This window comes from Bacillus sp. FJAT-26390, from assembly GCF_001682865.1.
Classification (GTDB): domain Bacteria; phylum Bacillota; class Bacilli; order Paenibacillales; family Paenibacillaceae; genus Pristimantibacillus.
Genome location: NZ_MAQX01000033.1, coordinates 288,358 through 346,028 on the forward strand (window position 1 = coordinate 288,358; position 57,671 = coordinate 346,028).

General features: G+C 50.5%; 42 protein-coding genes (2 of these 42 only partly in view). 15 read left to right on the forward strand and 27 right to left on the reverse strand.

The window, feature by feature from the left end:
- The 3 genes from A7975_RS25595 to A7975_RS25605 form a co-directional block, all read right to left on the reverse strand.
- Positions 1-456, reverse strand: the 5' portion of a protein-coding gene (locus tag A7975_RS25595) for an asparaginase (RefSeq protein ID WP_065387006.1). 603 nt of this gene lie to the left of the window's left edge; the window shows 456 of its 1,059 coding nt (coding positions 1-456); its start codon is at positions 454-456; the stop codon falls past the left edge of the window.
- A gap of 230 nt (positions 457-686) precedes the next feature.
- A complete protein-coding gene (locus A7975_RS25600) occupies positions 687-2,018 on the reverse strand; it encodes an ABC transporter substrate-binding protein (RefSeq protein WP_065387007.1) in 1,332 nt (443 codons plus the stop codon).
- Between the two features lie 134 nt (positions 2,019-2,152).
- Positions 2,153-3,712: a helix-turn-helix domain-containing protein gene (locus tag A7975_RS25605; protein WP_065387008.1), complete on the reverse strand. Its 1,560-nt coding sequence runs from the start codon at positions 3,710-3,712 to the stop codon at positions 2,153-2,155.
- A gap of 190 nt (positions 3,713-3,902) precedes the next feature.
- Here A7975_RS25605 and A7975_RS25610 point away from each other — a divergent pair, with 190 nt between their 5' ends.
- Positions 3,903-4,478 carry a PadR family transcriptional regulator gene (locus A7975_RS25610; RefSeq protein ID WP_065387009.1) on the forward strand — a complete coding sequence of 192 codons (576 nt, stop codon included), beginning with the start codon at positions 3,903-3,905 and terminating at the stop codon, positions 4,476-4,478.
- A 104-nt stretch (positions 4,479-4,582) separates the two neighbouring features.
- Here A7975_RS25610 and A7975_RS25615 read toward each other — a convergent pair whose 3' ends face one another.
- The gene (locus A7975_RS25615) at positions 4,583-7,798 is read right to left on the reverse strand and encodes an MMPL family transporter (RefSeq protein WP_065387010.1); all 3,216 of its coding nucleotides are present in this window, start codon (positions 7,796-7,798) and stop codon (positions 4,583-4,585) included.
- Positions 7,799-7,825: 27 nt separating this feature from the next.
- A complete protein-coding gene (locus tag A7975_RS25620; protein ID WP_053373665.1) occupies positions 7,826-8,269 on the reverse strand; it encodes a MarR family winged helix-turn-helix transcriptional regulator in 444 nt (147 codons plus the stop codon).
- Between the two features lie 317 nt (positions 8,270-8,586).
- On the opposite strand from A7975_RS25620, the gene A7975_RS25625 reads away from it, so the two are divergent.
- A complete protein-coding gene (locus A7975_RS25625) occupies positions 8,587-11,223 on the forward strand; it encodes a putative bifunctional diguanylate cyclase/phosphodiesterase (RefSeq protein ID WP_082198457.1) in 2,637 nt (878 codons plus the stop codon).
- A gap of 74 nt (positions 11,224-11,297) precedes the next feature.
- Here A7975_RS25625 and A7975_RS25630 read toward each other — a convergent pair whose 3' ends face one another.
- Positions 11,298-12,479: an SHOCT domain-containing protein gene (locus A7975_RS25630; protein ID WP_065387011.1), complete on the reverse strand. Its 1,182-nt coding sequence runs from the start codon at positions 12,477-12,479 to the stop codon at positions 11,298-11,300.
- Positions 12,480-13,385: 906 nt separating this feature from the next.
- Between A7975_RS25630 and A7975_RS25635 the strand changes: the two genes are divergently transcribed.
- A complete protein-coding gene (locus tag A7975_RS25635) occupies positions 13,386-14,534 on the forward strand; it encodes a methyl-accepting chemotaxis protein (RefSeq protein WP_483295931.1) in 1,149 nt (382 codons plus the stop codon).
- 54 nt (positions 14,535-14,588) lie between these two features.
- On the opposite strand, the gene A7975_RS25640 is transcribed toward A7975_RS25635, so the two are convergent.
- Both A7975_RS25640 and A7975_RS25645 read right to left on the reverse strand, forming a co-directional pair.
- Positions 14,589-16,616: an ABC transporter ATP-binding protein gene (locus A7975_RS25640; protein ID WP_065387012.1), complete on the reverse strand. Its 2,028-nt coding sequence runs from the start codon at positions 16,614-16,616 to the stop codon at positions 14,589-14,591.
- A 22-nt stretch (positions 16,617-16,638) separates the two neighbouring features.
- On the reverse strand, positions 16,639-18,384 hold the full coding sequence (locus A7975_RS25645; protein WP_065387013.1) for an ABC transporter ATP-binding protein: 1,746 nt from the start codon (positions 18,382-18,384) through the stop codon (positions 16,639-16,641).
- Between the two features lie 631 nt (positions 18,385-19,015).
- Between A7975_RS25645 and hmpA the strand changes: the two genes are divergently transcribed.
- Positions 19,016-20,251: an NO-inducible flavohemoprotein gene (gene hmpA / locus A7975_RS25650; RefSeq protein ID WP_065387014.1), complete on the forward strand. Its 1,236-nt coding sequence runs from the start codon at positions 19,016-19,018 to the stop codon at positions 20,249-20,251.
- Between the two features lie 16 nt (positions 20,252-20,267).
- On the opposite strand, the gene A7975_RS25655 is transcribed toward hmpA, so the two are convergent.
- Positions 20,268-20,768: a Crp/Fnr family transcriptional regulator gene (locus A7975_RS25655; protein ID WP_065387015.1), complete on the reverse strand. Its 501-nt coding sequence runs from the start codon at positions 20,766-20,768 to the stop codon at positions 20,268-20,270.
- Positions 20,769-20,976: 208 nt separating this feature from the next.
- Here A7975_RS25655 and A7975_RS25660 point away from each other — a divergent pair, with 208 nt between their 5' ends.
- A complete protein-coding gene (locus A7975_RS25660) occupies positions 20,977-21,459 on the forward strand; it encodes an HPP family protein (protein ID WP_065387016.1) in 483 nt (160 codons plus the stop codon).
- A 5-nt stretch (positions 21,460-21,464) separates the two neighbouring features.
- Here the strand turns inward: A7975_RS25660 and A7975_RS25665 are convergent, their stop codons facing one another.
- The 4 genes from A7975_RS25665 to A7975_RS25680 form a co-directional block, all read right to left on the reverse strand.
- Positions 21,465-23,762 carry a helicase C-terminal domain-containing protein gene (locus A7975_RS25665; protein ID WP_065387017.1) on the reverse strand — a complete coding sequence of 766 codons (2,298 nt, stop codon included), beginning with the start codon at positions 23,760-23,762 and terminating at the stop codon, positions 21,465-21,467.
- A 130-nt stretch (positions 23,763-23,892) separates the two neighbouring features.
- Positions 23,893-24,285, reverse strand: a complete 393-nt coding sequence (locus tag A7975_RS25670) for a hypothetical protein (RefSeq protein WP_053373656.1) — start codon at positions 24,283-24,285, stop codon at positions 23,893-23,895.
- Positions 24,286-24,429: 144 nt separating this feature from the next.
- Positions 24,430-25,620 (reverse strand): PP2C family protein-serine/threonine phosphatase, encoded by a 1,191-nt coding sequence (locus tag A7975_RS25675; protein ID WP_065387018.1) that lies wholly within the window; start codon positions 25,618-25,620, stop codon positions 24,430-24,432.
- A gap of 395 nt (positions 25,621-26,015) precedes the next feature.
- Complete coding sequence (locus tag A7975_RS25680) at positions 26,016-29,132, reverse strand: beta-galactosidase (RefSeq protein ID WP_065387019.1); 3,117 nt, start codon at positions 29,130-29,132, stop codon at positions 26,016-26,018.
- A gap of 133 nt (positions 29,133-29,265) precedes the next feature.
- Here A7975_RS25680 and A7975_RS25685 point away from each other — a divergent pair, with 133 nt between their 5' ends.
- Positions 29,266-31,611: a helix-turn-helix domain-containing protein gene (locus A7975_RS25685; protein ID WP_369688961.1), complete on the forward strand. Its 2,346-nt coding sequence runs from the start codon at positions 29,266-29,268 to the stop codon at positions 31,609-31,611.
- 92 nt (positions 31,612-31,703) lie between these two features.
- Here the strand turns inward: A7975_RS25685 and A7975_RS25690 are convergent, their stop codons facing one another.
- The 3 genes from A7975_RS25690 to A7975_RS25700 all read right to left on the reverse strand — a co-directional run bounded on the left by A7975_RS25690 (position 31,704) and on the right by A7975_RS25700 (position 35,276).
- Positions 31,704-33,311 (reverse strand): extracellular solute-binding protein, encoded by a 1,608-nt coding sequence (locus A7975_RS25690; RefSeq protein ID WP_065387020.1) that lies wholly within the window; start codon positions 33,309-33,311, stop codon positions 31,704-31,706.
- 119 nt (positions 33,312-33,430) lie between these two features.
- The gene (locus A7975_RS25695; RefSeq protein WP_053373652.1) at positions 33,431-34,342 is read right to left on the reverse strand and encodes a carbohydrate ABC transporter permease; all 912 of its coding nucleotides are present in this window, start codon (positions 34,340-34,342) and stop codon (positions 33,431-33,433) included.
- Between the two features lie 19 nt (positions 34,343-34,361).
- Positions 34,362-35,276, reverse strand: a complete 915-nt coding sequence (locus tag A7975_RS25700) for an ABC transporter permease (protein WP_442950649.1) — start codon at positions 35,274-35,276, stop codon at positions 34,362-34,364.
- A 390-nt stretch (positions 35,277-35,666) separates the two neighbouring features.
- Between A7975_RS25700 and A7975_RS25705 the strand changes: the two genes are divergently transcribed.
- Positions 35,667-38,414 carry an alpha-mannosidase gene (locus A7975_RS25705; protein WP_141680420.1) on the forward strand — a complete coding sequence of 916 codons (2,748 nt, stop codon included), beginning with the start codon at positions 35,667-35,669 and terminating at the stop codon, positions 38,412-38,414.
- Positions 38,415-38,430: 16 nt separating this feature from the next.
- The gene (locus tag A7975_RS25710; protein ID WP_065387021.1) at positions 38,431-39,711 is read left to right on the forward strand and encodes a glycoside hydrolase family 125 protein; all 1,281 of its coding nucleotides are present in this window, start codon (positions 38,431-38,433) and stop codon (positions 39,709-39,711) included.
- An 84-nt stretch (positions 39,712-39,795) separates the two neighbouring features.
- Here the strand turns inward: A7975_RS25710 and A7975_RS25715 are convergent, their stop codons facing one another.
- The 3 genes from A7975_RS25715 to A7975_RS25725 all read right to left on the reverse strand — a co-directional run bounded on the left by A7975_RS25715 (position 39,796) and on the right by A7975_RS25725 (position 42,984).
- Positions 39,796-41,112, reverse strand: coding sequence for an ABC transporter substrate-binding protein (locus A7975_RS25715; protein WP_065387022.1), 1,317 nt, complete (start codon positions 41,110-41,112; stop codon positions 39,796-39,798).
- Positions 41,113-41,262: 150 nt separating this feature from the next.
- Positions 41,263-42,096, reverse strand: a complete 834-nt coding sequence (locus tag A7975_RS25720; RefSeq protein WP_053373648.1) for a carbohydrate ABC transporter permease — start codon at positions 42,094-42,096, stop codon at positions 41,263-41,265.
- The gene (locus tag A7975_RS25725) at positions 42,097-42,984 is read right to left on the reverse strand and encodes a carbohydrate ABC transporter permease (RefSeq protein WP_053373647.1); all 888 of its coding nucleotides are present in this window, start codon (positions 42,982-42,984) and stop codon (positions 42,097-42,099) included.
- A 187-nt stretch (positions 42,985-43,171) separates the two neighbouring features.
- Between A7975_RS25725 and A7975_RS25730 the strand changes: the two genes are divergently transcribed.
- The gene (locus A7975_RS25730; RefSeq protein ID WP_065387023.1) at positions 43,172-45,028 is read left to right on the forward strand and encodes a sensor histidine kinase; all 1,857 of its coding nucleotides are present in this window, start codon (positions 43,172-43,174) and stop codon (positions 45,026-45,028) included.
- Complete coding sequence (locus A7975_RS25735) at positions 45,025-46,653, forward strand: response regulator (RefSeq protein WP_065387024.1); 1,629 nt, start codon at positions 45,025-45,027, stop codon at positions 46,651-46,653. Before A7975_RS25730 ends, A7975_RS25735 begins: the two co-directional genes overlap by 4 nt.
- Before the next feature lie 86 nt (positions 46,654-46,739).
- On the opposite strand, the gene A7975_RS25740 is transcribed toward A7975_RS25735, so the two are convergent.
- Entirely contained in the window at positions 46,740-46,970 is a 231-nt protein-coding gene (locus A7975_RS25740) for a cold-shock protein (RefSeq protein WP_053373644.1), read from the reverse strand.
- Positions 46,971-47,122: 152 nt separating this feature from the next.
- Positions 47,123-47,797, reverse strand: coding sequence for a hypothetical protein (locus A7975_RS25745; protein WP_065387025.1), 675 nt, complete (start codon positions 47,795-47,797; stop codon positions 47,123-47,125).
- Positions 47,798-48,060: 263 nt separating this feature from the next.
- On the opposite strand from A7975_RS25745, the gene A7975_RS33325 reads away from it, so the two are divergent.
- Positions 48,061-48,192, forward strand: coding sequence for a DUF4023 family protein (locus A7975_RS33325; protein ID WP_082198461.1), 132 nt, complete (start codon positions 48,061-48,063; stop codon positions 48,190-48,192).
- Positions 48,193-48,538: 346 nt separating this feature from the next.
- On the opposite strand, the gene A7975_RS25750 is transcribed toward A7975_RS33325, so the two are convergent.
- The 5 genes from A7975_RS25750 to ggt all read right to left on the reverse strand — a co-directional run bounded on the left by A7975_RS25750 (position 48,539) and on the right by ggt (position 53,570).
- The gene (locus tag A7975_RS25750) at positions 48,539-48,865 is read right to left on the reverse strand and encodes a hypothetical protein (RefSeq protein ID WP_065387026.1); all 327 of its coding nucleotides are present in this window, start codon (positions 48,863-48,865) and stop codon (positions 48,539-48,541) included.
- Between the two features lie 169 nt (positions 48,866-49,034).
- Complete coding sequence (locus A7975_RS25755) at positions 49,035-49,733, reverse strand: pirin family protein (protein WP_065387027.1); 699 nt, start codon at positions 49,731-49,733, stop codon at positions 49,035-49,037.
- 158 nt (positions 49,734-49,891) lie between these two features.
- Complete coding sequence (locus A7975_RS25760) at positions 49,892-50,752, reverse strand: fumarylacetoacetate hydrolase family protein (RefSeq protein ID WP_065387028.1); 861 nt, start codon at positions 50,750-50,752, stop codon at positions 49,892-49,894.
- Between the two features lie 16 nt (positions 50,753-50,768).
- Positions 50,769-51,962, reverse strand: a complete 1,194-nt coding sequence (locus A7975_RS25765) for an amidase (RefSeq protein ID WP_065387029.1) — start codon at positions 51,960-51,962, stop codon at positions 50,769-50,771.
- Between the two features lie 27 nt (positions 51,963-51,989).
- Positions 51,990-53,570: a gamma-glutamyltransferase gene (gene ggt / locus A7975_RS25770; protein WP_483295930.1), complete on the reverse strand. Its 1,581-nt coding sequence runs from the start codon at positions 53,568-53,570 to the stop codon at positions 51,990-51,992.
- Positions 53,571-53,825: 255 nt separating this feature from the next.
- Between ggt and chrS the strand changes: the two genes are divergently transcribed.
- The 3 genes from chrS to chrA are packed head-to-tail and all read left to right on the forward strand — an operon-like array spanning position 53,826 to position 55,479.
- A complete protein-coding gene (chrS, locus tag A7975_RS25775; RefSeq protein ID WP_053373638.1) occupies positions 53,826-54,308 on the forward strand; it encodes a chromate efflux transcriptional regulator ChrS in 483 nt (160 codons plus the stop codon).
- A 3-nt stretch (positions 54,309-54,311) separates the two neighbouring features.
- Positions 54,312-54,947, forward strand: a complete 636-nt coding sequence (gene chrB, locus A7975_RS25780) for a chromate efflux transporter ChrB (RefSeq protein ID WP_304362772.1) — start codon at positions 54,312-54,314, stop codon at positions 54,945-54,947.
- Entirely contained in the window at positions 54,934-55,479 is a 546-nt protein-coding gene (gene chrA, locus A7975_RS25785; protein ID WP_065387030.1) for a chromate efflux transporter ChrA, read from the forward strand. The genes chrB and chrA overlap by 14 nt, the downstream gene beginning before the upstream one ends.
- A gap of 71 nt (positions 55,480-55,550) precedes the next feature.
- On the opposite strand, the gene A7975_RS25790 is transcribed toward chrA, so the two are convergent.
- Entirely contained in the window at positions 55,551-56,579 is a 1,029-nt protein-coding gene (locus A7975_RS25790) for a M50 family metallopeptidase (protein WP_065387031.1), read from the reverse strand.
- Positions 56,580-57,240: 661 nt separating this feature from the next.
- Here A7975_RS25790 and A7975_RS25795 point away from each other — a divergent pair.
- Positions 57,241-57,671, forward strand: the 5' portion of a protein-coding gene (locus A7975_RS25795) for a response regulator transcription factor (protein WP_065387032.1). 61 nt of this gene lie beyond the right edge of the window; the window shows 431 of its 492 coding nt (coding positions 1-431); its start codon is at positions 57,241-57,243; its stop codon lies beyond the right edge, outside the window.

Consider the following 57,671-nt stretch of genomic DNA (forward strand, 5'->3'; position numbering starts at 1 on the left):
ATCCTCATACACGACAAACACGCCAGGAAGCTGCGCATCCGCGATAAAATCAATGGCATTCGCAAAGTTGCGGCGGCCGTTGCTGCGCTCATCCGCAAGCGGGTAATTGCTTGCGGTCAGCACGATTGGAATATTCGAATCGGCAAACAAATAACTGATCAAAGCAGCGCTATACGCCAGCGTATCCGAGCCATGCGTAATAACTAAGCCTTCATATTGCGATAGATCCATGCCCCGAATCGCTTCAGCCAGCGTAATCCAATCATCCGTCGTCATATTCTCGCTCAGCAGATTAAGCGGCTGCATCGCATGCAGCGCTACATCGTCTCTCTTCTCAGAGCTGTTGCTGTATACATCAATAAGCATATAAGAGCCTGATTGATTTACATCAATGCCCTCTCCTTGTTTTAAACTTCCGATCGTTCCTCCTGTAAATACGACTAACAATTGCTTCACTACTGTTCCTCCTTGCTATATAGCTGTCGCTACATCTGCGATAATCATTTCATGATTGCTATTATCGTATATGCGGCGCTGCATCAGGTCAAGACGTCAAGCCGTTCTTAACAGGTTACCCCTCGGCGCCCGCTTCATACGAAACCCGCGAAGCGCCTCATGCACATACGCATAGACAAGAGGAGGATGCTTCAAGGCTAATCCATCGCCTTGCCGCATCCTCCTCATCCTTATTTGCCCGCTGCATCTCTTTGCCTCAGCCAGAAGTCGTCGAACTGCTTCAGCAGCGTCTTAGCCGATATGCTTTCCTGCAAAAATTGGCGTCCTGCTTTCGCGCACATTTGATAATATTCGCTGTATCTCGTATATTGGCTTGGCCTTTTGACGCCCCGGAAACGAATGGGGTTGTTCTCCATCAGCATATACGGCGCATACGGTCCGGTCGAATACTTCTCCACATCGTAGTCGTCATTATATATCGATACGACTCCTGTTGAATCTGTGAAGGCACGATTATTGTCCTGCGACGACAGGTAAGAAATGAATGCCCACGCCTCATCCTTATGGCCGGATTGCTTCGCAATGCCCCAGCCGGCCGCACCAACATTATAATGCGAAACGTCCTGCGGGCCCGTAGGCAAAGGCGCTGTAGCCCATTCGCCTTCCTTCAGCTTCTCTTGAATGGTGGCGATGACGTCAGAATCCTGAATAAGCATCGCGGCCTTGCCATCCACAAACGCTTCAACCTGCTCCTTAAAGCCCCAATCTATCGATGTCGGATGCGCAGTCTCTACATAAATCTTGCGGTACAGCTCAAGCGCCTCGGCCGCACGCTCGCCAGTAAAGATCGTTGATCCGTCCGTATTGAACATGGAATCGTTGGCGTCGACCTTGTCGCCGTTATAATCCTGTATGATGCTCGACAGCATGCTCGCTGCGCCTAAGCCGCCTCGAAAGGCAAAGCCGTATTGCTGGATTTCCGGTTTCGTCAGCTGCTTGCCGACAAAAAAGAGCTGTTCCCACGTTTCCGGCACCTGAAGCGCTTTCGCATCAAACCAATCCTTGCGATAGTAAAGCTGCACCTGAAAAAGGCTGCTCGGAATAAAGTAAGTGATATTGTCGAAATCCCTAGCCATCAATCTGGCATTCTCACTAAGATGCATATAGTTGCTCCACGTAGCAATGTAATTCTCCAGGCTTGCAAGAAGATCATGGGAGGCATATTCATGCACCGTAATATCTCGAACCTCCACGATGTCGACCTGCCGCTTATTTTCCAGCATATCCAAAATTTTCTCGTCAGCCGTCTCGTAATCCGGCGAAACCAGCTCAATGCTTATGTTAGGGTTTACCGATTCGAAATGTTCGATTAATTTCCTAAGCTGCGCTGTCCGCTGCGGAGTCGTCAAGCTTTGCACGACCTTCAAAGTCACTTTATCAGGAGCGGCTGTCGGTTCCTTCTTATCTGTCCTACCACCTGTATGCATACAGCCGCTTATAAAAGAGACCATGATTATCAACGAGAGCGGGTATAATGCTTTTCCCATTAGTTTGAGTTTCATCAAATTCCCCCGATTCAAAGTAAAGGCTCTTAACGGTTCATTGCCATTACTTTATTTATCGGCTTCATGCTCCCTAAATGATAACCATTTCGTTCTATTTTTATCTAAAAAATCTTGCTTAGGCTATGAGTCTGCTATTGTGCGGAACTTAGCAAATGCCGGACCGTTTCGTCGATGAGACTATCATGCACGGTCGGATTATAATTCAAGCGATCATGATAGCCGATGAAGATGCACCTTCTCTTCTGGTCCGTTTGTCTTAAGCGCCGCCAGCTTTCCTCCAGCTGGTCGCAGTAAGCGCGGGATGCCTCTGCCGGTACGAGAAAGAGGACGCTGCTGCAGCCTAATTCAGCGATCTCATCAAGCGAGTTCGTATCCAGAAAGCCGATTTGATGCGCCGACTTCGGTGAAGCCATTTGCAAATCATCATAAAAGAAGTCCTTCATCTTGCGCCGGCGCGGGCCGAACATGCGAAAGCTGCTCTGCCCTGCATGCACGAGCAGAATGGGCTCATCGCCCAAGCTGCTTTGGAGCTGTACTCTCGCGTTTTGAACCTTCATATCATAATAGGTGAGCCACCGCTCCGCAACCGAGGATAAGCCTAGCGCCTCGCTTATATCCAATAGCCGCTCCTTCCAAGAGTAGGACTTCCATTCCAGCACCAATACCGGTGCAATAGCAGAGCATGCCGCGTGCATCTCTTCGCCCAGCGGTCCGGCAAGGATGAGCTCGGGCTCCGCCTCGCGCAGCTGCTGCAGCACTTTCTCTCGCGGTAGATTGTCGACCTTGATAAAAGATGCGCATGCCGTCATGCCGACGGCAGACAAATCTCCGGTAAAGACCGATACGAGCGTCGCCACCCTTTTTTTCGCTAGCTGAGCGTATTCCGTCGGCGCCAGCCCCATTTGCTTCTTGAACAGCCTGCTAAAGTAATACTCGTCCGGATACCCAACGGAATGGGCAATGTCAACGATCGAGGAGGTTGTGCCCGAGAGCAGGCGCATCGAAGCATCCAGCCTCAGCTTGGTCATATATTTGAGCGGGCTTAAGCCCGTATAGCTGCGAAACGCTTGGTAAAACCGGCTTGCGCTAACGCCAGAGGATCTAGCCAGCTCCTCCATGTCGAGCGGAAGATTGAACTGCTCGATCATGAACTGCTTGGTCTGCTCGACGAAGCTGATCAGTTCAGCCTCGGTCTCTCTCGGCTGCTGCACAGCTTGCAGCAGCGCGGCAGCCATTGCATAAAGCTGCGACTGCAGCTGGTAATACAACGCTGGATCGCTTAAGCCGCAGTCGCTTTGAAAATCCTGAATCCAGCTGCGCGCTTGAGGCATTCTCAGCAGCTTCAGACCCTTGCTGTCTCTGTAAGGAAGCAGCTCCGCAGCATCCTCCGCTTCCTCTGAGCGCTCGCAGTGAAAGCGGATAAGGACAACCTCCGCTTGCTGAATCCCCGCATTATGCAGCGTGCAGACGCTATGCGGCGGAATGAGAAACAGCTCCCCGCCAACCGCTTTATTTGAGATGCGCGATTCCTTCTTCACAAGCGTAACCTTTATTTTCTGCTGAAGCACAAAAGCGAAGCAGTGCTCCCGCCGATTCAGCAGCTGCAACTGCTGGCCTGCCGAAAGCTTGACTTCTTCCGTGCTATCGTACGTCATGATTCTGTAATTTGCTGAATTCGGCTGTTGCGACATGTTCGCTCACATCCTTTTTTTCATATTATTTTATAAATTGTAAATAATAATAATAATCATTGTCAATGCTGTTAGAGAGAAAAGCAGCTGTTAAATCATGCAAATGAATGAAACGAGACGCAAAGCTTAGCCACTTAACATAAGCTAGCCAGCGTCATACTCTATGATAATGACCGAGGTGACCCAAAAGATGGATCAATTGATCGATGATGAGCGCCGTGGCAGCGGCAAAAGATATTTCAGCCGCGGCGGTGTCAAATTTGCCCTTCTCACGCTGCTTGAGAGCGAGCCTATGCATGGCTATCAAATGATGAAGGCGCTGGAAGAGCAATCAGGCGGCCTCTATATCCCAAGCGCGGGCTCCATCTATCCAACGCTGCAAATGCTTGTAAGACGCGGCTTTACGGCGGTAATGGACGAGGAAGGCGGTAAAAAAGTATATCGCATTACCGATCAAGGCCGTACCGCCTTAAAACTGCTTTCTAATAAAACGAAATCTGATGCTGCTGAGAATGAACGTTACGCACCTCAGGCAGAGTCATTTCGAAACGATAAAATTCGCATGAAGCTAGGCTTGTCGCATGCATCCTATGATCTTCTTAGATTGGTGAAACAAGCCGAACAGGAAGCGTCCGCCAGCATGGAGCGCAAGGAGAGGCTGCAGCGTCTGATAAACGATCAGCATCAACAGCTTAAAGCTTTTTTAGCTTCGCGCGAGCAGGATGCGGCGGCGGCTGCACGTGAAGTTATACTTGCTTCTAAATGAACATGAAATAGACGCTGTAAGGTTATACGTGCAAGAATACAAAAAGGGATCACCTTTTAAGTCTTTGATAAGACTTAGGCGATCCCTCATTTTTTTTATATCAATTAATGCGTTGAATCCGGCGACACGCGGTGCCCCTTAAGGCTTTGGCCATCATGGACGCGATTGCCTTGCTCACCAGCCTGCTTGCGCGCCATAAACGGCCACCAGTTGGCTGGTCCGAAAGTGCGTACCATCACAGGTATAAATAACGGCAGCATCAGCAGCGCGTACATAAACAGTCCGCAAAGCACGATCGTCGCGATTTGCAAGAGCGACATAACGCCCGAAGGCAGCATCGCAGCGAACGTTCCGCCGAGAATGACCGCCGCCGACATGATGACGGTACCCATGTTTTTCATCGCTTCGAGAATAGCTTCCATTGGAGACAAATGACGGTACTCCTTGAAGCGATCCATCAAGAAGATACTGTAGTCGATGCCAAGCGCCACCAGCATGACGAAGCCGAAGAACGGCACTGCCCAGCTGATGCCCGACTGTCCGAGCAGCCTTACGAATATAACCTCAGCAATCGCCATCGAGGAATAGAACGTAACGAGAAGCGATGCGATCATATAAAGCGGCATGACGATCGAACGGAACAAAATAATGAGAATGATGGAGATACCGATCAGCATCAGAATAACGGTGCGTGAATAATCGGCTTTTGAAATGTTGCTTAAGTCATGGTTCATGCTTGTAACGCCGCCGATGGCAACTTGGGCACCGCTGTAATCCGTGCCTTGAATGGCACGATTAACGGCTGCTTCCAACCCGTCGATCTCAGCCATCGTTTCTTGCGCGTATGGGTTGCCGCTAAATACGACATCGAATTTCGCCGTTTGGCGGTCCTCCGACATATAAACGTCGAGCGCAGCCTGGAACTCCTTGTTCGCAATGGCTTCCTCAGGAATATACCAGCCAGTCATTTGCTTATTTGGCGATCCGGCAAGGCCGTTCAAGTAACCGCCTGCTGAATTCAATCCTTCCGTTACCTGCGATAAGCCGTCAACGCTTTGATCAAGCCCGTTTGTGAGCTCGCCGAGCTGATCGTTTAACGAAGCAAAGCCTGCTTGAAGCTCCTTCTGACCATCCGACAGCTCGTTAAAGCCTTGCGTTACGCTTGGCAGTTTCGAAATGATTTGCCCTTGGCCTGCCGCAGCCTGCGAGATCCCCTTCTGGAGCTCCCCCAGTCCGGCAGCCAGCTTGCCAAGACCTGACGCAAGCGCCGATTGCCCTTCCGATGCTTGCAGGAAGCCCGCATTAGCCTGCGTCATGCCTGACGATAAGCCGGAAAGCTGCTCATTCAGCTGCGACAGCTGCCCGCTTATGCCTGCTGCTCCTTGTTGAAGCTGACCAAGCGTACTAAGCGCCTGCTTGAATTTCTCGTCGTTTTGCAGCTCGGGATAACTCTCTTGCAGGCCAGTTAAGCCCTGCTCCACGCCCGATAGTCCGTCAGCCAGCTTCGCTTGCTCAGATGCGATTGCGCTGTATGCGCCCGTCAACTGACCAAGGCCGCCGCCTAGCTGCTCATAGCTGCCTAACAATTTGCGGCTTGCGCCTGCCAGCTGCTCCGCGCTTGATTGCGCCTGCTTCAGCCCTTCGCTGAGCTCTCCAGCGCCGACTGAACCATCCTTCAGCCCCTGCTGAATTTGCTTCAGCCCCGTGCCAAGCTGTACGATGCCTGCCTTAAGCTCATTCGTGCCGTCGACAAGCTGGCCTGCCCCATCAACCGCCTCGTTCAGCTTCGGCGCATTTTTGCTTAGCGCGGTGCTTGCCTCGGTCAAACCGTCTCCGATTTTGCCTAAGCCTTCACCGCTCTGGCCAAGTCCGTCCTCAAGCGTAACGACTTGATCCGATACGAGGAATTGCTCCATGACATCGCCTGTTGGGCGAGTTGCGCTGCGGACGGCTTTGACGCCTCCCGTATTCGCAAGCTCACGGCTCACTTGCTCCAACGTTGCCAGCCCCTCAGGCGTATCCATCGGCTTGTCGGCTTTGACAATGACCGTTGTCGGCAATGAATCGCCAGGCCCGAAGCTATCCGAAATCATATTAAACGCTTTGACCGAATCGTATTTGTCGCCAATCTCATCAAGCGAGTTAAAGGATATCGTCCCTTTGTAAGCCGTCAGGAACGGTACGATGATGACCGCCAAAATAATAAGCGCCCACAATGGACGTTTCAATGAAAATTTGCCGACTGTGCCCCATAGCTTGCTTGGCTTATGCTCCAAGGAGCCTTTGGCCGGCCAAAACAGCTTCGTGCCTAGCACCGCCATAAAGAACGGCACGATCGTAAACAATGCGATAAGAAGCACGGCAACCCCGACAGCAACAGCTACCGCAGAGCGGTAAAGCATAAAGGTCGAGAAGCCAATCGCTGCGAAGCCGACAAGCACCGCCAAGCCTGAAAATAATACGGTTCTGCCTGCTGTGCGGTAGGTTTGGATAATCGCTTCCGTTTTATCCCCTCCGCTGTGCGTAAGCTCTTCTTTAAAGCGGCTGATAAGCAAGATACAATAGTCCGTTCCTATCCCGAACAATACGGCAACTAGGAATATTTGCGTAAAGTTAGAGAGCGGAAAGTCAAAATATTCGACTAAGTAAGCGATAATCGATTGCGATATTAAGTAAGTGAAGCCAACTGCCACCAGCGGTACTAGCGGCGCGATAGCCGAACGGAATACGACGAATAAGATGATCAAAATAAAGCCAAGCGTTATGAACTCCGTTTTCTTAAGCCCTTCTTGGGAGCTTTGCACGACATCCTCAGAAATGATCCAATTGCCGGTGTAATAATGCTCCACCTTCACATCGGAAATCGCCTCATAAAGACCGTCGCGCAGTTCTACAAGCTCACGGTCGCCTGCTTCGACATTAACAAGCGCAAGGACTGTGCTTCCATCCTTCGATACCATCTGCTCTTCCAGCTCTTTAGTATCAAAGTGGGTCGTGACCGAAAGAACGCCGATGCCCTCTCCTTCGCTCTTCAGCTTATTAATGCCGCTCTTTACCTCGGCTAAATCAGTATCTGATAAGCCGCCCTCTTTGTGAAAAACGAGGACAGTCGCCATGCCGCTGCTTGAGCTGGCGCCGTCTTTTTCTCCGATTGCTTTTTCCAGTTCGTTTGCCATGGTCGATGAGTAGCCGTCAGGAACATTAATTTGCCCTTTCGTGCGCACAAGCTCTTCCATGCCTGGCGCGCTGAGCATCAGCCCTACTGCAGCAACGAGCCACAGCGCCAGAACCACCCATCTAAATTTCAGTACGGTTCTCATCTCTGTATTCCCTCCAATAGAATAAGACTAAGATTGCATCATTTCCTTCGCCAGCTTCTCGAAGGTCGTTATAAAATCAAGCGCCTCCTGCTCGTCAAAATGTTTAATGTATTTGGCTAGAAGCACTTGAATCTTATCCTCCATTCCGTCGCACAACCGATTGCCTTCCTCGGTAAGCGCCAAATAAATGACGCGGCGGTCCTTCTCATCAGGCAGCCTTGTAATCAAATTTTTGCCAAATAGCCGATTAATGATCGCGGTTATCGAGCTTTTGCCTACGCAAAATATATCCGCTAATTCGGAAGAGGTGCTCTTATCCCGCGTTCGCAAATAGCGCATAACGGTAAATTGGTCAACGGTCAGATCATGCGGCATCAGCTCGCGGAACATCGCGTTTAGCCTACGATTAACGACAAAATTGGCTGCCTCGTAGCGATCGATGATTTGTTTCAATAATGCTCGATCATCCACTCTGGTGTCCTCCCTAAAATACAGCCATCAAATGACCGCTAAATTAATTCTATTATAGAATAGTTTCACAATAGAACTATATCAAACAAATATGTGCAAATCAACGCTCGAATTATGAATAGTTCGTGAACATATTTTGGAAATAAATGCGGGGCATTCGATTCAATAGCGGCATTTGCCTGTAGGAAAAAGGATTACAGAGGCTATTGTCGAATAATAGTGGAAATGAGCGATACACCGTATCTTTTGAAAAAAGGCCACGGTTTGCAAGCTCTAAACTAAACGGTTTTTGTCACAATTTCAGGAGGCCGCAGCAGGTGAGTAAACCATTCGATCAGCCACGCAACAAACAAGTGACGGTTGTTTTCGCATTTGCCATATGCATGCTTCTAGCGCTAGCGGCTGAATCGAACCATTTTCATTTTTTATATGGGATTACCTTTTCATTTACGAGCTTGTTCGTGCTGCTTGGCTTGCGCTTATTCGGCTATTGGCCAGGGCTCTTAATTGCTGCTGTTGTTCTCGCCCTTGGTACGTTTCTGCATGAGGAGCCTGTCTCCCATTACATCTTATTTCTTGAAGCAGCCATAGTCGGACTGTTCCTCCGTAAAAATAAAAACCGCCTTTTCGGGCTCGATGTCGCGTTCTGGCTTCTTATCGGAATACCTTCCCTCTTCTGCCTTTACATGACCGAATCTATGCTCGCCTCAAAGGATTTGCTGCTTGTAGCAGCCATACTCGCGATGAACGGCATGATCAATGCCTTGTTCACAGAAATTGTCTATCAGTATACGCCCCTGCCAAAATGGAGCGGCTACTCCATCAACATGCGCCGGCCCAATTCCTTTAGCAAAGTATTGTTCCATTTCTCCATCGGCATTGTGTTCATTTCGTTTTTGCTCAATATATTCATGAACAGCTTAAGCTCCTTTAAGGAGGTTAGCTTGTATGCGCAGCGCATCTCCTCGACTGAAGTGGAGCGTATCGCAAAGGCATGGGATAATTGGCAGCTGCCCAGCACTCGCATGCTTGAGCCCGAGCAGGTCAGCTTCTTTCAATACATGCTTGAGGGCACGCCGGCTGATTTGCACATTTCGGTGACGAATGCAGAGCATTTCATCGCCGCATCCAACCATTCGGATGAGATTGGCCAGACGCTGGACCTTGCCAAAGACCGCAAATTAACGTCCATTAGCCCCAAGTCCTATGTAGCGATGCCTAATGTAAAAATGAATTCGCTGCATTCCCAAACATGGCATGATGGATATTTCGTATATTCGGATACGATTTCGACGAACCAATGGTATATATACGTTCAAATTCCGCTAAGCAATTATCAAAATTATTTGTTCTCAAAATATTTCACCCATTTCGTTTATTTGATAGGACTCGCCGTTTTTACCGCCATCGTTGCTTATTTAATTAATCGCTGGCTCTCACGCGGCCTAACGAAGCTAGCCGCAGCGACGACGGATTTGCCGCTTAAGCTCAAGCAAATGAATACGATAGAATGGCCCTCCAGCAGCATTGTGGAGGTTCACTCCTTAATTACGAATTTCAAGCAAATGTCGACGAACTTAATTCATATGTTCCAAGAATCGCAGCGGAATAATGAGAGGCTTGAAGCACAGGCCTTCATGCTCCAACAATCGGAGGAGCGGCTGCACCAGCTTGCTTACTACGATATGCTGACCGGCCTGCCGAATCGGTTGCAGTTCTCGCTGCATGCCAAAGATTTATTCGCCAACTATACGAATATCAATAAACCGATTGCCGTCATGTATGCGGACATTAACCGTTTCAAACAAATTAACGATACGCTAGGCCATGCGGTCGGGGATATTTTGCTTCAAAAAGCGGCTGAACGCTTCGGTGCTTCCGCCATCGGCGACTGCGCCGTGTTCCGATTGGGCGGCGATGAATTCGTGTTCGCAGGCTATTATGAGAATGAAGCCGACCTAGTCTCTAATGCTCAAGCGGTCGTCGATTCGTTCAATGAGCCCTTTGTCATCGATGGCGCCATGCTCTTCTTGACCGTAAGCGTCGGAATCAGCGTATATCCGCGGGATGGCGGCGATATGGACACCATCATCCGCAATGCCGATATTGCCATGTACAACGCCAAGGAGCAGGGTGACGGCTGTTATCGTTTCTTTATGCCAACGCTCGTTAACGCGATGACAGAGAAGATGCAGCTCGAGAACGGCCTGTACCATGCGCTTAAAGAAAATCAGTTTTCGCTGCACTACCAGCCGAAAATAAACGCAGCAACCGGCGAGCTTTGCGGAATCGAGGCGCTGATACGCTGGCGGCATCCGGAGCTGGGCATGATACCGCCGGATAAGTTTATTCCGCTCGCCGAGCAGTCCGGGTTTATACTCGATATCGACAGCTGGGTTTTCCGCGAGGCCTGCCGCCAGAACAAAGCTTGGCAGGACGCGGGTTTGCAGCGCATATGCGTATCTGTAAACATTTCGGCGCGACATTTTTACCAAGGCCACTTGTCAGATATGATTGCTCGGGCATTAAAGGATACCGGGCTCGAGGCCCAATATGTCAGCCTTGAAATAACGGAGGGCGTATTTATGCGGAACTTGGATCAGGTCATTGAAACGATTCTATTCCTGCGGGGGCTTGGCATTCAAATCTCAATCGATGATTTCGGAACGGGCTACTCTTCCTTGAATCAATTGCAGCGCTTGCCGATATCCGACGTGAAGCTAGACCGCTCCTTTATTCAGGGCATTGTGGATGACGAGAAAAAATCGTCCATCGTCAAAGCCATTATTGAGCTTGTGCACAGTATGAACATGAAGGTTGTTGCGGAAGGCGTCGAGACGGCTGCCGAATCGCAGTTCTGCACCGATCTGAACTGCGATGAGCTGCAAGGCTATTTATTCAGCAAACCTGTGCCGCCGCAGGAGCTTGCGCTTATGCTTAAAAAAACCGGCTAATGCGGAAATGAAGCACCACACACAAAGGAGCAGCGCTCCAAGGCCAAACCTTGGAACGCTGCTCCTTTTCTATTCTATGCCGTTGAAGCTGAGGAGTCGGCAGCATCAGTCGCCGGCTGCTCCTTCGCTGCAGCTCCATCAGGCCGGTCGCCGCGAGGCCCCTTACCGCCTCTGCCGCCTTCACCACGCACCGGCAGCTCGCCGTTCACATGCTCAGTGGCATGCTCGACTGCCGCTGCCAACCTCGTATCATACTGCTCCTGTGTGATCGTTCCGGCTGCCAATTGCTCAGCAAGCTTTGCTTTTTGATCCTTTACCTGCAAATCGATTAGCGTTTGGAGCGCAACACCCTTCTCCGCAGCCACTGCGGCAATCGTCTTGCCTGCGTCCAGCTCTGCCTTCAGCTCATCTGCCGTCAAGCTAAGCGCCGCGGCAATCTCGTCCAGATTTCGTCCAAAGCCGCCGCCTTTGCCGCCTTCGCCACGCTGCGGCAGTACGCCATTAACTTGCTGGGTCGCATGATCAACCGCTTCCGCGAATTCCGTATCATATTGCTCCTGTGTGATCGTTCCGGCTGCCAGCTTCTCCGCCAGCTTCGTCTTCCGGTCACTTACCAGTGCCGTTATAACCGCCTGCACATCAACTTTTTTCTCGGCAGCGATAGCTGCAATCGTCTTGCCAGCCTCTTGTTCAGCCCGCAGCTCTTCCACCGTGAGGCCAAGCGCCGCAGCCGCTGCATCTAGGTTTTTGCCAAATCCGCGCTCTCCGCCGCCATGCTTCCCCATGCCGAAGCCAACCGAATCAAGCAGCTTGTCCGCAATGGTCGATGCATCCGGCTTTGTTAGCTGCTTATCAGAAGCAGGCTGCTTGTCCGCATCGTCTGCTTCCGCAGCAGCTTCTGCCGCTTCAAGCCACGCTACAAGCTTCGTCTTCAGCTCTTCTCTGGTTTTCCCTTGCTGGGTCGCAATCTCCGCCAGCGTCAACGTTTGGAGCTTCGTTTGAAGTGCCTCTTCCTCTAACCCTAAGTACGTTAACAGCTGTTCTTGTATCTGTTCAAAGCCGTGGCCGAATCCGCCGCGCTTGCCAGCACGATCCTTCTTAACCGCAGTATTTTCTGCTTTCGCACGCTGCTCCAGCTGCTTATCGCTGCTGCTGGCCGTTGCCGCATTTACATATTGGCTCGCCCACAAGCCTCCGCCGCCAATCGTCAGCGTAAGCGCGATTGCACCTGCTGTTATTGCTTTTGCTCTCTTCAAGATAGGTTCCACCTTTCACTTTCGATTTGTTGTTACAGGTCCTATCTTAACCAGCAATGCTTAAGCCTCCTTTAACGCCCGCTGAATGTTGGCTGAAGATTGGATTAAAGTGGTTATTTCCCTTTTATTAGATTCTTTAATTGAATACTTTTCTAACACCCTGCCAAGTATTTTTCTAATAGATGTTTGTTATTGTTAATGAGGATTATTCGGTTGAATTTGTATGATTTTGGATTTAATAATTCATCTACATTTATCGACAGTTCTCGACGATATACTACATAACTTTACATTAAGAGGTGTGATTGCATGTTGCGAATCAAAGACAAAAGCTTAGTCCTTACCAGTTCGATTGTATTAGCGCTTCTTTTGGTTATTGTGATTGGCGTTACCGAGTATCTATCTTACAGCACGCAGAAAAAATCGTACTTATCCGAGATCGAACGGATAGGAGAAACGCTCAGCTATCAAATGGAGGCCGGCCATAATCTGCTTACGTTTGGCTATAACGAGGTGACCGCTGGCAATGATACCAACAATGAAACGTTCAAGCTGTTCAAGCTGCAGCTGGACGTCATGACCAAAAACGATATCATCACCAACGCTTATGTGTACATGCCTGATATTGTTGAACGGGACGGTAAAAGAAGTCTAGTGGTGATGCAAAGCAATGAAGCGTTATCCGCCGCGGGTCTTGTGACAGGAGCCGAATATGAGATGGATCCCGAATTCGCCTTGAAAGTGGATGAAGCATTCGAGAAGGGCTCGTCTTTGACTGATGTAGTCGTAGATGAATACGGCCAATGGATTTCTTATTTAGCAAGGCTCAAAGACCCTAGCGGCAAGGTTATCGGCTTGTTCGGCGTCGACGTCGATTACGGGCAAATCGACAAGGCTTTGACAGCTATGCTATGGAAAAGCATCGGCATTTCTGCCCTGTTTTCCGCTATTGCCATTCTTATTATCGTCGTACTGATTCGATTGACGCTGAAGCCGCTCAAACGACTGGCTGAAGTATCCTCGCTCGCGGCGAAAGGTGATTTGACGCTATCCGTCCCTGTCAAAGGCGGCAACGAAATCGCCCAGGTCTCAACCGCGTTTAACGAAATGATTGCAAGCCTGCGCCTCCTTACGAGCAATATCCGCACCACCTCAGGAGAGCTGGCAGGCTCGGCGTCCAATATGCAGCAAAGCGCGGAGCAAACCTCGCGGGCGACCGAAGAGGTAACGGAGGCTATACAAGAGGTTGCTTCCGGCTCCGAAACGCAGCTTCAAAGCTTCCAAGAATGCCAGCGCGCCATGACCGAAATGACGATCGGCATTCAGCGGATTGCAGAATCGTCCTCATCGGTATCGGAGCTTGCAGCCGATACCACAGCGCTTGCATCCGGCGGCGAAGCGGTCATCGATCAGACGCTGAAGCAAATGCAGGCCATTGAGTCCAATGTTGGCGAAACGGTATCTACCCTGCAGGAATTGAAAGAGCAAAGCGACAAGATCGGCAACATTCTCGCATTGATCGGCGATGTCGCGAATCAAACGAACCTGCTTGCACTGAATGCCTCAATAGAAGCGGCGCGTGCCGGCGAGCATGGCAAGGGCTTCGCCGTCGTTGCCCATGAAATCCGCAAGCTCGCTGAACGCTCAAAGGAATCATCCGAGCAAATCGGCACTATTCTCTACAGCATCGGAAGCCATACCTCGGCGGCTGTCTCCTCCATGGAGCAATCCGTTGAAGCAGCGCGGGTCGGCTCAACCATTTCGAGCCAAGCCGGCGAATCCTTCCGGGCGATCGTATCGTCCATCCGCGAGGTGTCCAGCCAGGTTCAGGAAGTGTCGGCTGCGTCAGAGCAAATGTCGGCTGGCAGCGAGCAAATCGCCGCTTCGCTGGATGAGCTGGAGACGATAACGGCAAGCGCCGCAGGCAATTCGCAGCGCGTCGCTGCCGCATCCGAAGAGCAGCTTGCCTCCATGCAGGAGGTCGCAAGCTCCTCCGAGCAGCTTCGCAATTTGGCAGCAAGCTTGAATGAGGCTGTCGGCCGCTTCAAAACCTAGCACCGCAAAATAAAAAACGGCTAAGCGGGATTTACTCCCGCTTAGCCGTTTTGTTTATGCCGGTAAAGCCGCGCCTAGCTGCAGCTGATACATGGCGTAATATTTGCCTTGGTGCTCCATTAGTTCATCATGGTTGCCGCGCTCGACGATAACGCCGCGGTCAAGCACGAGAATTTGATCGGCATTTCGAATCGTCGACAGACGATGCGCGATAACGAAAGTCGTGCGGCCCTTCTTCAGCACATTAAGCGCGTCTTGAATGATCGCTTCCGTCTCGGTATCAATGCTTGCTGTCGCTTCATCGAGTATGAGAATCGCCGGATCATAAGCGAGTGCTCTCGCGAACGAGATCAACTGCCGCTGACCGGCAGACAGCGTGCTTCCCTTCTCAATAACAGGCGCATCGATGCCGCCCTTCAGCTGGCTGAACATCTCGTACGCGCCGACATCGCGGAGCGACTGCTCGATCTTCTCCCGGCTAATCGCCGGATTATCGAGGCTGATGTTCGATGCGATCGTTCCCGTGAACAGGAACGGGTCCTGCAGCACGATACCCATATGCTGGCGAAGCAGCTGCTTCGGAATGTCCTGCACATCCGTACCGTCCACGATGATCTTGCCCTCGTTCGAATCATAGAAACGGAACAGCAGGTTCAGAATCGAGCTTTTGCCTGAGCCGGTATGGCCTACAAGCGCTACGGTCTCGCCTTGGCGTGCATGGAAGGAAATATGCTTCAGCACATATTCATCCTTCTTGTAAGCAAACGAAACATCGTCGAACTTAACATCGCCTTTATAGCGCTCCATCTTGCCCGGTACTACATCGATTCCTTCCTCATCCATCAGCTTGAAGACACGCTCTGCGGACACCCGCGCCGTCTCCAAATTGGATAGCTGGTTCACGATCCCGACAATCGGCGCAAACATCCGGTTCATGTAATCGACGAATGCGTAGAGCACGCCGACCGATACCGCCGCGCGGAGCGAGTCGCCCCAGAACATCCAAAGGACGATAAGGAACAAAATGTTCCGTATGACGTTAACCAGATTATGAGACGTAATCGAATTGAGGCTGAGCAGCTTATTTTGATACTTGTAATAGTACTCGTTCATCTCTTCGAATTCCTTAGTCGTCTCCTTCTGGCGGCGGAACGCCTGAATGATCGTCATCCCTTGAATCGACTCGTTGATCATCCCGTTAATTTCACTCAGCTTCGAGCGAATAATCCGGTTATAACGAGCCGCGTACTTCCGGTAAACGATAATCCAAACGATAAGGATTGGCACCAGCGGCAGCGCTAATAGCGCTAGGCGCACATCCAATAAGAACAAAGCACCGTAAATAGCTACCATATAAATAATGCCTGTGAAAAAATTCGCCAGCACCGCGACATAAAGCTCGCGGATAGCTTCCGTATCATTCGTTACGCGCGAGACGACCTGCCCGGCCGACAAGTTATCGTAGTAGTTCACCGGCAGCCGCTGCGTGTGCGCGAAAATATCGGTACGCATCTTGCGTACGATCCGGTTCGCCGACGTTTGCAGCATAAGCCGCTGCCCATACGTGAACACCGCAACCAATAGCAAAAAGCCAAAATACATAAACGCCAGCTTCATTAATGATGGAAACTCCGGTTTATAGAAGGAATAAAGCTCCTGCTTGCTCAGCTTCGATACCGGATAAGTAACGGTCTCTCCCGTATCCTTGTTTGTCACACTCAGGGTATTCCCCTCTACGACGCGCTTGCCTTCCTCGGACTTAAGCGCCCCGTCCAGCCAATAAAATTGGCGTCCCACTTGAAGCACGCGAACCTCTTTACCCTTCTGCTCCCCAGCGCCAGCGGCAAAGTGATCCTCGCGCTTATACCATTTATCTTTATAAAGAACCGCATATTGCTGCTCTGCCTCGACCTCATGCCATTTCTTCTCGATGCCGAGAATGTTTTGGTCGATCATCCGTTTCGCAATCAACGGTCCTGCAAGCTCTGCGCATACCGCAAGCACGAGCAGCAAAAGCGCCAGCAGAATCGGTTTCTTATAAAGCATGGCGTATTGAAACAATCGTTTTCCTGTATTGCCCATTGTCCTTCACGCCTCCATTTTATTACGTTTCAATAATGGCCTCTAGCTGCTGGCGATCATATTGCTCGCGATACCAGCCGCCTTGCTCCAGCAATTGCTCATGCGTGCCTTCCTGCACGATCCGTCCGTCATCAAGGACGATAATCCAGTCCGCATGCTGCACCGCCGATAAGCGATGCGTTGTAATGAGCGTCGTCTTGCCTGCTCTTTCCGTACGGATGCCTTCAATAATTTCGGCTTCCGTCTTCCCGTCAACCGCCGACAAAGCATCGTCCATCAGCAGGATCTCCGGATCAGCGATGAGCGCACGCGCAATGCTGACGCGCTGCTTCTGACCGCCGGATAATGCAACGCCACGCTCGCCAACCATCGTTTCCAGCCCATCAGGCAGGAACTTGATATCCTTCGCGAACGAAGCGCGCTCAAGCGCCCGCTGCAAATCCTCGTCAGTACCCTCTTTGAGGCCAAAAAATATATTTTCGCGAATCGTCTTCGAGAACAAAATCGGCTGCTGCGGCACATAACCGATCCAGCCAAGCAAGTCATCGATCTTCAAGCTGCCGAGCGATGTGCCGGATACGCTGATTTCGCCCCGGCCAAGCGGATACTCGCGCAGAAGCTGCTTCAGCAGCGTCGTTTTGCCGCTGCCGGTTCTTCCGACGATCCCAAGCGTCTGCCCTTGATGAAGCTTAAAGGAAACATCGCCGAGGTTATCCGTCGTAGAAGTAGGATAGCGGAACGTCACATTATTGAATTGCAGCGAGGATGGCTCCTCGACATGTACCGGCACATTTGCGTCGGCAACATCCGGCTTGTAGCCAAGCGTCTCGTTGACACGATCCAGAGAAGCATTGCCGCGCTGCATAATGTTAATGAGCTCACCAATGGCGAACATCGGCCAGATCAGCATCCCGAGGAATACGTTGAAGGATACCAATTCGCCAAGTGTAATTTCGTTATGGAACACGAGGTAGCCGCCATAACACAGGCCGATCAGATAGCTGAGTCCGACAAGTATTTTCATCGTTGGCTCAAACAACGCGTCGATACGCGCTACGGCGATATTTTTGTCCAATACTTCATTGGTTTTGGCGCTAAAGCGCGCCTCGCTTGCTTCTTCCTGCACAAAGGCTCTAATGACCCGTACGCCCGATACCGATTCCAGCACCTGATCGTTCAAATCGCCGAATGCGTCCTGCGCATCCATAAACCGCTCGTGGATTTTCTTGCCATAATGCTTCATCGCCAGTGCCATAAGCGGCAGCGGCAGCAAGGCAGCAAGCGTGAGCTTCACGCTGATGAGCCCCGCCATGACGATTAGAATCGTAATCATAAACAAAGTCGAGTCGATCAATGTCAAAATACCAAAGCCCGCCGTTTGCGCTACCGCTCCAAGGTCATTGGTTGAGCGCGCCATTAGATCGCCCGTCCGATTGCGTTCATAGAAGGTCGGAGTCATCCGCAGAAAATGGCCCATCAGCCGCGATCTCAACAGCTTCTCCAGCACGAATGCCCCGCCAAACAGCTTGTAATGCCATATGTACGTGATGCCGTAACCAACTACCGTAAGCGCGATCCAGCTGTACAGGATGCGATTAAACTCTGCCTGCCCAAGCAAATCCTGATGAATGCCATCAATCGTGTAGCCGATCAGCCATGGGGGAATGACATCGATAAAGCCTGTAAAAATAAGGAGTGAAATGGCCAGCGTATAACGCTTCCAGTTCATTTTGAAAAACCAGCTTAATTTTTTGAGTACACTAAACATGCTTCTCTACCACACCTTCCGCTATCCATCCATACATCGTTAACCTTCAATTTATTCCCGAAATAAGCGCAAACGGATGTCTTCGGCTTTACGCGGCCGAAGCTCGTTATGCGTTGAAATAGAGGTGCACAATTAATAATAATCACCTATATTTGCAAAAAAAGAAGCGTGTCGCCGTAACGACACGCTTCTTCATCTTGCCAAACGCAGCCTAGAAAACGGCCGTGTCCCGCACACATAAAAAAGGCGCATGATTACAGTGACGTAACCATGCGCCTCTAATGATCGGAATATCCTTGATCAAGGAGAAACGACGCGCGGATGGATTACGTTATTCATGTTCAAACCGTTGTTCATTGCAGCAGTTGGGTGAAAATCAATGTGAATGTTCATGTAACGCAATCCTCCTCTCGTAAAATATATTAGTCACTTTACCATCGGTTCAAAATACTGTCAATACCCGAAAGCGCTTTTTTTCCAGCCCCCATTTAGGACAAACCCCATTTCCCCCTCCGCCAGAAGCTCTTCTGCTGTCACAACTTGTTGCGAATTGCTGTGATCTTGATCACAAGGCTAGGCGATTTCTGCGGCTATACTTGGCTTATTCAATAAGACGCTGGAGGGGTTACACATGTTAAGCGCGCACTCGGTTCAAATTATTAAATCAACGGTACCCGTACTGGAGGTTCACGGTGTAACGATTACGAAACGCTTCTATCAACTGCTGTTCACCAATCATCCTGAGCTGCTGAATCTATTCAATCACGCTAACCAGAAGCAGGGCAGACAGCAAACCGCGCTCGCCAATGCCGTTTATGCAGCTGCGCTCCATATCGACAACCTCGCAGCTATCATTCCCGTCGTGAAGCAAATCGGGCATAAGCATCGCAGTCTAGGCGTCAAACCCGAGCATTACCCCGTTGTCGGCAAATATTTGCTTATGGCCATTAAGGAAGTGCTGGGTGAAGCGGCTACGGATGATATTTTAAACGCGTGGGAAGAGGCATACGGCATTATTGCGGACGCTTTTATCAGCATCGAGAAAGAGATGTATACGGAGGCGCATACGCAAGCAGGCGGATGGGAAGGCTTTCGCGCGTTTCGCGTGGAGCGGAAGGAGAAGGAGAGCGAAGTCATTGCTTCTTTCTATTTGGTCCCAGAGGATGGCGGTGCGTTAGCAAGCTTTGAGCCAGGCCAGTATATAAGCGTCAAAATCGATCAGGAAGGCGCGGAGCACACACAAATCCGGCAGTATAGCTTATCCGATGCTTCCGGGAAATCCTATTACCGGATTTCGGTGAAACGCGAGGATGGCTCATCAGATCGCAGCGCTGGCCAAGTATCCACCTATTTGCACAACCATGTAGACGAGGGCGCGACTTTGTGGCTGTCGGCTCCAGCGGGTGATTTCACGCTGAATACGGCAGATGAACGCCCCGTGGTGCTGCTTAGCGGGGGAGTCGGCTTGACGCCTATGCTCAGCATGATGAATACGCTCGTTGAGCGCTATCCCGAGCGTCCGGTCACCTTCATACATGCTGCTCAGAACGGTGATGCCCACGCCATGAGATTGCAAGTGAATCAGCTTGCAAGCAAGCATCCGCAGCTTTCTGTCTACTACTGCTACGGGAAACCGACCTCAAGCGACTACATTCAGCAGCATTTTCATAAAGAGGGCTATATTGATCTGCCATGGCTGCAAACGGTCATTCCGGAGAAGAACGCTGCCTTTTACTTCTGCGGACCAACACCGTTCATGGCTACGATCAATCATTCGCTTCGCCAGTGGGGCATCCCGGAATCGGATATTCATTTCGAGTTTTTCGGCCCTGCTGCTAGTCTTGAGCAAAGCACGGCACAAGTCTAGAATTCATAGGTTAAATTTACTTTGATTGCGCGCGCAGCAGCCGATTAACCGTTTCGCGGCGGAGGCCGATAAGCTGTCCAATCTCATCCTGCGTCAGTACATCCGTGATCGCGGCGGGACCAATGTAATCCGCGAACCAACCTTGAAGCTTGCCCAGCTTATCAGCGGGCGCGACTTGGGTAAGTTGGTCGATTCGCTGCTGCATCATTCTCAGCTTGCTTTGAAGGAGAAGGGCGACCTCGCGGCTTTTCTCAGCGCTTTGCCTTAGCTCCTCGTACCATTGTTGAGGCGATACCATATCCACCTCGCTTGTGACGAGCGCTATCGCCGTTCCATGATAGGGCATAGGGCTGATCAACGAGTGATGCGGGATCATTTCGTCAGGCACGATAATATTAACAAGAAACGGACTGCCATCCTCATGCACGCGGACGATCTTGAGCAAGCCGCTCCTCAGGTGAAAGAGCGAGCCACTCTCCCCTTGATGGAACAACGCTTCTCCTTTATGCAGCAGCATCGTATCCCCCCCTTTTTTTTAGCGAGCCCATCCGGTTTTCCGGCTGGGCTTTTTTTATTTTGGCGCTGCAAGCCAGCAGACATCCTATCGCAACATGTCATATATAGGCGATTGACGGTACCAGAAAGCGAGGGGTAAAATGTTACATGATCAGCCCTAGCTCCGCTAACCGGCGTATCTTACTTTTGAAAGAAGGCGTTCCCTCAACATGCGTATTAGAACCTATGCCATTTGCTTATACATCATCCTGATTTACTGGATTTCCTTGCATATTCCGAATATGCATGCCTTGTTTTTCCCCACGTTGGGGTCATTCAGCTTACTCTTCATCTCACGTCCGTTCGAGAAGGCGGAGATTCGCAAAATTGCGTTCGGCGCTGTCATAGCTTCGATTATCGGATCCGTATTCGTCTACTTTAATTCGGGCGCATGGTCGCTGTTTCTGACTCTGCTGATCGTCATTTACTTAATTAACCGATTCAAATGGAACTCTCCGCCGATACTAGCCGTTTCGCTTATTCCCTTCTTTGCCCAATCCTCGGTATTATGGATCATTCCGTTATCGGTCTTCGGGGCACTGCTCGGTTTGATGATTACCTTATCCGCTTCCGCTTATGTGGAGAAAAGATGCAGCGTCTTGCCCTTCTTTGCCAAAAGATCAGTCGAAGCGGAGTCAGATACCGCAATGTAATGCGGCTAACCCTTCCACTCCTCCGGCAGCAGCCGTTGATATTGCGTTTGCAAATACCGATCGTCTATGAGCACGAGCGTTCCGCGATCGGTTTCGGAGCGAATGAGACGGCCGCCCGCTTGCAGCACCTTGTTCATTCCCGGGAAGACGTAAGCATAATCGTAGCCGCTCTTGCCCTGTTCGTTAAAATATTCCTTCAGCATATTGCGCTCCACGCCCAGCTGCGGCAATCCAACGCCAACCACGATCACGCCGATCAATCGCTCTCCGGCCAAATCAACGCCCTCCGAGAACACGCCGCCCATTACCGCAAAACCAAGCAAGGACTTCCCGCTCCCAGCTTGAAACGTCTCCAAAAAACGGTCACGCTCTTCCTCCGACATATCAGGCTTTTGCAGCAGCACCTCCGCGTCCGAAGGATCGCCGGCAGGAGTCGACCACTCCCTAAGCTCCATATAAGTCTCATAAACAGCGTTCATATAGGCGTAGGAGGGGAAGAAGACAAAGTAATTGCCCGGCCGCTCGTCCATCAGCTTCATGATCAGCTTGGCAATCGGCAGCTTGGATTCATCCCGGTCATGGTACCTCGTAGAGAGCGGTTTAATGATGACATCCAGCTGCTCCCGTGCAAAAGGCGACGGTACCGCAAGCGTATAATCATCCTCTCCCGCTCCAAGCATGTCCATATAATACGAAACCGGCGAGAGCGTTGCAGAGAAATAAATATGCGAGCGATAGCCCTTGCCCATATGCTGCAGCAGCTGCGAAGGATCAAGGCAAAACAGCTTCAGCCGGACATCGCTCTTCGAGAGCTCAATGTAAACGACATAACGCTCGTCAAACAGCTTCGCGGTGCGAACAAAGTTTTGCGCGTTAAAATAAGCATCAAGAATGGAGCCGCCAACGCCGGCTGCCAGCGCTTGCTCCGCCGCCGAAGCGAATGCTTCAGCCAGCTCAACCAGCTCCTCCGGCAGCTGCCGCTGAACGAGATGCGGCGAGCCGTCGCTGCTTTTGCGCAGCGCGATAAAATAATCGTTGATCGCTTTTGCCGTGCGATAGCCCTCGTTATGCACGCCCTTCAGCTCACGCTGCAAAGCGAGGAACGGAGCCTTCGCCAGCTCCGCTGAGAACATCTCGCGCGCCCGGTCGACGAGATTATGCGCCTCGTCCACGAGCAGCGCCGTCCGCTTCTTCATCTCTGCATACTGGCGCTTAAACGATATGCGCGGGTCAAAAATATAATTATAATCGCATACGACCGCATCAGCGGCATAAGCCAAATCAAGCGAAAATTCGAACGGGCATACACGGTGCTTATGCGAATAAGCCTCGATGACCGATCTGGTCATGACCGTCTCCTTCTCCAATATATCAAGCACCGCGCCGTTAATGCGATCATAGTAGCCGTCCGCATAGGGGCAATGCTCCTTCTCGCAGCGCACTTCCTCTTGAAAACAAATCTTATCCTTCGCCGTAATCGTTACGGCATGCAGATGCAGTCCCTTGTCGCGCATCAATAATAATGCGTCCTCGGCTGCCGCCCTCGTCGTCGTGCGCGCCGTCAAATAATAAAAGCGCTGCAGCATGCCCGCGCCCATCGCTTTGAGGGTCGGATAGGTCGTCGAAATGGTCTTGCCGATGCCTGTAGGGGCCTTCGCAAATAATCGAACGCCCTCCTCAATCGACTTGTAGACCGCGCCCGCCAGCTTGCGCTGCCCAGCCCGGTAAGCATCAAACGGAAAAGCCAGCTCGCGAATGCTCTCGTTTCTAGCCTGCTCATGCCTGCGGCGCAGCTGCGCATAGGGCGCGTAACGCGCAATAACCTCCTGCACATACTGCTCCAGCTCCGCGAAGCTGGCTTCTCGAACGAATCGCCGCTCCTCCTCCGTCGCTGTCTGGACATAGGTGAGCTGTATGCGCATCGCCGCCTGCTCATGCTCCTTGGCGTACATGTAGGCATAGAACAAAGCCTGCGCCCAGTGCACGGGATAACCGTCCTCGGTTATTCGCTCCAAATCGCCGCCGGTCGATTTAATCTCATCAACGGTCAGCAGCGGGTCTGTCCCAAGCAGCCCGTCACAGCGTCCATCCACAACAAATAACAGATCATCCACCGCGATGTCCGCTTTGACGTAGACCTCCTTCCGGTCCTGCTCGCCGTAAGTCCGCTGCACTCTCTGATGTGCCTTCGTGCCTTCGTGCATCGTGTCGATCGCATTTAGCCTTACGTCGATGCTTCCGCTAAGAAATACATATTCGACTAAGTTTCGCACCGATATCGTAACCGTATCATGGATTTGCATAACGTATCATTACCGCTCCCATAAAGAACATTTGTTCTTCAATTGTACCACAGCCGGTGCTTATGTTTCGTTAACCCGTCCATAAAAAAAGAGACGCCTATGCGTCCCTTCTGCATGTTGTTTGAGAACATCAAAGCGTATCCTCTTCCGTCTCATCCTCCGGATGATTGCCGACGCCATTCAACAAATCAGTGCCGTGGAACTCCTCACCGGGGGAGGCCGGGTCAATCGGGCTGCCTTGCGCAATGGCATCCGCATCAGGAACGGCAGCCAGCTCCTCCGATATTTCTTCTGCGGTGTCTGCTTCGGAGCTGAGCTCGTCTCTCGCCTCTACGGCATCCGGAATATGCGACTCATGCACATGCTCGTTATGCTGCGGGTACTGCTTCCGCAGCAGCTCGGTTGCATCCGATACCGCACCGCCCTGCGCTTCTTCCGTAAATAACCCAAACGATGGGTCTATATCCTTCTCCGTCACTAGGCTGTTAGATGTATGGTTATCGCGATCATGTCTGTTTGCCATTTTGATTACCTCCTCAGTCTTTTCTACCCTATAGTACCCACTATCTGGGCTGTTCTAACCAAAAATTAAAACGGATTTTGGCGAACCGAGGGAACAGGCAGATCGAAAAGGCTCAACCGCCCGGCTCGATTTATCCCTAAGCTGCTATGAGCAGGCTATGACCATGATAGTCGCATTATCCTGATAAGGCCTTTGCTGCGCGAGGACATGCTCCAAAATAAATGCGGCCGCCTGCTGCGGATCATGACGGACAGCCTCCTGCAGCAATGGCTCTGATAAATCATCATAAAGCCCGTCGCTGACGAGTAAAATGAAGTCGCCTGCCATCAGTTGCAGCGGAGCTTGGTTAGCATCGATCTCCGTTATCCGGGGAATGCCCAGATAGCTCGTCAATAAATGACGTTCAGGATGCGAATCCGCTTCCTCTTGCGTCAGCTTGCCTGCTTTCACCTGCTCATTCAGCCGATTCGCATAGACATGATCCCGCGTCAACGGAATCAACACGCCGCCCCGATACAGGTAAATGCGGCTGTCCCCTGCCGAGATCCAGTGTAGCTGCTGCTCCCTGACATCAACGGCAATCAGCGTCGTTCCTACGCTCCATTCCAGCCCATGCTCCAGAGCCAGCTCATAGACCGCTTTGTTCGCCATATGCAGCGAATGCTCCAGTGCCTGCGGAATAGAGCAAGCCGATGCCGCTGTGCCCATATGTTCGCTTAGCATCGTCTGCACCGCAAGCTCGCCGGCCTCCTTGCCCATGGCATAACCGCCCATCCCGTCGGCAAGCACTGCAAAAACACCGTTTTGTTTGCTTCCAAAAGGTTGCGCTAGTGGAGAAAAGCCAAACGCATCCTGCTGCTCCTCGCGCTCGCCAATATGCTGCGCATAGCCAGTAATGACCGTAAATGGTGCGGCTTCCTCTCGGTTAGATGCAGCAGGCGGTGTGGGGGGATTGGGCGCAGCCGTCATTAACGGTTCAATGGTTTGTTTTATTGAAGGAGGAATTGGTGGAATTGGCGGAGGCTCTGATGGCGGCGTAATCGTTGGCGCGATCGCAAGCTCCACCTTTGGCTTCGTTCGGGATTGAGCCTGCAGCGCGGCGTCTCTCTGATCGCTTGTTCGTCTCCGGCCAGCAGGCAGATCGAACACGAATACTGCTAGCAATGCTCCAAAACCAATCATGCCGCCTATAATCATCCTTTCGATAAACTCGATCTGATCCTTGGCCCAAAGTTGATCCAATTGCTCAACCGGTATGGCTTTCATTCCGATAAACACAATGACCAACAGCAGCAAAACAATCGCCAACCCCCTGTTTATCCACTTTTTCACCATACGATCCCCGCCTCGCCTCAGCTTGTCACTCGTCATCTACATTGTTATTTCTCGGTGCATCTTTTTATGCCGAAACCTTATTCATTTACAGGAAAGAAATCGCTAGTAAATCAGCTTGATGATAGGGCTAGCTTGCTTAAAACCGTATGCGCGTCGAGCTAATCCACTGTGCCCCTTCATGTACACTGCACAAACTGCACTAGAAACCTGACATGACGAACAAAAGATGAAGCTACGCTGCAGAAACGCAGTAAAATGACCTCTATATCGGGAATTAACATCCTAGTATGTCTCCATACCTCGCCAGAAATCAAAAAAGGAAAGCCCCGCCCGAAGGCGGAGCTTTCCTCTATTCGTTTGCTTCCCTCACGGCTAAAGCGCCGCGCATTGCAAGTTTAGACCGCGATATCCCGGTAGGATGCCAGCACATTGCCATCCAAATCCGTCGCAAATAAAACCGAGCGCTCGCTCTCGAGCACGAAGCTGTAGCTCTTATTGCTCGCTTCGTCCCGCACGGTAACGGGGCAGTCCATGCCCGCCTCTGATACAAACGTATACAAACTGCCCTGCTTAAACTGCAGCTTGCTTCCGAAAACGCCCGGGTGATCTCCTCCAGCTTCCCATGTCATGCCCGGCTTCAAGTCGTCCGCTTCGTTCAGCGCGGCTTCATATAGCGCCTTCAATGTATCCGTACGCTCGTTAAGCTCAAGCGGCAGCGGACACCACATCAGCTTCCCTTTTCCGTGGGCGATTGTGCGAACGGCTGCAATGCCGTCCGGCACGCCCCCATTGCCGAGCGCCACCTCTTTGTTCAGCTCCCCAATCTTCTTGCCTCCGAAAGATGCTGCGTAGGTACGCTCGCCAATTTGCAGCCTTTCCTCTCGCGACAAATTGCTTAGACGGTAAGGTCCCACAAGCGATTCCGCCCGCGATGTTGGCTTCCAGTATTCATCAAGCCCAATCGGCCCGGTGAACAGCAGCGTGCCTCCGTTAGCTTCAATATGCGCAAACAGCTCCGTCAGCGCAGCATTGCTGAAATTGTGGGCGCTAGGCACGATAATAAGCTTCGGCTTATCCCGCTGCAGCGTCTCCAAGTGGAACTCTCCTATGCCCCGATGCGGAAGCTTCATTTCGTAACCAAGCACGCGGGTTAGGTTGCCTGTCGCCTCGCAAGCAAAGCGGCGGCTTGAGAAATCATTCGAGTAAGGGAACACAACAGCGATCTCCTCCAGCTGGCGCTCCTCAAACAGGCTCGAAATCCGGCCAATAAACTTGCCAAAGTCATACGATACATCGGCTTCCGGCTTCTGGGTTCCGTCAGCGCGCAGCGCTCCAATGTTCGACTCGCAAACGTTATCCATGAAGTAGTTCGTGTTCCACAGCCACTGCACCGCACCCGCGCCGCCAGCGGCAAAAGCATATGCGTATTTGCGCTCCAAGATGTTCCTCAGCTCTTCCTCTGTGCGCTTCGCCCGGTTATCCGGCATTTCCACGTACATAATGCCCGTCTCCTGAATCAGCGTCGGCTTGCTAGGGTCTTTGCCGTACACGCTGTCCCATAGCAGCCTGTCATTTAGCCACCATGTGTGCACGGTCGTGTAGTCGACGCTTTCTGCATACATCAGCGGCGAAGGCCGCGGCCCCATACCAAGCGCTTCGTCCTGGCCAACGGTCACAAGCTGCCTAGGCTGTATCGCATGAATCGTTGCCGTTAGCTCTCCCACCCAGCGATTATGCATGTCCATCGTAAACCGCGTGTAATCCAGCCAGCGCGTGTTTTTCTTAAGCTTCTTCACGTCTTGGATATCAAAAGCGATATCCGTTTGCTCCGGAAGCGTCACCGCTTCAAAGTCAGGCAATTCCGTGCTCGTCATATTCCACCGCGCCTGCAAGTGGCCGATCGATTCATGCCGCTGCTTCAGCCAATTCACATAAGCTGCTTTTTCATAAGGATCGTGCATCGAGCGCGGGCCGGAGAATATGCGCATGTGATCAAACAACGAAGGCTCATTGATTAAATCCCACTGCACATTCGTTGTGTGCTTATGCCGGGATACGATCGCAGCAATAAACCGTTTTTGCGCTTGAACGCTTCTTGGATCAAGATATGGATTTTTGCCTTCCCAAGCTTCCGGTGCAAATGCAAAAAAGCTGAAGGTCATTTCAATCTCATGCTTAGCCGCCGTCAAAATAAAAGCATCAATCGCACGCAGCAGCTCCTCCGACGCATGCCCGTCCTCAAACATAAGATGCCGCCAAGCCGTCCATAGGCCGGTGCGGATCAGGTTGATTCCCGCCTCTTTCATCGTCGCCATATCTTGGTCCCAAATCGCGATATTCGGCAAAAACACAAATTTCCGCCCTACGTCCGAAGTCATGTAGGTCATCCCGACGATAGGGAAAGGGGCGCCGTTTTTCTCAAAATAATCACGTCCCACAGCAAGCGGAGTACCCTTCTCAAGCAATTCGCGGTCATGGCCCCAGAAGCCCTGCCGCAAAACTCGCTTCTCCCCGCTTGCAGCTTCCGCTTCGCACACGATCTCGTACATGCCCGGCGCAACAGCAAGCGGCACGCTGATCGACTTGTATTCGATTTCGCTTCCGACGCTCAGGCTCAAGCTATGCCGCCAAATCGCCTCTGCCTCTCCTTGCTTGTAAACCGAAATAGCCATCGCCCAGTTCTCGGGCTTGTTGCCCTGCCCATAGCGATCAGCCGATAGGATCTGCTGCGCTTGAAGCGTAAGATGCGGTCTCTCTGCCTCATAATAAACGGCATAGCTTGGCTTAATCCAAAGCTCGGTAACGCCGCCAGCGCAAAAAGCCGCCCATTCCGCTAAAGCATCCGCGCCCTCGCCTGACCAAAAACAATCCGACAGCTGCTGATTGACAAATAACCAGCGTCCGCCCGCAAATGGCCCCCTTGTGTGCTCCATCAGCACGACAGGAGCCGATACTTCCCTTCCGTCAATAGACAAGCCCTTTAGAAGCGGACGAATATGCGCGTTCATCGGTCCCGCCGAGCCCGTAGCCTGATTCAACTGATCCCGCTCATGCGTAACATGCAAAATAAGGCCGTAGGTCGGTTCGATCGTAAACAAATGCTCCTTGCCCTGAAGCAGCGGCAGCTCCTCATTGTGGCTTAGCACGGTCGAGCGCGTATGATCCACAGCTAACGCCTCATGAATAAAAATTTCCTGATGATAAGCGGTCAATTCCGGCTCAATCTCCCATTCATCGCCATCACGGCTCACCGGATGCTTAAGAGGAGCTCCGCCCGTATGAATGAGTCCTCCGCCACGCTGCACAAACGCAGCTATATCCGGCCAAGCTGCCTTAGGAAAATATGGCCCATGCAGATGAATCAGGCAATCTACTCCGTCTTCTCTAAGCGCAAGCGACAGTCCCTCCGCATCGGTAACTTTGAACTGTCCATTCAGCTTTTCAAGCGATCCCGCATCGGGCGCACAGCCGTTCAACGGAAATGTCGGGTCATAAAATAGTACTGCTTTCATCGTTCTCGCTCCTATCCTTTATTTATCGTTTATGGATCTTTGCTTTCCTTGATCCGCTATTTATTGCATAATGAAAGACTAGGCATAAAGAAAGCTCTTTCATTTCAACTACGCACTGGAGGCGAATACAGTCGTGCCAAAGCTCACTTACAAGTCAACTTCGTTGTCACGAGCCAAAAAAAATTGGAATCATATGAAGTCAAGCCTGCTTCTAAAATACGCCTTATCCTATATACTCATCTTTCTTATTCCATTGACCGGAGTCACTGTATTTGTATATGAAAACGCAGTCAATAGCCTCCGCTCCGAGATTGAACAGTCCAATGTGAATCAATTGAATCAGGTCAAAATGACGATTGACGACCGGATGAGAGAGCTTCAGGAAATCGCCAGCAAAATCGCCTACGACGAGCATTTAACGCCCTATATGGTACGTCATCCTTATTACGGCTGGGAGGCTATCCGGCAGCTTTCTACCTACAAAGCCAACAGCAGCATTTTGGAAGATTTATTTCTATATTTCCATGACGATTCTACTATTTACTCTTCGCGCGGCCTCACCGATGTGGACGTCGTATTCAACCAAACCTATCAATTTAAAAATGGGAGCAAAGAGGACCTGCTTCGCGATCTAAATGAGGCTACCCACCCTGTCATGCGTCCCGCCGAGCAAGTTAACGTAAACTACCGCAAGGAGTCGATGCTGACCCTGCTCGTGCCGATTATGCCTAACGATCCGTTTCCTTATGGAACCGTTGTCTATCTGATGGAAGAGTCCAAGCTGACCGGGGTCATGGATTCCATTCTTAACGAGTTTTCCGGAAGCAGCTATATTTTTGACCAGGACGGGAAAATGCTGACTTCCAACAATCACGGGGCAACCATGCCGCAGGACGAGCTATCTGTCCTCTCCGCATTGCAGCCCGGCATTCACAACCTGACGCTGAACAACGAAAAGCAGTCGGTCGTCGCCGTGCTCTCGCAGGAGAATGGATGGACTTACGTCACCGCGATGCCGAGCCATCAATTTTTCAGCCGTGTCGTTCACATTCAAACGTTAATTCTGCTTGTATTCAGCATCGTCGTCCTAACGGGAATTGCCGCAGCCATGCTGCTTGCCAAGCGCCAATACCATCCGATCAAGGATTTGATGGAGTTCGCTAGGCTAAAAAGCAAAAGCACCGCTTTGGATTCCGCCAAAATCAGCAATGAGTGGGATTGGATTAAGCAGACCATCCACGATTACAATGCCCGGATCGATATACAGGAGCCTTATGTGCGCAACCAATGCTTGCTGCTTCTGCTTAAGCACGGCAAGCCTGACGATCCTGAGATTGAGCAGTTGATCTTGGGCGCGGGGCTTGAGCTTCCGCAGGGGCAAGGCTTGTATTTCTCCGTTATTTTGGCTTGGAACGCTTCCTATGCGGGCGAGAATGCCCGGCACGAGCGCCAACAGATGCAGGAATTGCTTCATGAGCTAGAGCTTCCCGACCTTCAAGCACAGGTTTATGGCATTGAGTTCTCTCCATCGGAGCAATTTGCGCTCATGGTTAGCCTGGTACCGTCAGAGACTGCGGCCTTGCAGCAGCAGATCGAGCAAATCGTGGAAACCGTAAAGCTCATGGTCATCGAAAACTCGCAGCTCATGCCATCCATAGGGGTAGGCACAGCTTACGAGAACCTGGCAGAGCTTAACCAATCCTTTATCGAGGCGGCAACCGCGCTGGAATTCCGATTGGCAGGCGGCAATGGCCACGTGACCTATTTCGAGCACTTGGCGGAGCTTAGCTCGCCGGATGCCGAGACCTTCTGGATCTCCAAGAAGTCGCTGCTCAAGCTGGAGCAAAGTCTTAAGCAAGGAAATGAATCCGTAGCCAGACAAATGATCAGCAGCATAATTTCCGATATCAAAAATGAATCATTATCCGTCCCGCTGCTGCGCTGCATCTGCTACGATCTTCTGAATGCCATGCTGCGTGTAGCTTCTGAAATGGGCATGCACAGCGTCATCCAGCATATTTCTTCCTTGGCATCGTTCGACACGCTGGACGATACCGAGCAGAAGCTGAACGGGCTCGCTGAGCAAATTTGCGCGCAGGTGGAGCGCAATACCGAAACCGAGCAGCATTCTTTGATGGACGATATCGTAGCCTACGTCGATCAGCAATATGCCGACTATACGCTCAGCCTGGAGCATATCGCCTTGAAGTACTCGATCTCGACTTCCTATTTGAGCCGCAGCTTCAAAGAAAAAACGGGGCTCAACTTTTCCCAATATATTTCGCGCTGCCGCATGGATGAGGTGATTCGTTTGCTGCTGGCCACCGATGCGCCGCTGAAAGACATCATTGAACGTGTCGGGTATTTGGATACGCCAAACTTTATCCGCAAATTCAAGAAGGAAACAGGCTTTACACCTGGGCAGTACCGCAAGCTTAACGCGCCCGAAGCCACGTCCGCGAAGGAAAACGCGCTTTAGTTATTAAGCGTATCTTCGCCATAATGCCCATAATCAAAGCCAACTCTTAAGCACCTGATTCGGTGCTAAGAGTTGGCTTATTTAGATGGAGATTAGCTCGTTTTCCAGCGGTCGTATGCCGTTTGGTAAATCTCAGCTATCCGTTGTCCACCCATTTTTTTGATCGTGTCCACATATTTATCCCAGCCGCTGATCGAATCTTGGCCGGTGATGAATTTTGCTTCCATTTGCATGACGTAAGTGCTCAGGTCCGAGCGCAGCTTCGTTACCTCAGCCGACTCTTCCGCCGTTAGGAACAACGCTGGGAATGGCACTTTTGCGCCGCGATCCAGAAGCTTTTCCTTAGATTCCTTCGTTACCCACTCATCAAATTCCGTTTTCAGCCCAATCGTAAGATCATCGCTAATCACCATCGGCGCGGAAATGCCGTAGTTAGGCGTCAGCGTGGAGCGGAACTCTTCGCGATCGCCGCCGCCCGGAACAGGCAGCCATTCCTTCGTCATAGAAGCTTTGTCCGTATACTTCCACAATGTGCCTTCTGGGCCTTTGTCGAACAGCATCGCACCATCATAGGAGTACAAATAATCGACCCAACGCATCGATGCTTCCGGCGCTTTATTGCTGCTCGAGATGGCGAATGCTCCGGTAGCGTAGCCTTTATTTTTCGCAATAGCAGGCGCTTGTACCATGTCGCTCTTCACTGGGCTGAACATCACATCATCTGTGTTTGGCTCGCCGCCATGCGTAAAGTATGCATGCCAATCCGAGAACAAGCCGATTTGATTGTTTTTCGCTTTTGCTTTCTTCTGGTCGTCCGTTTGGGAGAAGGACTCATGATCAAGCAATTCCTCGCTCCAAAGGCGATTCATATATTCGAGGTATGCCTTGTACGGCTCTTCCATCGGCGTATAGTGAACAACATCCTTCTCATCGGCATAAATCTCTTCCTCATATGCGCCAAACGCGCCGAGAATCCATGTCCGCAGATCTCTCATCTTGGAGGAGGAAGCGAGCGGAATTTCGTCCTTTTTGCCATTGCCGTTCGGATCTTCTTCTTTGACCCGCTTCAAATAGGTGTACAATTCTTCCGTCGTTTCAGGAAGCTTCTTGATATCAAGCGCTTTCAGAAAATCGCCGTTATACCAAAGCGGGTTGCGGTACCATGGCTGGTTGAACTCGATCCGCGGCAGCGAATAAATATGTCCGTCCGGTGCTGTGATCGATTTGCGGATATCCGGGTAATCCTCAAGCAGCTTCTTCACGTTAGGCGCATATTCATCAATTAGGCCTTCGAGCGGAATAAGGATGCCTTGTCCGCCGTAGTTAAGCTCCTCCGCTTGCGTCAGCTTCGCGCCGAAAAATACATCGGGATAGTCGCCGCTTGCGAACACCAAGTTTTTCTTCGTATCGAAGCTGTCTCTTGGCGCGTTCAAATATTCGAATTTAATGCCCGTCAGCTTCTCCATCTCCGACATGACCGGCATGTCCTTCCAGTTCTGAATGCCGATATCCGGCGCCATTAGCGATAAGGTAATGCTCTCGTTAACGATCGGGAAACCTTCTTTATTTACGCTTTCGGCTGCTCCCGCTCCTGCCGTGTTTCCTTTTTCCTTGTCGCCGGACGAGCCGCAGCCAGCCAGCAATGTAACCGTCATCACTCCTGCCAGCAGCAGCGACCAAGCTTTTCTTGATTTGTGCATGCTTAAATCCTCCCTTTTTTCCCTCTAATGTATTTGGTCATGCTATATAATAAGCGAAGAAATAATTTCCCTCGTCCATTATCTCACAAAGTGCTGCCTAGCGGCCCCGAATAGGGCAACTAACCTTTTACAGAGCCAATCATTACGCCTTGCACGAAGTAACGCTGCAGGAATGGATATACCGCAATAATCGGTAGCGTCGATACGATGATGACCGCATATTTGACCAAAGAAGCGGCGTCCGCCTTGGAGTTCATCGCCATCGCTACCTCTCCGCTAACCGCGGCTCCGGTTGTCTCTGCCGTCATCTCCTGAAGCACGAGAATTTGGCGCAGGATCATCTGAAGCGGATATTTCGCCTCGTCATTCAAGTAAATCAAAGCCGAAAAATAGCTATTCCAATGCCCGACTCCATAAAACAGAGCCATAACGGCAATAATCGGAGACGATAGCGGCAAAATGATCCGGACGAACAGCTTCATGTTCGTGCATCCGTCCATATGCGCAGCCTCCTGCAGCTCCTTCGGAATCGTAGACTGGAAGAAGGTCCGCGCCACGATAATATTCCATACAGAGGCAGCAACCGGCAAAATAAGCGCACCCATGCTGTTGATAAGACCTAGGTTCTTAATTAACAGGTAGCTTGGCACAAGCCCCCCGCTAAAGAACATCGTAACCAGAATGATGCCCATAAACAGCTTGCGGCCGATGAAATCGGTTCTGCTCAGCGCGTAGGCGGCAGGCAGCGTAACGACTAGATTAAGCAAGGTTCCAAGAACCGTATAAATAATCGTATTTAGATACCCATTCCATATTTTCGCGTTATCGAATACCAGCTTGTACCCTTCCCAAGTAATGCCCTTCGGAAACAGCCACATTTCGCCCGAATTTACGAGCTTGGGATCGCTTATCGAAGCGCTGACCATATAAAGCACCGGATACAGCACAACGACTAGTGCAAGCAGCAAATAAATATAGTTCATCATCAGAAACAGCTTATCGCCCTTTGATTCTTTTACAGCTGTAACCATACGTTTCTGTTCCTCCTTCCTACCAAAGGCTTGTCTCGCTTGTGCGTTTTGCAATTTTATTAACCATAATGAGCAAGAGGGCATTCACTACTGAATTGAACAAGCCAACTGCCGTAGAGAAGCTATACTGCGCATCCACTAGCCCGGAACGGTATACGAATGTAGAAATAACGTCGGATGACCCCATATTGAGCGGATTTTGCAGCAGCAAAATTTTCTCGAAACCTACGCCCAGGATGTTGCCCATGTTCAAAATCAATAGGATCGTAATGGTCGGCACAATCGTTGGCAGGTTAATGTGCAGCACACGCTTGAACCTGCTCGCGCCATCGACGATAGCAGCCTCATGCAGCTGCGGATCTACGCCTGACAATGCCGCTAGGTAAATAATCGTCCCCCAGCCCGCGCTTTGCCACACGCCTGACAAGACGTACACCGTCTTAAACCATTTAGGATCCGTAAGATAGGCTGCCGGCTCCATGCCGAGCAGCTCGATTAGCTTTACAAGCATCCCTGACGATGGCGACAGGAAAGTAATGATCATCCCGGCCATAACCACGACTGAAATAAAATGCGGAGCATAAGTAACCGTTTGCACCGTTTTCTTAAAATAGCCGTTTTTAATTTCGTTAAAAGCAAGTGCCAATATAATCGGCAGCGGAAATCCGATGGCTAGCTCATATAGGCTGATGCTGAACGTATTCCATAATAGATCCCAGAAATAATAGGAATTAAAGAATCTCTCGAAATGCTCGAAGCCTACCCATGGGCTTCCCATAATGCCTTTTGTCGGTATGAAGTTTTTAAAAGCAATCTGGATGCCGTACATCGGTCCGTAGTGAAAAATAAGAAAGTACAGCATGACAGGAGTCATGAATAAGTAGAGCTCCCAGTTTTGCAGCATCTTTTTGCCGAGCGATTTGTTCCCGCGCATTTTTGTGTTTAAAGGGAGCGCTTGCTGTTCGTTTCCTTTCATCTCTCTCGAATCCTCCTCTCTCTATTTTGTTAGTTTCAGCTATCACATCGCCGATTGTCGGCATTGCAATTGACTAACGCTTACATTCCAAATTGTAGACATTATTGCCTAGCCCGGTAAATATGTATGATCTGCATTGTCATTCCAAAAGGCTGTAACCGTAAGGTTTTACAGCGTTTTCATGATGATTGCTGTCATTCTTCCGCTGCCCATCATGCTGCTAATGTGTTGGATATGCTCTATGTAAATATGGTGCAAGTGATACATATTGTGCTTTGCAGATAAATGTGTGAACCTTTCTTACGAATGCGCATACAAACCTAATTCAATTCAGGAGGCTTTTTGACCGTGACAAACAAAACCGCCCATCTTATCTCCCATACCCATTGGGACAGAGAATGGTATATGCCTTACGAATACCACCATACGCTGCTCACTGAGCTAATGAACGATTTGCTTCGCACTTTGGAAGAGGACGACGAATTTCGCAGCTTTCATCTGGACGGGCAGACGATCATTATGGAAGACTATCTTCAAATCCATCCCGAGAAAAGAGAAGCGCTGGAGAAATATATTCGCGAGGGCCGCATTATCATAGGTCCTTGGTATGTGCTGCAGGATGAATTTCTGACGAGCTCCGAGGCGAATGTCCGCAACCTATTGATCGGACATCAAGACGCGGCTCATTACGGCGTCATTTCCAAGCTCGGTTATTTTCCCGACTCCTTTGGCAATATGGGGCAAGCGCCGCAAATGCTGAAGCAAGCCGATATCGATACCGCCGTATTCGGACGCGGCGTAAAACCAACCGGCTTCGATAATATGGTGGGGGAATCGGAGGGCTCAAGCTACGAATCGCCTTTCTCGGAGATGCACTGGTCCTCTCCTGACGGCTCGACCGTACTGGGGCTGCTCTTCGCCAATTGGTACAACAACGGCATGGAGGTTCCGACCGATCCGGACGAAGCGAAAGCTTACTGGGCCAAAAGGCTTGCCGATGCCGGTAAATATGCGTCTACGCCGGAGCTTCTATTTATGAACGGCTGCGACCATCAGCCTGTCCAAACGAATTTATCAGAGGGAATCCGCACGGCACGCGAGCTGTTTCCTGACATAAACTTTGTCCATTCCAGCTTCGAGCAATACTTGGAGGCGCTAAAAGGCCAGCTTCCCGCGAATTTGACCACGGTCAAAGGTGAGCTGCGCAGTCAGCATACCGATGGATGGAGCACGCTCGTCAATACGGCTTCGGCACGGGTTTATTTGAAGCAGCTGAATCAGCGCGGGCAGACGCTGCTGGAGAAAGGCGCTGAGCCTCTCGCAGCGCTTGCTCATTTGGTCGCGGGCCAAGCTTACCCGCATCAGCTGTTGACCTATGCATGGAAGACACTCATGCAAAATCATCCTCATGACAGCATTTGCGGCTGCAGCGTGGACGAGGTGCATCAGGAAATGGTTACCCGTTTCGATAAGAGCCGGCATACGGCGGAATCGATCATTACGGAGAGCCTAAGCGCGATCGCGGGGCAGATCGATACGAGCGGAGCTTCAGCATGGGCGAAGGAAGACGTGCCGGTCACGATTTTCAACATGACAGGCTGGGAACGCAGCGGTACGGTGAGCGTGGAGCTGATCGTGGCCAAAGCTTATTTCAAGGAAGGGCCTAACCCGGCTGCGATTGCCGAGCGTCTGGAGAAGCTTCCGCTGGATATCGAGCGCGGAGTGCTGCTTGATGATGAGGGCCGCGCGATTGCTGCCAAGGCTGAGGATTTGGGCGTTCATTTTGGTTATGAGCTGCCGAAGGATAAATTCCGCCAGCCCTACATGGCGCGTAAAATTCGGCTGACCTTTGAAGCAAGCCGGGTTCCGGCGCTTGGCTTCAAAACCTATGCTTGGGCACCGTCGTCCGCTGCCTCCACGCTAACGCCCGCTAATTCGCTGAGCGCTAGCCCAAATGGCATGGAAAACCAATTTATCGCCGTTCGCTTCCAGGCGGACGGATCCATAAACCTAACCGATAAAGAAACCGGGAAAACGTTCGAAGGGCTTGGCGTCTATGAGAATTGCGGCGACCTTGGCAATGAATATGTATTTAGGCAGCCTGAGGGTGAACAGCCTCTAACAACAAAAGGCATTCCGGCAACGATAACGATGGTCGAGAATGAAGCCTACCGGATCACATACGAAATCGTTCATGAATGGACTGTCCCTGCGCGTGCAGACGATACCTTCACCGAAGAAAAGCGTAAAATGGTCCGTTTCCGTGACCGCAAAGCACAACGGGTGGAGGATCGGGTGCCGCTGCGCATTGTAACGCGCGTCAGCCTTGAACAATCCGGCAAAGGGCTGCAAGTGCAAGCCTCCTTTAATAACCAAGCCAAGGATCATCGCCTTCGCGCGCTGTTCCCGACAGGGCTGAAAGCTGACCGCCATTTGGCTGACTCTATCTTCGAGGTTGCCTCGCGGGATACGACGCCTGCCAAGGAGTGGACAAATCCAAGCAATGCGCAGCATCAGCAGGCATTTGCCAGTGTGTCAGATGGGGAGTACGGCTTAACTATCGCCAATAAAGGGTTGAACGAATACGAGGTGCTGCGCGGCGAATCCCATACGATTGCCGTAACGCTTCTTCGCGCAGTCTCCGAGCTTGGCGACTGGGGCGTATTTCCGACGCCGGAAGCGCAGTGCCTAGGCGAGCAAACGGTAGAGTTCGCTATCTACCCGCATGCCGGAGATGCCATAACGTCTGAAGCTTTCGCCCAAGCTTACCAATTCCAAGCGCCTTGGTTCCATTTGCAAACCGATAATCAACAAGGCTCGCTGCCAACGACCTATGCGCCTCTGAAATGGGAAGGCAAAGGGTTCGCATTGTCCGCCTTCAAAGTGTCGCAGCCTAGCGGAGACGTAATCGTTCGTTGGTATAACGTTGCCGGGGAGCCGCAGGAGCTTGCTTTTCAGGCTAACTTTGATACAGACCGCATTTATCAAAGCGATATTTTGGAACGACGCCAAGCGGCCGCGAGCATTCAGGACGGACAGGTACGTGAAACGGTTGGAACAGCAAAAATTATGACCTATGCCCTTAAATTAAACTAAGCAGGAGGTTTACATCATGAAACTACCAGATTCCATTACAAACGTATTAGCTGAAGCGGATCACCGCCTCGCGCATCATCCCAAGCTGCAAAAGCTATTCAAAAACACCTTTCCGAATACGCTGGAAACGACCATCAAGCTGATGGACGACGGCACTACTTTTGTCATTACAGGCGACATTCCGGCGATGTGGCTGCGCGATTCCACGGAGCAGGTCCGCCATTATATCCCCTACGTCAAAGAGGACGCTGAGCTGCAGCGCATCATCAGCGGCGTCATTCGGCGCCAGATGTTCTACATTAATATCGATCCGTATACGAACGCGTTTAACGAAACGGCAAGCGGCAAGCATTATAACGCCGGCGATCAATCCGACATGACCGCATGGATGTGGGAGCGCAAATACGAGCTCGATTCCTTGTGCTTCCCGACGCAGCTCGCCTACATGTACTGGCGGGAAACGGGCAAAAGCGATATTTTCGACGACGCCTGCTATCAAGCGCTAAATTCGATTGTAAATGTGATCAAAACCGAGCAGCGCCATGAGGAAAGGTCACCTTACCGCTTCGTGCGCCCGGGCTTCAAAGAAACCGAAACGCTGCAAAATGACGGGTTAGGCTTGCCTGTCAACTACACGGGCATGTCGTGGTCGGGCTTCCGTCCAAGCGATGATGCTTGCCTATTCGGCTACAACATTCCTTCCAATATGTTCGCCGTCGTTATTCTTGGCTATATTCGGGACATTGCAGAGCAAGTGTACGGGGACAAGGAGCTAGCAGGAAGAGCGGAGAAGCTGCGCCAGGAGATCGACTTCGGCATTCGCGCATACGGCATCGTTAATCATCCGGTTTTCGGCAAAATCTATGCCTATGAAACCGACGGCTACGGCAATTACTGCCTGATGGATGATGCGGGTACGCCAGGGCTATTGTCTATCCCTTATTTCGGATATGCGCCTGTGGATGATCCTATTTATCAAAATACGCGGCGGTTTGCACTTAGCAGTGAAAATCCTTTCTACTTTGAAGGCAAGTTTGCGAGGGGCATAGGCAGCCCACATACGCCTGCCGGACATGTGTGGCATATGGCGCTATCTATGCAGGCTTTAACGGCTGACAATGATGAGGAAATCAAAGAGCTTATCGATATGCTTATCGCAACCGATGCCGATACCGGCTTTATGCACGAGGGCTTCCATGCCGATGATCCAACGGTTTTCTCCCGTGAATGGTTTGCATGGTCCAACAGCCTGTTCGCCATGTTGATTTGCAAAGCGATGGATAAAGGCATCGTGTAATCGTAAACGGGTTCATTCTCTCATTAAATAGGGGATGCCCACGAGGTCATTGACCTTGTGGGCATCCCCTTCTTGCATAAAGCCTTATTTCTTCACAATATCCTGCACCGCTTTGTCGAATTTCTCAAGCAGCTGGTCGCTCGTAATTTGCTTGCCAAGATACTCCTGCATCGCCGCGCCCCATTGCTGCGTGATGCCATCCGGGAAGCGATCCCAGTTCCAGCTTTTCACTTGTTCAGGGTTCGCGTTCGCGAAGGTAGCGAAATCGCCGCCGATTTTGCCTACCGCTTCCGGATTCGGCTCGATCGAGGACAATGCCGGCACGAATTTAAAGTCGGTGGAGATGAATTTTTTGCCTGTTTCCGATGTAACCATCCAGTTCAGGAACGCTTTCGCTTCTTCCACTTGATCGGATTTGCTGTTGACGATCCAGTTGTTCGGCACGCCTGTGAATACATTAGGTTTGCCTTGAAGCGGCACCGCCATCATTCCTAGGTTAAGCGCCGGGTCGATCTCGTCGATCATGCCTTGAATCCAGTTGCCGTGCTGAATCATGGCGTATTTGCCGGCTGCGAATTCCGCAACCTGCGTATTGTAATCCGTCGTCAAAGCGTTATCTTGGCCGTTAGCGAACATAATGTCCACTAGGCGGATCCACTGCTTCATGATCGGATCATCCTTCAATTTCACTTTCCCTGCTTTTACATCCTCGATAAACGCAGCCGGATCAGCTTGGTTCGCGAATGCAATGTTGAGCGTATGAATACCCATCGACCACCACTCGGAGGTAAGCGCGAATGGAATGATGCCCGCATCCTTCAGCTTTTTGGCTGCTGCTTCAAGCTCCTCAAGCGTCTGCGGAAGCTCCGTAATGCCCGCCTTCGCGAAAAGATCCTTATTATACGTGAAGCCATATGCCTCAAGGTTCATCGGCATGCCCAGCAGCTTGCCGTCACGCGTAATTTGCGCTTTCGATGCTTCTACCAAATCCTTTGCCCAAGCCTCGCCCGTCAGATCCGCCGCACGATCCACATAAGGCTCGAAGCCCGCCCAGCCGCTGGAGTTAAAGATTTCCGGCTCTTCGCCAGCCGCAAGCTCTGCTTTGAGCAATGCGCTGTAATCCTCGCCGCCGCCATGCGTCTCGATTTCAACCTTAACGCCCGTTTCCTTCTCGTACTCCGCCGCCATTTTTGCAAGCGCATCGGCGATCTCTACCTTGAATTGAAATACTTTAATCGTAACGTCCTTCTTCGGCGCTTCCGTAGGGTCTGTCTTGCCGTTGTCGGCCGTTTCCTTTGGAGCATTGGTAGCCGCTGCGCCATTGTTGTTGCTGCTTCCGCAGCCGCTTGCCAGAACGATGAGCATAATAGCAGCTAGCATAAGTAAAGAAATCTTTTTCATCTTATGACCTCCCGCAAATTTTATATATAATCCTATTTTGTAACGCTTACATCGTCATTATAATTGTGCAACAACATGGCACAACACCGAATATATTGTACTTGTAGGTGTAATATGTTGATAACTTCCATATATTCAAGTTATATAAGTTTAACCTTTTACCGAACCGGCTGTAATGCCTTCAATGATATGCTTTTGCAAAAATAAGAAAAACAAGATGATCGGAATCGTGCTCAGCGTGAGCGCCGCCATGGCGAGATCCCATTTGCGCAAATACTGTCCAAAAAACTTCTGTACCGCGAGCGGAATCGTCGTCAAATTATCGTTAATGACCAGCACCGGCAGCAAGTAGTCGTTCCAAATCCACAGCACGTTCAAAATAATGACCGTCACCGTAATCGGCTTGAGCAGCGGGAATACGATTCGCCAGAACACCCCGTAAGGAGAGCATCCGTCCACTACCGCCGCCTCTTCCACCTCAAGCGGAACCGACTTGATAAAGCCGTGATACAGAAACATGGATAACGAAATGCCAAAGCCCATGTAGCAAATAACGATACCATACAGATGGCCGCGAAGCTCGAACAATGAAGTAATGCGCATAAGCGGCAGCATAACCGATTGGAACGGAATGATCATGGCGGCGATAAGCACCGTCAGCAGCAGCTTATTAAAGGCCGTCGGACGGCGCACCAAGCGGTAAGCCATCATCGAGCTGATCACAACGAGCATCACTACGCTGATCGAGGTCACCATGAACGAGTTGAGAAATACCGTTGGAAAATCAATAGCCACCCAGGCCCGCTTAAAATTATCCAGCCCCAGCTTCTCAGGCAGTGAGGCCGCATTGAGCAAAATATATTTGAGCTCCTTGAACGAGTTGACGAGCAGAAAGTAGAATGGCGCCAGAAAAACGAGTGCCACCGCGATGCCGACAAGCTCCAGCAGCAAAATAAGAGGCGTATAACGCTGTCTGTTTTCCATTTAGGCCTCCACCTCCTTCTTCTTCGTGATCCATACCTGCGTCACCGTAATGAGCGCAACGCCGAAGAAGAAGATCATCGCCTTCGCCGTTCCAAGCCCGTAGCGGTTGTTAACCAAGCCTTCGCGGTATACGTTAAGCGCGATCGACTCCGTCGCGTTGCCGGGACCGCCTGCGGTAAGCGACAGGTTAAGATCGAACATTTTGAACGAGTTGGATGTCGTCAGGAACAAGCAGATCGTAATCGCCGGCATGATCAGCGGTACCGTTACCGAACGCAGCAGCTGCCACGCCCCTGCCCCGTCGATTTTGGCAGCCTCGATCAAATCCTTCGGCACGCTGATCATCGCCGCGATATAGATAATCATCATGTAGCCAGCCGTTTGCCATACAAACACGATTACGATTCCCCAAAAGGCCGTATTCGGCGTACCCAGCCACTGCAGGTTAAAAAAGCCAATGTCCGTCGCTTCTCCAATTGCCCGAAAACCCCGAACAAAAATGAAATACCAGATGTAGCCGAGCAGCAACCCCCCGATTACGTTGGGCAGAAAAAACACCGTCCGCAAAAAATTGCGACTCTTCAAGTTGCGCGTCAGCAATAGCGACAGCAAAAATGCCGTAACGTTCGTGACAACGACTGCGGCTGCCGTAAATTTGGTCGTGAACCAAAAAGCATTCCAAAACCGTTCATCGTCGCTGAAAATTTTTATAATATTTTTCATGCCTACCCATTTGGCGTTGCCAAGGTCCATCCCATTCCATTCCGTGAACGTGTAGTAAAAGCCCATCATGAACGGTGCGAGTACAATCAGTATAAATGCTATCAGTCCCGGGCCAACAAACACGGTTTGCTGTACCCATTCGTTCCACTTGATTCGTTTGGACATTGCTCTCGTCCCCCTTCTCTTCCCTGTGCCGGATTCATTCTGCTTGCTAATCACAGTATAAAACCGAGCCCCCTGCCAAACCACAGAGGATCATGATAAGGTAGGTGGACTATATTGACCATCCGTTGCATGATCGGTTACTGTGTATGCAAGAGCAACATGACCAGAAAGTGGGCGGATGGTGGCCATGAATACAGTGAAGCCGTTTAATACGATTCGGAAAAAGCTCATGCTTCTGCTGCTTGCAGCAACGATTTTGCCGATTGCGACCTCGATGATCATTTCCTATAATGCGACAACAAAATCGATCAAAGAGGATGCCATCGCCAAAAACTATCGGCTGCTATCGCTTGGCAAAACCAACATTATGAACTACATGAACAACATTAACCAGAAGTCGCTTGCCGTGTATAACGCGATGAACGTGCCTCGCTCCTTGTACTACATTTTGGAGCACAGCATGGAGGACGAGGTGTTCCCAAACGACATTACCGATGTCATTCGCAACCGTAATTTGCTGAAGGACCATCTGTACAACATTTATCAAAGCGTAAGCGAATTTCATAAAGTACGGCTTTACGTCGTGAACCAAAATGCGACCTATCTGCTCTGGAATGACGACATTAAGGTGGGCCAAAATGAAGCCGCCATCCCGCAAACCGCGAAGAAAGCGTACATTGAGCCCACGCATCAGAGCCATAACTACGGGCTCGTTGATCTCAAATCGGCGGCGACCGAGGAGATGGTGTTCACGCTGCACCGGCCCATCTTTCTAGCGCCCAGCGAGGATCTGCTCGCTGAGCTGTCCATCGATGTGCGGCTGCAGGTGCTTGCTGATTTGAACCGCCAGCTCTATGACGGCGGGGAGGAAAGCTTTTATATCGCTGACGCCAAAGGCAACATCGTGTTATCCACGAATGCAAACGAGATCGGTGCAAAATCGCAGCAAAGCTGGTTCGCGACCGTTGCAGACTCGGGCCTGGACAGCGGACATTTTGAATGGAAGGCGGAAGCGTTCGACGGCATGATTTTTTATGATCGGATTAAGACGCCTTATATGGACTGGTATTTAATTAAACAGACTCCCTACAAGCATCTTTACAGCGCCGCCGATCGAGTCGCCCGCATTAACACCGCAGTCGGAATCGCTTTTCTCGCGATCGTGGTGCTGGCTACGCTGTTCATTTCCATCCGGTTTACGAAGCCGCTGCTTCGTTTGATCGGGTATGTAAACAAAATTGAAACGGGCAATTTGAACGTGTCGATCGACATTCACAGCAATGATGAAATCGGCTTGCTCGCCAGACGTTTCCGGTCGATGATGCAGACGATCAACAACTTGATTTTGACCGAATACCGGCTTGAAATCGCCAATAAGACCAATGAGCTGAAAGCGCTTCAAGCTCAGGTGAATCCGCACTTTTTGTATAATGCGCTGCAGTCGATCGGAACCGTTTCGCTGCAGCACGGCGACACCAAAGCCTACTCGCTCATTACGTCCCTTGGCAAAATGATGCGCTACAACATGAACACGATGGACGCCGTCGTGGAGCTCAGGCGCGAGCTGGATTACGTACAGGCATATCTGGATTTGCAGAAGCAGCGTTTCGATACAGCCTTGCATATCCAGCTTCACATTGACGAGCAGACAAAGGGTATCCTCGTTCCGAAAATGATTTTGCAGCCGCTGCTCGAAAACTTCTTCAAGCATGGCTTTGTCCAATCGTCAGAGGAGCCCTCCGAGCTGATCATTTGCAGCTTTTTGGATGAGGGTGGACAACGGCTTACTATCGAGGTGCAGGATAACGGCAGCGGACTATCGGAGGAGCGTCTGCAAGAGGTGCTTGCACAAATGCAAATGGCGCCACCGCTCGGCGGCGCGAAGGAAAGTGAACAGGACGAGGGCGGCATCGGCCTGCATAACGTCCTCTCGAGGCTGCGGCTGCACTTTGATGCAACTGCCGCAATGGAGCTGCGCCATGTGCAGCCGCACGGCTTTTCCGTTACGATTCATATTCCGCTGGCGAAGGAGAATGAAGGATGAAGGCTTTAATCATTGACGACGAGAAGCATGTAAGGGAAGCGATTCGCCTTCTTGTGCCATGGAAGGACTTTGGCATTGATACGCTGCTCGAAGCGCAGGATGGACTAGCGGCTACCAGTCTCATTCGCTCGGAGAAGCCGGAAATTATTTTTACCGATATGATGATGCCGAACATGGATGGCACCGAGCTGCTGCAATGGGCAGCCGAGCATGCCCCCGCAAGCAAAATCATCGTTATCAGCGGGCATGACGACTTTAGCTTCGTTCGCCATGCGGTAAAGTTCGGCGGGGTCGATTATATTTTGAAGCCGATTGATGCGGAGCAGCTCGTCGGCGCACTAACGAAGGCAGTGAGCTGCTGGACGACGGAGGAGCAGGAGCGCAACCGCAAGCGCAGCATGAATATCGAGCTCAACCAGCTTAAGCCGATGTACTTGGAGCAATATTTCTCGGCGCTGATCAGCAAGCCGGGCTCCTATCCCGGCTTTGCCGATACGATGAGGCAGGAGCTTGGCATTACGGCACCCATTACCCGGGCGCGCATGGCTGTAGTCAGGCTGGAGCTTACCTCACCTGCTGTCAGAGAGAAGTTCGCTTCAGGAATGGATTTGCTGCTGTTCTCGATGACGAATATTTGCAATGAATTTCTGAGGGAGAAGGAGATCGGCTTTGCCCTACGCCACTGGGGTCAGGAGCATGAGCTGCTGCTTCTATTCTGGGGAGACGCCGAGCGGGCGCCGGAGCTGATTGCGGACATGAACGATGCGTTTTTCTTAGCGCTGAAGACGCGTTTCCATGTCGGACTAGGGCAAGCTGCCCCCTTCCCGGAAGCGGCGGCTGCCGCCTACAACCAAGCGAAACAAGCGCTGCTGCGGCGAAATTTGCTTGTCCGCGATTCGTACTGCCATCCGTTCGCGGCAGCAGGTTCCAGCCCCAAAAACACGCTGCTGCTGTTCAGCGAGCATGAGGAAAGGGTGCGCTTTGCGGTGCAAAGCGGCAATAAAGAGCAAATTCGCCGTGCCTTGCAGCCTTGGTTTGACCGGCTTGACCTTGGCGGTTATATTTCGCTGGAGCAGCTTATTCTTTGGCGGCAGCAATTCGAGGTCGCCAAGTCCATTTGGGAATACAACAACGAACACGGAGACGCTGGCGCCGATCATGAAAGCCGAGCTGCGGAGCATACCGCAATCCCTGTTGATTCCAGCGGCTTTTTTGATTATGAGCAGTGGAAGCAATCGTTACTTACCGAAGCTTACGAAGCAGCGAAACGAATGTCGGAGCATGACAAGGAACGCAGCGTCATCGCGGACATAGCCAAATATATTGAGCAGCATCCGCATGAGGATATTACGCTGCAGGATATATCGGAACGTTTTTTTCTAAGCAGGGAATATATTTCGCGCAAATTCAAGCAGGAGACAAACGAAAACCTGTCCGACTTTATTGCGGAGGTTCGCGTGAAGCGCGCCAAGGAGCTGCTTGCGAACGGGCAATTAAAAATTTCGCAGGTCGCCGAGCTGGTCGGCTTCCAGGACGAGAAATATTTTAGCCGCGTATTTAAGAAACGGACGAACTGCTCGCCCAACGATTACCGCAAGCACCATTACAGCGGCGATCAAGAGTAAGCTGCGAACAGAAAAAAAGCCAAGCTCGGCATGAACGGCTGTTGCCATTCGTGCGAAGCTTGGCTTCTTTCTGCGGGAAGAGCCACCTACATGATCGGTGTGCCCTTCTTGAGCGTCTTCATATCACTATTGGAGTTATTGAGCGCGGGCAGCATTTTTTCGCCGCTGACCATTGGTTCATGGCAGATCAAACAAGTAGGAACGTGATCAAACGCAAAGTTATCGCGCATCCAACTGTTGCACCCTTCCGTCTCGCATGTCCATACCTTCGTGTTTTCTTCCGGAATCTCTTCAAGCGGTTTTTTACGATTGTACATGGTCAGCCCCCTTCGCGCTAAAAAAGGAAAAACTGCCTCGAACTTATGAGTAAGGGGCAGTTATCATTTATAAACAGCAGTGTATTGTGAATATTTGCTTCAAACTTGCAATTGATTTCATTGTACCATATTTCGTCCAATAAAGGCAAATCTCAGCCTATCGTTTTGTGCCTTTTTTTTGGAAAATCGCTGTAATAAGCAAATAACTGCTCTGCGGGCTTGAAATACAGATGTCCGTCCTCCCAAGGCTGGAAATGCAAGTCCATTCTGGAGTCCGGCCAATGGGCGGGCGTACCGGCTGTATTTAATTTGCCGGGCAGCACAGGCTCCTCCACTACTGCCGGAAATTCCTGATAACCGAACAGCAAATTTTCGTGCATGGCGATGATTTCGTATTTTGGCCCAAGGAATGCCCGTTCCTCCTGAAGCTGGTAATGATAATAAATATAGCTTGCCGCCATTTCCGGTTTTAAATGCGCCACTCTGCCAACTCGCCTCTCCACATGCTCTTTGCGCAGCCAATGCTCATAGCTCGCCGGTTCATTAAAATGAAAAACGTCGATCATCGGAACCCACTTGCGCGCTGTCGCCTGTCCCGGCCAATCCGCAAGAAAAGAGTCCATTTCCGGCAGCAGCTCTTCCGGCTCGATCAACCGATCCACGCATTCGCAGTAGACAAACACATTGCGCTCCCACTTGAAGCAGCCCACCGTCATAATCTCGCCTTGCTCGATGAGCTGATGCACCGCAGACCCTTGCTTCGCCGCTTCAATCGCTTCCTCTTCAAAGCCTTCTTGTATATACGCCCGCGCTATTACTCTAAACATAAGTACCTCGCTTCGCTTGATCGGATGATGAGTATTACTTGGTAATACTTTGTCTGCGGAGTGGAAATGACTGAAACATATGCTCGTTTTGCGGCTTTGCTGCGCTCGCTAGAGCGGGCACATATCGCTATCATAAGGGAGGACAAGCCCAGCTTTCAATCTCTATTTTACAAAAATACGGCCTAAGCGCCTGATTTCCTGAATGTTGGATATTCTAATGAATGGAGTTGTAAAACCATGAAAAGACGAGGAGGATGTTCAATTTGGAAAGCACAAGCGAATTCGTCGCAAAATTTAAAGCTACGCAGCACAAGGCGGAGCTGAATAAAAGACGGAACGGAAACGGCAACCCTGCCGAGAGACTTGCCAACAAGCAGCACAGCACGAATAAGTAAGAGCAGATCATTAACGTCTAATGACGCTGCTTGGCGACGAAACAAAAACAGACCCTAGCAGCCTCACTGCTAAGGGTCTGTTTCATATGGAATGGAACGCAGTGCAGCTACGTTGCAGCTTTGCAGCAGAAATAGCAACCAAGGCGGGAATTAGCGTGCAAACAGGTGATTCTGCTGCACTAACTACATCCTAGCCAGAAAGTTAGCAAGGAGCGAGGGGTCCTGTTGTATTAACTGCAACGTAGCCAATGCTTTGAAGGTGCAGAAGGATTCTGTTGGGCCTAGATCCTCTAAAACTACAACTGAATCCTAGCCGCCTTCTCCAACATAGGTTTCCCTAGACTATTTAAACGGAATATTCATGCGGGTAATATTCAATGCGCGAATCCGCTACAATCGTCAGGCTGCTCTCTGCTGCGTCGTATTCGATCGGACCGTCTTTGACGTAATACCAGGTTTTTAGCGTAGGCTGATCATCATATTCCTTAAAAACAAACACGTTCAGCTCTTCCTTATGCGCCAGCAGCTCCTCGATCTCCGCACTCCATGGCAAATTGACCGTGAACCTCCAGCCATTCCCCTGCGGAACGAGCGTATACGGAACATCCTGCTTATTCGAATCAATAAACATCCGCCCGCCCACCGCATGCTTAACAAGAAACGTTTGTTTCATCTCAATCCTCCTTAAAAGTTTGCGAATGCAAACTTACTTCGAAAGCATGTGCTTAAAGTTTGCGAATGCAAACTTACTTCGAAAGCGTGTACTTAAAGTTTGCGAATGCAAACTTACTTCGAAAGCGTGTGCTTAAAGTTTGCGAATGCAAACTTACTTCGAAAGCTCATTACGGCAAATCGATAAGCATAAAAAAGGCATGCTCCTCAGCAAAAAGCTTGAGCCCGTCCGCAGCCTCAATCTGCGCCGTATCTCCTGTCGCCAACGTTTCGCCTTCCGTCTGAAGCTGCCCCTCAATGATATATAAAAATTGCTTGCGACCCTCTTCTACTGCGTAATCAAGCTGCTTCCCCTGCTCTAATTTACTCAAATAGATCGTCATATTTTGCCCAATCGAAGCTACCTGCTCTAGAGGCTTATCGGAAACGACAGGGAGCAGCGCGTTATGCAGCTTATCCGTATCGAACCGGCTCGCTTCATAGGATGGCGCGAGTCCTCGCTCTTTTGGCATAAACCATAGCTGAAGCAGCCGCAGCTCTTCAACCTCTGAAGCATTAAACTCGGTATGGATGACGCCGGTACCTGCCGACATGCGCTGAACCTCGCCAAACGAGGATACGACAGCGTTGCCCAAATTATCCTCATGCCTAATCTGACCGTTTAATACGATGGACACAATCTCCATATCGCTGTGCGGGTGAGCGCCAAAGCCTCTTCCCGGTGTCAAATAATCATCATTGCATACACGCATGACACTAAAGCCCGTTCGATCCGGATCGTAATACGCCCCGAATGAGAAGCTTGGATGGCTGCGCAGCCAGCCGAGATCGGCCATATGCCGCGTAGCAGCGGGAAATACGTTGATCATCGTCTCTCCTCCAAACAACTATTTATTTACTTACTTATTTATAGCAGTTTTCCGCCATGCAAGCAAGCCTCAAGAGCAGGCAAATACCTAACACAAAGAAGCAGCCGTTTCTCAAAAGAGAAACCGACTGCTTCCCGCTGCGCGTCTAGCCTTTAGCCTCAATCCCTGACAGGATTAAGCAAAGTTTCGAAACCGTCAATGCGGCACTCTACAATGTCGCCATCACGAATAACGACTGCACCCGGCGTGCCGGTCATAATAATATCGCCTGGCAGCAAAGTCATGACCTTAGAATGAAATGCTACGGCAAAATAAGGCCGGAACCTCATATTAAACACTTTGTTCCGATGCGCAACCTCGCCGTTAATGGCCGTCTCGACTTGAATGGCAAGCGGATCAGGAAATTCATCCTTCGTAATCAGCTGCGGCCCGAAGCTGAAGAAGGTATCAAAACTCTTGGCTCTTGTTAAGTAACGTTGATGTCTGGCGTGAATATCGGACGCCGTTACATCAATCGTCGTCGTATAACCCGCAATTACATCGTACACCTCAGCCTCCGTTATATTTTTGCAGGTCTTGCCGATGATAATCCCAAGCTCAGCTTCCGCCGTTATTTTCCCGACATCCGCAGGGATACGTATCGCATCCAGCGGACCGATAATCGTCGTATCCGGCTTCATATAGCTAACCGGCTCGTCATTCGGATCAATGGCTGCAAGCTCCTCCGCATGCTGCACATAGTTCATGCCAATGCCCCATATTTTGCGCGGCTGGCGGTACAAAGGCATATATTCCGCCTGCCCATAAGGAATAGCTGCCAATTGCTCTAGCTTATCCTTGCCGCCGCCCTCATACCAACCGGTTAAAGGCTCCAGCTCGCCAAGGCGAATAAGCTCAAACAGCTCCGTGCTCCAACTCGCCGCTTCTGCTTCATTAATCGTTTCCATTAATACAAGCCCAATCGCGCTAGGCAGCGCGGCAAGCTCCCTTCCATTCACTTTTACGGATGATACTTTCATCGTTTTAGACTCCTTCTCATTCGCTCAATGGTTTGATTCGTGCTGCGACATGCCCGGCTACCCATTCGAGCAGCCTTATATCTTGATTGCGTCCTGCGATAAAAGAAAGGCCAATGGGATAACCCTGCTCGCCCGCAATCGGAACCGTTACCTGAGGCAGTCCTGCAAGTCCGGCAACACAGCTCATTTCGAGCGTTTGCACCCTTCTCCGCTCGACCTCAGGGCCCGCCATATGAAGCGGCGGCGCAATTGCAGGCACGGTCGGCGCAACGATCACCGTATTCTCGCCAAGAAGCTCATCCATTCTTATCCGAATCTCTTCTCGAAGGATATAAGCCGCACCGCTTTCTTCAAGCTTAAGCGTGCTTGCCCATGCAAATCGCTCGGCAATGCCCGGCCCGAAGGAAGGCTTCTCGCGTGTAATCCAATCCTGATGCTCCCGCCAAATTTCCAGCCCTTGAATCGTGCGAAAGGCGTTCATCCATTCCCGCAACCCGTTTGGAGCAACAACGGTATCCTCATGCTGATCCGCAAGTTCACGCAAAGCCTGAAAATAACGCGAAGCAGCAGCAAATGAAAACTCATCGGTTAAGGACCATAAATCTTGGGCAAATACCATTCGCGGGAAACCTGCTTCCCCGCTCCCTTGCGAATCCAGCAGCACACGGCCCACATCAAGCAGCGTCTTCGCATCCCGTGCCATCCAGCCTACCGTGTCAAAGCTTGGCGCAAGCGGAATGAGCCCTTTCACAGCAACAGCCCCATGACTCGGCCTTATTCCGTAAATGCCGCAATAAGCGGAGGGCACGCGAACCGAACCGCCTGTATCCGTCCCAATTGCAAAATCAGCTAACCCCGCCGATACCGCAACCGCCGAGCCGCTTGAGGAGCCGCCCGGAATTCGTCCTAATGCTTTCGGATTCACGGGAGTGCCGTAATGAGCGTTCTCTCCATTAATGCTATACATGAGCTCATCGGTCATTGTCGTTCCTATCAGCTTCGCGCCGCTGCCAAGCAGCTTATCTACAACCGCTGCATGCCTCTCCGACGGTTCATGCGTTCGAAGCCAATCCGGATTGCCGGCGCTCGGCGTGTGGCCTGCAATGTCGAATACATCTTTAACTGCAAATGTTTTGCCGCTCAAGCTGCCTTCTGCATACGGCATTGCGACCACTTTTTCATTCGCATACGCGTTCCAGTTATGCTTCATCTACATCCCTGCCTCCACTTCACTCATCTACCAGCCTATTGCTGCGCCATCGCAGCGCGGGTCCGACCCGCCTTGCAGGAAACCTTGCTCGTCACGCAATATCGCATGGGCATGCCCCATGATGCCGTCAAAATCTTTGACCTTCCGCACGGTATGACCAGCCTCTGTCAGCGAGTCCAATACTTCGGCGGAGACACGCCCTTCTATTTTCAACTCCTGCGTAGGCTCTCCCCATGTTCGGCCCCACACCCACCTCGGCTCGTTAATCGCCTGCTGCGGGTCCATGCCGTAATCGATCATCCGCGTAAAAATCGCCGTCTGCGTTTGCGGCTGCCCTTCCCCGCCCTGCGTCCCGTAAAGCACGGCAGGCTTGCCGTCCCTGCACGCCATAGCCGGCATGAGCGTGTGAAACGTTCTTTTGGCCGGCTTCAAGCTGTTTACATGACCGGGATCCAGCGAGAAGAACGAGCCGCGATTTTGCAATAGAACACCCGTATTGCCGGCGACGACCCCGGAACCGAATTCAAAATACAAGCTTTGGATAAAAGAGACCGAGTTGCCGTCCGCGTCCACGACCGCCGCATAAGCGGTATCGCTGCCGAGCACCTCGGATTTTTCCGATGAGGCGCGGTTTATTTCAATAGAAGCCGCTAGGCTTGCCGCATAGCTTTTGTCCAGAAGCCGCTCAAGCGGCACGTTCGTAAATGCCGGATCGGATAAATATTTATTCCGGTCACGGAAGCTCAGCTTAAGCGCCTCAATGCAAAGCTGGTAATAATCATGCGAGCCATGTGCGATCTCTCCCAGCTTAAACTGCTCTAATATATGAAGCGCCATAATGCCGGAGAAGCCCTGTGAGTTCGGCGGCATCTGATGAAGCGTATAACCTCGGTACGAGCCCTCGACCGGTGTCACCCAATCGCCATGGTGATCGGCAAAATCATCCGCTGTCAGAAGCCCGTCATTTTTCCCGAGGAAATTCGTTATCTCCTTCGCAGTCTCTCCCTTATAAAATTCATCGCGCCCAAATTCAGCTAAACGGCGCAGCGTCTTCGCTAGCGCAGGCTGCTTGAAACGCTCCCCGGTCTTAACCGCTTGGCCGCCAGGCAAATAAATATCAGCCGTTTCAAGCGTCCGTGCGAGCACCGCCTCATTATGAACCGTATTGTGATATTGGTCCTTCGACATCGGAAAGCCATTTTCGGCATATTCAATAGCGGGAGCAAGCACCTTCGCCCATTCCAATCGACCGTACTCGCGGTGAACCGCATCCCAGCCGTCTACCATTCCCGGCACCGTGACGATGCTGCCAATGCCCCGATTGGGTATCGCCGCCAGTCCTGCATACGCGCCGACGCTCGCATTATAGCCTGATCTGCCGCTTGCGTTATAACCGCGCACTTTGCCTTCCGTATGTTCATAAGTAAGCCAAAAAGAATCTCCTCCGAGACTCGTCATATGCGGATAAACGACTGCAAGGCAGGCGCTGACAGCGACAGCCGCGTCAAAGGCGTTGCCGCCTTGCTCCAAGATACGCGCACCAGCCGCGGTAGCTAAATAATGAGGACTTACGACCATTGCTTTTGTTCCGATTACGGACTGATTCACGGCTATCACTCCCAAAAATATTTTCATTTTGAACGAATCTCACAAATTAACGAATTAGATGATAGATAACATAACATCGTATATGAATTTAAAATACCACCTAAACAGATGATAGGCAACTAAAATGTAATTACTTTTTATTTATTGTATTGAAAACGAATGGAATTGTGTATATATTTATACATATGGTAATTAAATGATGATATTACAAGACATCTTGAATTTACACCAAATGAAATTGGAGCTGATATACACATGCAGATGAAACCAGCCGATGAGACCTCTACGGTTGAAATTGACGATATCGATCGTAAAATTATAGCTGAACTCAATATTAATGGAAGAATATCTTACACGGACTTGGCAAAAGAGATCGGTTTATCGCGAGTAGCCGTTCAATCCCGAATTAATGCGCTGATGGATGGCGGCGTAATTGAACGCTTTACAGCCGTTATTAACCCCGAGCGAATCGGCATTCATGTCTCGGCATTTTTTAATGTGGAGGTGGAGCCTAAGCATTTGCACGCCGTTGCTGACCAGCTTTCAACAGAGCCGTTCGTCACAAGCCTCTATCACATGACTGGACCGAGCAAATTGCATATGCATGGTCTTTTTCGCAACAACCAGGAGATGGAGCATTTTCTGAAGGATAAGCTGTACACCTTGCCAGGCATTATGAGCGTAGACTGCCAGGTCCTTATTAATCGTTATAAGAGCCGTATGGGAATGAGGTTGTAGCGTATGGCGAGCAAAATCATGAGCAACCGCTACATGCAGCTGTCGTGGGCGATGATGAAGACAGGCATTATCGGCTACGGCGGAGGCCCGTCCGTTATTCCGCTTATACGTTACGAGGCGGTTACCAATTACAAATGGATAGAAGATGAGGAATTCGGCGAAATACTTGCGCTAGCCAATGCTCTGCCAGGGCCTATCGCAACAAAGATCGCGGCATATCTAGGTTATAGGGAGAAAGGTACGCTGGGTGCCATCGTGTCCGTTCTAGCCCATATTGTCCCGTCGGGAATTGCAATGATCTTGCTGCTTACGACCGTCCAGTTTCTTAGCAGCGCCGACTTCATTCAGGGAATGATCGGCGCGGTCACACCCGTTATCGCCGTTATGCTTGGCATGATGGCGTACGAATTTGGCGAGCGGGCCGTCAAAGGACTCGGCAAATACGTTGGCTTCGGCTTCTTTGCCATCGCATTTGGCTTGCTGCAAGGCATTCATATTCATCCCGCTATCGTCATCCTTTTATTTCTAGGTTATGGCGCCTTTCATCTTAGAACGGTCGCAGCCCTTCAGCGCAGAAAACAACAGAAGCAGCAGCGCGGCGCAGAGCAGAAGGAGGGTGTAACGCGTGGAATGGATTAATCTTGTCATCGGTTTCTTTATCGCTAACGTGCTCGGCTACGGCGGCGGTCCCGCATCCATCCCGCTCATGTACCGGGAAATCGTGACCAACCATGAGTGGACGACGCCGGTCGAATTCTCGAATATACTCGCCCTCGGCAACGCGCTCCCTGGTCCAATCGCAACAAAAATCGCCGCTTTTGTCGGCTACGATGTTGGGGGCTGGATCGGCTCCGTCGTCGCTTTGGCGGCAACCATCGTCCCGTCAGCAGTAGCGCTGATCCTACTGCTAAAGGTGCTGCAGAAGCATCGTCAATCCCCCGTCGTAAAAGGGATGACCCTGCTCGTTCAGCCGGTCATTGCCATTATGATGCTGCTGCTAACTTGGCAAATGGCAGAGAGCTCCGTCCAATCTATCGGAAGCATCCAATCGCTTATTATTGCCGCCGTTGCCTTCTGGGCGATGCAATTCCGCAAGATCCACCCAGCCATTGTCATTGTGATCGCATTCGCTTATGGCGGGCTTGTCATTCCGCATTTGAATGTGCTGTAATTCATGAGCAAACAGGACCGTCCTCCCCTTTAAGTTTCTTTGCGGGGTGGACGGTCCTGTTTTTTGGATGGTTATATAGATACACTAGACCGATTATTGATTCTACGATTCAGATTCTCGTAACCCGTCTCGCAATAGAAAAACGGGGGAATATAAGTCCTGTTGTTAAGCTCCGATAATTCATCAACTATACCGATGAAATGCCTCGCCCGCTTATGCTGATAGACGGCATCCTCACTAGTCGCTTGATACCGTTTTTCCAGACTATAAAACCATTGTTCCGCTTTTTGTTTATTGGCTCCAGACACAATCCTATAAGTAATGAAGAGATAGGATAACGCTAGCTGTTCCTGTCTTACTTTTTTTTCGGCCGGCTTGTCGTTTAACTCTCTAATAAACTTAGCCAGAGATTTCTCTAGTGAAGCAGGCAGCGCTTGAATATAATCAGCCAAGTAAAGCTCCAACATAATGTGACAATACGACAAATAGCCCTTTGTCTTTTTCGTTTCCCGAAGTTGCTCCAACTGCTCCGCTTGCTGAAGCAGCTTAGTTACAATGAAACGATTGGACTCCTTGTCAGAATCATTGCTGTAAATGGACCATATATAGATATGTCCTGCAAGCAACAATTCATGTCCCATGAACATTTGGACAGCAGCAGCAATCTCTGAACTGCCCAGCAATGTGAGGATGGAAAAGCTTATTACAATCGTTAGCAACGTGACGGCAATGGTCTGATTCGGTATATAGCGGCTAAGCAGAATAAAGGCGATAATGCTTGCCCATTCCAACAAAGGCCCCGCAATAGCTACTAAAGCTACCTTTCCCCTTAACGAATGATATTGTTTGTCGGTATGGATACCGTGGATCAGCGGATGAACTCTGCCAAAATAAGATTTACGGGTATGCTTCACATATCGGAAATGGTACTTTCCGTCTTGTAAAACAAGGAAAAAAGGGCCCACCGAAAAGGAGGAGACCCTAAAGCCGACCAACCATGCGCCAAGGGCATGACCCAATTCATGAATAAGGACCCATATGAACAATACAGGAATTGTTCCAAGGATATAGGTAATTAAAAATAATACAACATCGTTCAAGACAAGCACCTCCTCTAAACCGATAACTCCAGGTTGAGCACGTCTGGAACCCTTTTACTATTATACAATCTCAGCATAGTATAGCCAATACCTGTAATTCCTGTGAATAATTCCACTGTCGTATAGCCAGGCACCGTCCGAAGTTGATCGCAATACGTTTAATTCGTCCTTGGCAACATGCAGTAATTGGCTGTTGATTTGTCTCTTCGCCCTTAAATCGGCGAGGGACAAATCCGGGACAAGCTCTTCTTTGACTGTACCTGAGAATGAAGAAAGCTGATGGTAAATATTCATTTGCTCTTGGTCAACATCTGCTAGTGTAAAAAAATATTTTGCAGCTGTGCTTCAGGCATCATTTCCCCCCAAATGTTAATTGATTTTTGAAACAATTATGCTTTAAGTTTAACCAGCACCATAATTTTATCTTTTCATTTCATTCACGCAAATCCATCTTCGGAAAATACTAATCTTCTTTTCGTTGCTTGAGACCTATCAATTTCCATATAATTTATCTATATGCAGGAAATAAGTCCCTGAATCCACAGTATGGCAGGAGTGTATTCACAATCACTTATCTCTTGTAGAAAATTTTCGAATTATCGGTTACGTTGATGATAAGGAAAGTGCCTTAAAGCTATTCCCGTTTGCTGACATTGTACTTATGAACGACTATAGTTCAAAAAATAAGTTTGATGGAATCGAACTATCTATCGAAATGAACGTCATTCAACCTACAAAAATAATCCTTATGACAGAGGATTTAAATAAAGAAAACATTTTAAAAGCATTTGGCGCTGGCGCTGTGCATTGTATGCCCCGAGCTAATTATTACGAATTATCCCACATCATTCGAACTGTCGTACTTAATGGCAATTCAATCGAAGTACTGCTGGATGATTACGCAAAGTTGAAAAAAGATGCTATTCTTCATCAGTTATCACCATCCGAGAGGGAAATTTTCGAACTGCTTGAGCAAGGCTTCACTCAAATAAGCATTACCCGGACTTTGCACAAAGCTGAAAGTACTGTCAAAAATCAAGTAAGCAGCATTTTGAAGAAGATGAAAGTCCAAACATCCAAGCAAGCGCTTGA

Excerpts from the sequence above, each read along its gene's own strand:
- A7975_RS25600 (WP_065387007.1), bottom strand. The coding sequence starts at position 2,018 with ATGAAACTCAAACTAATGGGAAAAGCATTATACCCGCTCTCGTTGATA.
- A7975_RS25605 (WP_065387008.1), bottom strand. The coding sequence starts at position 3,712 with ATGTCGCAACAGCCGAATTCAGCAAATTACAGAATCATGACGTACGAT.
- A7975_RS25610 (WP_065387009.1), top strand. The coding sequence starts at position 3,903 with ATGGATCAATTGATCGATGATGAGCGCCGTGGCAGCGGCAAAAGATAT.
- A7975_RS25615 (WP_065387010.1), bottom strand. The coding sequence starts at position 7,798 with ATGAGAACCGTACTGAAATTTAGATGGGTGGTTCTGGCGCTGTGGCTC.
- A7975_RS25635 (WP_483295931.1), top strand. The coding sequence starts at position 13,386 with ATGCTATGGAAAAGCATCGGCATTTCTGCCCTGTTTTCCGCTATTGCC.
- A7975_RS25640 (WP_065387012.1), bottom strand. The coding sequence starts at position 16,616 with ATGGGCAATACAGGAAAACGATTGTTTCAATACGCCATGCTTTATAAG.
- A7975_RS25645 (WP_065387013.1), bottom strand. The coding sequence starts at position 18,384 with ATGTTTAGTGTACTCAAAAAATTAAGCTGGTTTTTCAAAATGAACTGG.
- hmpA (WP_065387014.1), top strand. The coding sequence starts at position 19,016 with ATGTTAAGCGCGCACTCGGTTCAAATTATTAAATCAACGGTACCCGTA.
- A7975_RS25655 (WP_065387015.1), bottom strand. The coding sequence starts at position 20,768 with ATGCTGCTGCATAAAGGAGAAGCGTTGTTCCATCAAGGGGAGAGTGGC.
- A7975_RS25660 (WP_065387016.1), top strand. The coding sequence starts at position 20,977 with ATGCGTATTAGAACCTATGCCATTTGCTTATACATCATCCTGATTTAC.
- A7975_RS25665 (WP_065387017.1), bottom strand. The coding sequence starts at position 23,762 with ATGCAAATCCATGATACGGTTACGATATCGGTGCGAAACTTAGTCGAA.
- A7975_RS25670 (WP_053373656.1), bottom strand. The coding sequence starts at position 24,285 with ATGGCAAACAGACATGATCGCGATAACCATACATCTAACAGCCTAGTG.
- A7975_RS25675 (WP_065387018.1), bottom strand. The coding sequence starts at position 25,620 with ATGGTGAAAAAGTGGATAAACAGGGGGTTGGCGATTGTTTTGCTGCTG.
- A7975_RS25680 (WP_065387019.1), bottom strand. The coding sequence starts at position 29,132 with ATGAAAGCAGTACTATTTTATGACCCGACATTTCCGTTGAACGGCTGT.
- A7975_RS25690 (WP_065387020.1), bottom strand. The coding sequence starts at position 33,311 with ATGCACAAATCAAGAAAAGCTTGGTCGCTGCTGCTGGCAGGAGTGATG.
- A7975_RS25695 (WP_053373652.1), bottom strand. The coding sequence starts at position 34,342 with ATGGTTACAGCTGTAAAAGAATCAAAGGGCGATAAGCTGTTTCTGATG.
- A7975_RS25700 (WP_442950649.1), bottom strand. The coding sequence starts at position 35,276 with ATGCGCGGGAACAAATCGCTCGGCAAAAAGATGCTGCAAAACTGGGAG.
- A7975_RS25710 (WP_065387021.1), top strand. The coding sequence starts at position 38,431 with ATGAAACTACCAGATTCCATTACAAACGTATTAGCTGAAGCGGATCAC.
- A7975_RS25715 (WP_065387022.1), bottom strand. The coding sequence starts at position 41,112 with ATGAAAAAGATTTCTTTACTTATGCTAGCTGCTATTATGCTCATCGTT.
- A7975_RS25720 (WP_053373648.1), bottom strand. The coding sequence starts at position 42,096 with ATGGAAAACAGACAGCGTTATACGCCTCTTATTTTGCTGCTGGAGCTT.
- A7975_RS25725 (WP_053373647.1), bottom strand. The coding sequence starts at position 42,984 with ATGTCCAAACGAATCAAGTGGAACGAATGGGTACAGCAAACCGTGTTT.
- A7975_RS25730 (WP_065387023.1), top strand. The coding sequence starts at position 43,172 with ATGAATACAGTGAAGCCGTTTAATACGATTCGGAAAAAGCTCATGCTT.
- A7975_RS25735 (WP_065387024.1), top strand. The coding sequence starts at position 45,025 with ATGAAGGCTTTAATCATTGACGACGAGAAGCATGTAAGGGAAGCGATT.
- A7975_RS25740 (WP_053373644.1), bottom strand. The coding sequence starts at position 46,970 with ATGTACAATCGTAAAAAACCGCTTGAAGAGATTCCGGAAGAAAACACG.
- A7975_RS25745 (WP_065387025.1), bottom strand. The coding sequence starts at position 47,797 with ATGTTTAGAGTAATAGCGCGGGCGTATATACAAGAAGGCTTTGAAGAG.
- A7975_RS25750 (WP_065387026.1), bottom strand. The coding sequence starts at position 48,865 with ATGAAACAAACGTTTCTTGTTAAGCATGCGGTGGGCGGGCGGATGTTT.
- A7975_RS25755 (WP_065387027.1), bottom strand. The coding sequence starts at position 49,733 with ATGATCAACGTATTTCCCGCTGCTACGCGGCATATGGCCGATCTCGGC.
- A7975_RS25760 (WP_065387028.1), bottom strand. The coding sequence starts at position 50,752 with ATGAAAGTATCATCCGTAAAAGTGAATGGAAGGGAGCTTGCCGCGCTG.
- A7975_RS25765 (WP_065387029.1), bottom strand. The coding sequence starts at position 51,962 with ATGAAGCATAACTGGAACGCGTATGCGAATGAAAAAGTGGTCGCAATG.
- chrS (WP_053373638.1), top strand. The coding sequence starts at position 53,826 with ATGCAGATGAAACCAGCCGATGAGACCTCTACGGTTGAAATTGACGAT.
- chrB (WP_304362772.1), top strand. The coding sequence starts at position 54,312 with ATGGCGAGCAAAATCATGAGCAACCGCTACATGCAGCTGTCGTGGGCG.